The following is a 53,154-nucleotide window of genomic DNA, read 5'->3' as shown; positions in this document are numbered from 1 at the left end:
TCCACGTCCGCCTGGGTCAGCCGATACGTCGCGGTGCACGTCCGGGTCTCACCCGGGATGAGCGTCGCAAGTTCCGGCGGGCAGCTCAGGGCCGACACCGCTCCGGATCCACTGAACGAGGACTCGACGACCTGCGGATCATGCAGCGTCAGGGGGCCCGTGTTGGTGATCGCGAAGGAGAAGGTCACCGTGTCACCGGCCGCGGTCGCCGTCGAGGGCGTCGCTGTCTTGGCGAGGGAGATCGACCCGACCGCGTCGGGGTCGCCCGGGATCGTCACACTCCCGGGGTCGCTCGTGACCTCACCGCCGCTGATCTGGCCGGTGCCGCTCGCGACGGCGGTGTTGTCGAGGTGGCCGCGGTCCACATCCGGCTGCGTCAGCGTGTAGGTCGCGGTGCACGTGACCTGCTGCTGCGGTGCCAGGATGCCGCCGGGGCACGACGGTTGCGGTGCCGGACCGGTGCCGTTGAAGGCCGTCTCCGCCACATCCACGTCGGTCAGGGGCTCGTCGCCGGTGTTGGTGACGACGAAGCTGTAGTCGATGACCCGGTTGAGCGTGTAGGAGGCGGGATCATCCGGGGTCGCCGACTTCACGATGCTGATCCCCGGCGTGCAGCTGGGGGGATGGCGAACGTCCCGCCGGCCTGCGCCTGGTAGTAGGTCCAGTTCTCGATGCTGCGCGTGTCGCCCCACTGGCCCCAGCCATGCGCGCCCGTGACGGTCGTCGTGGTGTCGACACCGGCTCGGCCGTCAGCGTAGGGGAGCGGCTTCTCGGTGCTGTTGCGCGGAGTGAGGGTGGTGTCGTCCCAGTACAGCTTCGGATTGGGAGCGACCACGCCGGGGGTGTCGCCCGTGATCTTGATGCCGTAGTTGGTGACGGAGCTCGTACCCAGCGACTCGACGTCGTCGAGCACGATGTGGGCCTCCCCGACACGGTCGACGACGACCTTGGCGTTCATCGCGGAGCAGGGGTCGAGAGCGGCACCCTGCCCGTCCAGGCCGTCGAACGGAACCTCGACGTGACCAGGGGGACTGCCCCAGGGGATCGTGCGGTCGACCGGATCGGTGAAGACGCCGTTGTCGTTCGTGTCGATCTGCAGGGTGTACCCGCCGTTGACCCCGGCGAGGTCGAACGCGACGTCGCCGGCGCGGGAGCTCGGGGAGTCCTGCTGGAGCCCGAGGTTGCTCGCGGCCGGCGGCACGACGGCCGGACGCACCCAGTCGGTGCCGGTCGGGGTGAGGGCCGTCGCCGGGAGGTCGGTATCGGGTTCCTCGAGGAACAGCTTGTACTGGTCCCCGCACTGGTCGCTGTACGCATAGCGCGGATCGATGCTGGTGCCGTTGGCGCCGCTGATGCTTCCTCGACCGAGTGGTAGATCGGCGTGCAGGTTCCGGCGTCCACCAGGCCGAAGCCGTTCGCCTTGATCCAGGAGCCGAGCCCGTTGTAGCCGCGGAAGTCCGCCTTGTACACGTAGCCCTCACGCGTCCCGATCCACAACTGCATGTTCGCGGCCGAGGACTGGTAGATCCCGTAGGTCTCGACCCAGGTCCGCCCGGGGATGACGGTCCCTTCCCCATCGACGACGTCGAGCGTCCAGTTGTAGCGGGCTGCCGGCGCGTCGGTGTGCGGGTCGTAGTGGATCGTCCACACGCCGGCCACGCTCGGCGTCAGCCCGCTCGACGTGCAGGTCGTGTTGGCGGGGGAGGAGGCAGGCACGGTGCAGGTCTGCTGGACTGCGCCATCCGGGGCCGTGATCGTGAACGTCACGGGCGTGTTCTGGCCGCTCACCTGGGTGAACGTGTACCGGGGAGCTCGCCGGCTGCCGCGTAGGCGAAGAACGTCTGCTCGAACGCGAGCCGTGCGCCGCTGTAGTTGGTGACGGCCTGCGCGGCGCTCACCGATCCGATCCCGACGGCGACCACGGCCATCGCCGTCACCACGGCGGCCCAGCGACCGGCGCGCGCCAGCGTTCGACGACGTCGACTCATCGATTCCCCAAAGGACGGGCGATGAACGCCAGTCATGAGCATCCTATGAGAACGCGAGCGGACCCGCGATGCGTTCCTAGCCGTGCTCGGGGCGTCGCAGGACCGCCGAGCCGAGGCCGATCGCGAGGGCGCCCAGGAGCAGCACTCCGCCGATCCTTGCGACGGCGTCCAGGGCGACGAGGCCCCCGCTATCGCGACCACGTTCTCGCGGAGGGTGACACCCGCCAGCTGATTGATCAGCCAGACGACGCTGACCGCCGCCAGGACCCACGCAGGTGCCCACCGCCACGGACGCGGGACCACCTCGATGCGCGCGATCTGGACGACGGCGATGGCCGCGAGCACGAACGCGCCGAGGGTGTCGACGAGGCCGAACGCCGTGCCGGCCCCGCCGGGATCCGACTGGTCGATCGTGCGAGCGATCAGATCCCACACGACGCCGGCCGCCACCGACCAGATGGCGAGCACGGCGAGGGCCGCGGTCCCGAGCGGGCGGCGGGCCGTGACCGACGGACGGCCGAACGCGAGCACCAGGAGGCCGGCGGCCCACGCGATCGAGGTGAGGGAGATGCCGACGGGCAGCGGGTCGATCCATTGCAGTGCGTAGCCGACGACCACGGAGAGGATCAGGAGCACGCCGCCGGCGATCCACGCGGGCCGGATCCCGTCGGGGCGATCCTCGGTAGCCGCTTCTTCGCCGACGATCATGCCGGGATCGCCGAGCTCCGCCAGGACAAGACGCACCTCCGCGTCGGAGCTGTCGTCCGAGGTGGCCTCGCGCAGGTGGCCCGCGATCTCGGCACGGAGCCGCTCGCGACGCGACTCGGGCAGTCGGGCCGCGGCCGCATCGAAGCGTCGCAGGTATGCGCGGACGAGCGGATGGTCGTCGGTGGTGGTCATGCGGGCTCCTCCCCGGTCGGTCCGGCGCGGTCGAGGAGGTCGGAGACCGACCCGGCGAACGCGGACCAGTCGCGACGGAACTCGGCGAGCTCGCGGCGTCCGGCCTCCGTGATCTCGTAGTAGCGACGCGGGCGCTCGGCCTCCGCGAGCTCCCACCGGCTGGTCACGAGGTTCGCCTCGCTCAGCCGGTTGAGCAGCGGGTACAGGGTGCCCTGACTGGTGAGCAGCTCGCCCGCCGCTTCGAGTTCGCGGCCGAGCTGCAGTCCGTAGCGGGGACCGTCGGCGAGCAGAGCCAGGATGCAGGGGCCGACCACGCCGCGGCGCAGCTGGGTGATGGTCCCGCCGCTCATGCGAGGGACTATACCTTGCGAGCCGAGGTATAGCGCTCGTAGACGATGCCGGGCTCGAAGCGCCGCGTCTCGACCAGGTCCATGACCACCGGAGAGGCGACGGGCGGAAAGAAAGGCGTGCCGCCGCCGAGCACAGCCGGCGCGCGGAACAGGCGAACCTCGTCGATCAGTCCGAGCTCGAACGCCTGGCCGGCGAGGGTCGCCCCACCGATCTCCACGTCCCGATCGGTGCTGTCGAGCATGTTCCGGATCTCGTCGGCGAGCGGTGCGGACGCCATCCGGGCGTTGCCCTGCAGGTCCACCGGGCCGTGGCTGAAGACGATCTTGGGGAGCGCGGTCCAGACGTCCGCGAACTCGGTGAACAGGGGAGCGGACCGGATCGAGGGATCCGTCTCCCACACGAGCATCGTCTCGTACAACCTCCGGCCGATCAGGTGCCCGCCGAGCGTCCGCACCCGATCGAGGTGGAACGCGAACAGCTCGTCGCTCGGCGCCGTCCAGTCGATGCCGCCGGCGCGGTCGTTGATGTAGCCGTCGGCCGACGCGGTCATCGAGTAGATCAGCATCCGGGCGTCTCCTCAGCGAAGCGGGATCTCGAGGTCGTGACGTCGACGGTACATCGGGGTCATCGCGTCCACGGGTCCCACGGGCCTCCTGCGCTCGTCGGGAGCGAGGACAACCGATGGCCCGAACGGATCCTGGATGCACATCGACTCGGATGAGAATCCTGCACTCCGTTTCCGGACGCGCGCCGATTGCCTTCTTTCGGAGGGGCGAGCACTATTCAGCTGACGGCGGCGACCCGATCGCGAGCGGCGCGCCTCGCCGGCGCGAACCAGCGGGCCGACCCGGGAGAAACCTAGGTGAACGACACAACGCTCGTGCCGGCTTCCTGCGCGACCAGCACCGATTGTCAGGACACGATGCCGATGTCATGGGATCTGTCCTGGCTTGCTATCCCCGGGTGGGTCCTCGTTGCCGTCGTCGTCGCAGTCATCATCTACTTCGCGGTCAAAGGCAGTCGGGGGTCGTAGGCGCGGCCTCAGCTGCCTGGATCTTGGTCGGAGTACGGCGTGCCGGCTGCTGATTGCCCTGTTGTTCGGGGGGGTCATCGGTGTCGCGAGCCGACGACCGAGAGCTGCGGAGACGCGCTAGAAGCCGATCAGGGCGTTATCCGTTTCCCACCGTGCGTCGGATCGGCAGCTCCCGTACGACGGAGCTCAGCGGGCCGCGAGCATCTTCTGTATTGACTGGCGCGACACTCCGAGCTCGCGAGCCACGTCGGCTTGCGAGTACCCGAGCTCGACCAGGTCATCGATCATCTCCGCTCGCCGCTTGGACAGCTCGCGGGCTTCGAGCGCATGCTTCACAGCCGCGGCGCGTACCTCCCTCAACTCCGCGAAGCGCTGTCGATGCTCGGGACGCACTGTTCGCATGCGCCGAGTTTGACAACCGCGGTTGTCAGTTGTCAACCTTGGTTGTCGCGCTACGAAGTCGTTCTACCGGTAACGTGAGCAAACGGCATCAATGTCGCGTGCCGAGGGTTCGCGATGGTCCAACAGGTGTTGGCGCCACGCGTGAGGAGGGTCGTTCGAGTGACCACCGTCGAATACGACAAGGGCCGTCGCAAGGGTGAGCAGATCCAAGGGATGCGGTCATACTTCGGACGCCAACCACGACGACGCTTCTATGACCTCGGCATCGCAAACCAATATCGGTTGAACAAACTCTTCCGTGCTCACAGCGACGAGTACTGGCGGGGCTACGCGGACGGACTGCGATCGACGCCGAGTCGCGACGACATCGCCTGAGCGGTCGGCGTCAAGCCCGCTTCGAGACCGCTTGAGCGACCCCGGGAGGCGCTCAATCGCGGAGTGGCTGACGTCACTCGCGTCTGCTGTGCGGTCGGGTTCGGGAGGGGAGTGAGGCCTCACCTGTTTCCTCGCCACGTACGCACTGCTATGCCGTCGAGGTCCCACTGTGGTGAGCGCCGTCGAGCGAGGCGACTGGGTCTACCTCGCGATCGCGCTAGCGCTGGTCGCCGTAACCGCCGGCATCCGGCACTTCATGCCACGCGCTCTCAACAAGCGATCGCGGCGGCGCTAGGAGTCGCGCGGCTGAGCAATGACCGCGACCGCATCGGCCGCCGCCGTGGCGCGGGCGGCGATGGCCCGGAGCACGTCCTCGAGGCCGGCATCCCCGCCCGGACCGTGCCCTGCGAACATCAGCCCGCGCAGTTGGTCGCTCAGCGCCCAGTACCCGTCGATCTGCTCGGCGAACACCAGACCGGCTCGTACGTGATCTTCCATCGACACCACGCCGGGAGACTACGCGACGAGCAGGCAGGAGTCGCGCGCCGGAGTCAGCGCTGCCACGGTCGGAGGCCAGGATGCGGGCAACGTCCGCCGCCGTCGACGGGCCGTCGTTGACGCTCAGGAACCCCGTACCGCTGGACCGGCCCTCGAGGTAAACGAACCGCCGACGAACCCGCCGCGTGCGGACCTCGCCGCTGCGAGTGTCGACCCGATCGACCTCGCACACCCAGATGCGTCGACGCGCGAGCTTGCCAAGGTGGCGCATCACCAGAACGACGTCGCGGGGAATCTCGCCCCTCCAATAGGAGATACTGGTGAAGACCGTTATCCGTTTTCACACTGAAGGTGCCCGCGCACTCACCTCTTCGCGGCCGAGCGTCAGCCCGGTCCATCGCTGGCGGGCTCGCAAGATTCTCGTAGAATCGGCGCGTGATCGACCTGATTCGTGCCGCGCAGCCGCAGGACTTCGATGCGATCGAGACCATCGAAAACAGTGCAGACCAGCTCTTCGTCGACAGGTTCGGGTCTATCCCATGGGAAGCCGCGCCCGTCGGCGCCTCTCGGGTGTCAGAACCAGGCTTCGTGCTGATCGCTGCCGAAGAATCGGGCGCGCTCGTAGGCTTCGTTCACGTCCTCGACGAGGACGGGTTCGCGCATCTGGAGCAGTTGTCCGTGTTACCGGAACGTGGGCGGCGCGGATACGGTCGCGCACTCGTCGAAGCTGCGAAGTCCGAAGCTCGACACCGAGGCTACAAGCGCATGACGCTGCGCACCTACGCCGACGTCCCGTGGAACGCTCCGTTCTACGCGCGCGCCGGCTTCACCGAAGAGGAGCCCGCGACGAAGTTCCACGAGCGCCTGGTCGAGGTCGAACACAGGCTTAGTCTTGACCGGTATGGTCGACGTGTTCAGATGGGCGTGACGCTCTGACGACCAAAGTGCAAATCAGAGGAACGGAGCCTGACCCGGTTTCCCGGACGGGTTCTATCTGTTGATCATGCCGCGGTTGCGGCGGGGGTGTGAAGCCTTTCGTAGTCGATAGGGCTGAGGTTGCCGAGGGCGGTGTGGCGGCGGGTCGGGTTGTAGAAGCCCTCGATCCACTCGAATATCGCCGACGACAGCTCGGTCTTCGAGGTCCAGTTCGAGCGGTCGAGGAGCTCGCGCTGCATCGTCGACCAGAACGACTCGATGAGCGCGTTGTCGACGCTGGACGCGACCCGGCCCATCGAGCCCAGGAGTCCTGCTTGCCGGAGCCGGTGGCCGAACAGCCAAGAGGTGTATTGAGCTCCGCGGTCCGCGTGAACAACAGTTCCGGGTTCGGGACGACGTCGCCAGCGGGCCATCTCGAGCGCGTCGACGACGATCTCCGCGGTGATCCGGTCGGAGATCGACCAGCCCACGATGCGGCGGCTGAACGCGTCGATGACAGCTGCGCAGTAGACCCACCCGTCCCTCGCGCGGTGTTGGGTGATGTCGCAGAACCAGAGCCGGTTCGGCTGATCTGCGCGGAACTGGCGCTTCACGAGATCCTCGTGGGTCGCGGTGTCCGGCTTCCAGCCCCGTCGCTTGCGGCGGTGGGAGACCCCGGTCAGGCCGTCCAGACGCATCAGCCTCGCGACGCGTTTCTTGCCGACGTGGATGCCGAGCCCGAGTCGCAGTTCGGCGAGCACCCGCGGAGCGCCATAGGTGCCGCGCGAGTCGCGGTGAACCCGACGAATCGTGCTCGTGAGCTGCGCGTCCGCGACCGCTCGCGGCGACGGCGGACGCGACGCCCAGTCGTAATAGCCGGACGTCGAGACCTTCAGAAACCGGCAGGCCACCGCGACGGGAACACCGTCCGCGGCGAGCTCCTGGACCAACCGGAACCCTATTTTGGGAGCACGTTCTCCCTGGCGAAGTAGGCGCTGGCGCGCTTGAGGATCTCGTTCTCCATCTCCAGCACCCGCAGCCGCCGGCGCAGCTCGACGAGTTCCTTATGTTCGTCAGTTGTCAGCCCGGGCTTGCGCCCCGAGTCGATCGCGTCACGATTCATCCAATTCCGCAGGCACGATTCGCTGATCCCGAGATCACGAGCAGTCTGACCGACCGGGTTGCCCTGAGCGATCAGATCAAGGGCACGACGCCGAAACTCCGGCGGGTGAGCAGCAGGCATTACACGGACTCCTTCCGAGACGATCATCGCCTCACTCAAGATGTCCGGGAAACCGGGTCAGGCTCCAACCGCGACACCGAGGGAAGTGAGGGTGGTCGCGGATGGGAGGTACAGGTGATGCGCGGCCGCGGACAGGACCCGAGCCCATACAAGCGCGGCGAAGATCAGCGTCATGGCCGCGATCAGATAGGTCGCGGCGAGCAGGCCGCTTCGGGTCCAGCCTCGCACGATCCCGCGCAGGGCTGGATCGGCGCGCAGCTCGTCGTGTCGCCAGGCGAGGTCGCCGGGAGCCCCGCGGGCGGCGCGTCCGATCATCGCTGCGCCGACCCCGGACGCTCCGCGCCGCCGGGCGGCCGAACGCTGCTCCCAGAGGTCCGACGTGAGCTCGTCGAGGCGATCCTGACGCACCTGCTGATCGAGGTCGCGGGTGTACCAGCGCGCCCATCGGAGAACCCACGGTTCGGCGCTGGGGCGGCGGGAGTGGCCGGGGGCCCGCGAAGCGAACGCGGTCATGCGATACCTCGAGCAGCGTGAGCGGGTGCCGTCCCGCTCAACGGCTGATCCGCGCGCGCCTGCGCGAGGGCGGTGGCCCCCTCGGGGGTGACGCGGTAGAACTTTCGCCGCGGCCGGCCTTCCGCCTCGGCGACTGATGGATCTTCCCAATGGCTCTCGAGTAGTCCGGCTTTTGCCATGCGCGAGAGGGCCTTGTAGAGGGTGCCGTGACCGATCAACGACTCAGCGTTCGGAACGTCGTGGAGCGCGGTCGCGAGAAGGAACCCGTGGAAACCTTCAGTCGGGGTCTGCATTTCGAGTCCGCATTCGAGGATGCGGAGCTCCAACGGGATCAAGACTCCGGCACGACGACGAGGCACCCGGCGAGAATAGGACGCTAACTTCCTATTCACAAAACGGCGCGCCAGGCTATCCCCGAACGGTGACACCTTTGGAGCAGGTTTGCTGGTCGGCGCTCTGGCCTTGAACGGTGCTGGGGAGTGCCACAGGGGCTGGCGCTCCGCTGGGGGAGGGGGACGGTGGCGGCGAGGTCGGGGGAGATGTCGGAGCGGCGGATTGTGTTGGGCTGAGGACCGCCCCTCTGCCGGTTGAACCGGTGAGCTGGACGCGCTGATCTTGCTGGAGCGCGGTGTTCACGAGATTGTCGACGCCGGCCACCGGGACGACTCTGTTGGGATAGAGGGGGCTCGATCCGGCGGGATATTGGATCATGGCGATGTTCGCCAACGGGATGTTCTTCACGGCGAGGGCAATGCCGGCGAGCGTGTCGAGGTGACCGAGCGAATCGGACAGTTGCAGGCTCGAGGTCGCGACCTTGGCAATGCTGAACAGCTTGATCGGGTTGTTGAGTACGCCCTGGCTCTTGATCGTTCGCGCCAGCGCCGACAGGTAGATCTGCTGATTGCTGATCCGGCCCAGATCGCTGCCGTCACCGACCCCGTGGCGGGTTCGGAGGAACGCGCGCGCTGTATCGCCTGAGATGGTGTCCTCGCCTGCAGGGAGGTCGAGTCCGACGTTGGGATCATGGATCGGCGTTGCGACGCACACGGTCACGCCGCCCACGGCGTCAGCCATCGTGGCCGCGCCGTCGAAGTCCACCAGCGCGGCGTAAGGAATGTCGATTCCGGTCAGCTTCTCGATCGTCAGGACCGGGCAAGCAGGGCCTCCGCGGGAAAGGCTCTCGTTGAGCATGGCGATGCTCGACGCACCGTAGCTGCCGCCTGCGGGATTCGGGCAGGAGGGGATCGGGACCATGAGGTCTCGCGGGAAGCTGACGACGAGCGCGGACTGATGATCTGCAGCGATGTGAACGAGGATCGTCACGTCGTTGTTGCCGCGACCTGACGACGCAGAGAGCTCGTGCTCGAAACCGGCTTGATCCTTACGGGTGTCGGTACCTACGACGAGGACGTTCACTTCGCCCTTGATCGCGTCAAGCCCCGGCGGTGGCTTCGGACCTGCGAGGTGCACAGTATGGGTCGTCACCGCAGTCGTGAGCTGACCGACTGCGACAGCGACGACCGAAACCCCGGCCACGAGGACGACTGCGATCGCGGCGCCGGCGAAAGCGAGGATTGAACGAGCAATCCCGCGTCGCTTGAGTCGACCGTGACGGACAGGAGCCGTCGCGCGCGGATACGACGGCCGGCGAGGGCTCATCGTTCCGCCTCTTCGTCCTTGCTGACCCGTGCCGAACGAGCAAGAACAGCTGCTCCTTCACGCGTGATCCGATATTCCTTGCGGCGAGGCCGACTACTGGCAGCAGCTAGGAGAGGGTCCTCCCACTCCGCCGCGAGCAAACCGGCCGATTCCATCCGAATCAGCGCCTTGTAGATGGTCCCGTGACCGACTAGCGACGACGAGTCCTCGACGTCTCGCAGAGCTCGAGCAAGAGCGAACCCGTAAAAACCATGAGTCGGTGTCTCCAGCTGCAGACCTCGATCGAGGATGCGGAGCTCGAGCAGGGAAGCAGACCGGCGAGGCACCTGGCGAGATTAGGACTATACCTTCCCATTAGCAAACGCGACGCGCCGTCGAGTCAGCGACCGCTAGCCGTATTGAGCCAAGGCGATCAGAATCGAAGGATGTCGGTGCATCTCCTGGAACCTTCCGAGTGGGCACGCCGCCGTCGCATCGTCACGGAGATTCGGGACTCGACCAGGCTCGCGGGTGGCCGCAGCAGTGATGAGGCGCACCGAATTCAAGATCGCTGGGTTGAAGGAGAGATAACTCGGGAGGAGATGGGCGAGCTCATTCGTTCAATCGATCTTCCACTTTCGCCCTAGAAACGATCGTTTCCGGACGCGATCGCATTGTGACACCAATCTGGCCGTCCGCGCGTCCGATTGCCGTGTCCGAATGGCGACGGCAATGACGTCCGTTTGTGTGACACTGCGCGGGTGACGACCCACCGCATCGGCTATTCGCGCGTCTCGACTCTCGATCAGGACCCGTCGAGCCAGCAAGACGCTCTCGAGCGCGCCGGCGTGGATCGGGTCTTCGTCGAGCACTTCACGGGGACGCGGGCGAGTCGACCTGAGTGGGATCGCGCGCGCGAGCAGCTGCGCGCCGGCGACACGCTCGTCGTGACGCGGCTCGACCGTCTCGGCCGTTCGACCAAGGACCTTCTCGAGATCAGCCAATGGCTCGAGGCCCGTGGGGTCGAGCTTCAGGTGCTCGAGCAGCCGATCGACACTCGAACCCCGGAAGGCCGGATGTTCTTCACGATCCTGGCCGCGTTCGCTCAGTTCGAACGCGACCTGATCGTGGCGCGGACCAAGGACGGGCTCGCAGCCGCAAGAGCGCGGGGAGAGCCGGTGGCCGGCGCCCGAAGCTAACGCCGCAGAAGACGACCCACATCCTCGAACGGCACGGCTCGGGGGAGTCGGTTACCTCGCTCGCGGCCTACTTCGGAGTGAGTCGGCAGACGATCTACCGGACGCTGGACGGAGAGACGAATGGCTGATCCACTCACCGGCGCCGCCACGGACATCGGGACCGGCGCCGTTCTGGGTATCGGTACCCGGATCTATCGCCGCCTTTCGTTCCCGTGGCGTATCGCCGCAGGTGCGCGAAGGGCCGCCAAAGCGCAGGGGTACTTCGTGTCGCGGCGACGGCTCTGGTTGGTCGTCCGAGCGAAGCCAGTGAAGGCCGCCATTCGGTCAAAGCAACCTGGCCAGGTGCAGGCTGCGCTCACCCTCTTGAAGAAGGTCCGTCCGGTGAACCGAGACGGCGTGGCGATGTCGGAGCAGGAGTTGTTCCGGCTGCTTCGTCGCTCCTACTTCGGCGCGGCGGAGCCTGCAGAGCGTCAGATCGCGCTGCATGACGAGGTGATCGAGAGCGTGCAGGCGTTGGCGACCTCAGGAGACGCACGAGCGGCCTTGTGGCGGACTTTTGTCGACCAGCTCTCACCGTCCTTCGGGCAAGACGCCGTCGCGATCCGCGAGTCGATCGGGGATTCGATGGATCGAGTGCTGCGGGAGCTGCTCAGCGCCGCGGATCGTGCCGCGCTGCTTCGGTCGTGGGCGGTATCACCGCCAAGCTGGCTACCCGATCACGCGGGACTGCTGGGTTGGCTCGGCGAGTACAGCTCCGAGGTGGAGGCCCGAGACGCAGCCTTGGCATGGTTCACACGCGCGATCGAGCTGGGAGCGGTGCCGATCGCGTACTGGAAGGTGCGATTGACCTGGGCCGACCCTGATCTCGATGAGGCCGCAACGGTCGATTACCTCGAGGATGTCTCCGACGACCTGATCGCCAAGGCTGTGCTGCCGGGCGACCCCGAAGAACGGCTTGGCGACGCTCGCTCATGGACTCCGCAGAGTGCAGTACAGGATTCGATTCGTTCGACCTTGATCGCTGACTTCATGCTGAGTCGACTCCAGCTCGACGACTTGATCGAATTCGGTACGACCTCCTTCAACACCAAGGGCCACACCGGCGCTGGCGGTCTCGCGGTGGAGGCGTATCTACGTCGCAGCGGAATGGACATGCGTGGAGCCCACACGCTCGATCTCAGCGCCGGCCTGGCTCTCGCGCTCAAGATCCGGGATGCGCGCCGGCGGTGGGGGCTGTCGTCGGGAGGCGCCGTCGCGCGAGCGATGCGCGCCTACGCAATGCTCACAAACTACGAAGGCGCGTGGAATCTCTCGCACCCGCCGACTGCGACCCAGGCCGAGGCCGATCACCCCGAGGTGCGCAGTGAGTCCGCGGTGCTCCTCGCGTTGTTCGGGAATGTCCGCGCTGCCCGCGAGCAGCTTGATGAAGCGACACCGAGATGGGTGAAGCTTCAGGTCGCCTCTCGCGAGGCAGAGCTCGCCGACGACGCGGACCGCGCGGCGGCTCTGCTCTCAGAGGCCATCGACGCAGCCGAGAAGGAATCGGACAAGGCCGATCTCTGTTTCCGATACGCGATCCTCGGTCATGTGCACCCGTTCGTGGACGAACTCCGCGGCGCCAACCCCGGGATTGCGTCTGAGCTCGAACTGATCGCGGAGCTCTACACGAACGTTCCGGGAGCAGAGCAGCGGGTTCGGGCGCAGGCTCCAAAGAACCCGCGACTGTCGCTCGCACTGATCGGCTATTACGAGAAGATCGGCAAGACCAAGGAGCTCGTCTTCATTGCGGAGCAAGCCGCACAAGAGTGGGGCGACGCCGAGCTGTGGCTGCGCGCGGCACGAGCGCTGCAGGGGAGCAGAACTACGGCGCTGCTATCGAGCGCGCATCCCGCGCCCTGCAGATCGGCGGCTCCGACTGGGGCAACCAGTTCGACGCCTATGTCGTACAGCTTGAGTGCGGGTCATCACTCGGCGACTTCGCCGCCGCGCTGACCGCCGCGCAAGGCTTGCTCCGGGTCCGGCCGGACTCCCCTTCCGCGCAGTGGGCGCTGATCCGGCTACGCCACGACTCGGGCGATCTCGACCAGGCCTACCGTGATTGGAAGACGTACCGGCCGACGCCGCGGATCGCCGATGACGCCACGTTGTGGATGCTGTTGTTCCGTCATCACGGTAACGACATGGCGACGTTGGCGGAGTTCTTCGAGATCGTCACCAAGTTCGCCGACAACCGGCACGTCCGAAACTTCGCCGTCGCCGCGCTGACGATGGGGGAGGGACTCACGGAGCGGTCTCCGGACATCACTCCGTACAAGCTGCTCGACCAGTTCGAGCGTGAATACCCAGGCGAGAACGCGTTCCGCCGCATCGAAGTCGATCCCGATGACCCGGCCTCGATCATGCAGCAGATGGACGAGCTCGCCGCCGGCCAACACAATCCCGCGATGCAGGAGCTGAACGACAAGCTCAGGAAGGGCCTGTTCCCGATCGGCGTCGCTGCCAAGCCGACAGGTAGACAACTCGCCGAGCTCATCAATCTCGGGCATCGCTCGCCGAGATTCGCCGGCCTCATCCAAGGCGTCGATGAGTCCGCTGCAGTCGATGCAGCGATCACCTCCGGGGTTGTGGTCGACGTCACTGCACTGTTCACACTCACCGTTCTGGACCGCGACCGCGCACAATTCCTCGCATCACGGTTCCCACGCCTGATATCGACTTCGCAGCAGATGGTCGACGCCGGCGCGGCGCGGGAAGCGTTCGCGCGCGAGGTCGGGGGAGTGTTCATCCCCAGCGGGCCAGACGCTCCGGCAACCTTCCGCCCTCAGGATCCCATCGAGCTCCGTATTCAGCGCGAGAACGCGAATTCCCTCTACGAGTGGTTCCGTCAGACCGATCGCGTCGGCAACACGCAGTTCGCAACCGAGGTCGCTCAACGATTCGGGGATGAGCACGATCCGTGGCTCACGGCTTTGGATCTTGCAGTGCAGCGAGGTCTACCGTTCTGGTGCGATGACGTCGCGACGCGCGTCGTCGCCCGAGAAGCTGGTGCCCTGACATTTGGCACGCCGACCCTGATAGCGCGTCTCCGCGTGACGGGCGCTCTCAACGCTGTGGATGCGGACGCGGCGGACGTCGATCTGATCCGCAACTGGACGGTCGGAGTCCCGTTCCGAGACTGGGTGTGGGATGCCGCCGGGCGTGAGGAGCAATACGCGCCGCAGGGCCTCGCGGCGGCCCTCTTGCACAGCGGCCCGGAGCACGCTCCCGACAAAATCGCGTTGATGGTCAAAGCCGCTGCCGCGAATGTCGCTCTTCCCGATCACGTTTCTGCGTGGACTCGGATCGCCGCTAGCTACGCGCGCGACGTCGCCGGCGACGCCCAGGCTGCGTTCGACAACCAGGTGATCGTTCTGCGCAACCTGATCGGTCAGCAATGGATGGACGCCTCGTGTCTCGTGTTCGTCGTCAACGGGGCGCGCGGGGAGATCTCTCGTTGGAGTGAGGCCTTCCAAACCGCGTTCCGTCAGGTCTTCGTCGCGTTGGTCAACAGCAACGGCCATCCCGTCGCAGCGCCCTATGCGGTCGGACTCATCTCGCGGCTCGAAGACGTCGAACGACAGCTCGCCCTCGAGGTCATCATGGCCCGCTGAACGTCCATCAACGCGCCTGGTCGCCAAGTTCGCGGCGCCGGAGGGTGACGTAGTCCGAGCCGGAGCCTCCGGCTCGGGCAACGTGGGCCGCAATGATGGCCGGGGCGTACCCGAGGGTGTTGATCAAGCTCTTCGGGTCGAGTTCACGGCCGAGGTCGCGCAAGGTCGCATTCCGGGCGCGTTGGCCGTCGATGCCGAGGACGAGAAGCCTCTCGCTGAGGGTGCTCTCGTGGAGGTGGTGTCCGGCGCGCGTCCCTGGGAAGAGCCAGTCGGTGCCGGTGTTGGTGGTCTGCTGGTTCGCCCGGTTGCGCACGTGGGTCCAGAACATCGGCGCGATCGCCTCGGGGACGAGGGTGGGGATCTTGCCGAGGCGGATGTGCATCGCGTCCGGCTCGAGAGTGACGTCGGCGGTGGTGAGGGCGACGATCTTGTTCAGCGGGTGAGCCCATAGCAGCAGGAGCAGGCCGGCGATGCGCGTGGAGAGCGTGACCTGCTCGAGCGTGAGGCAGTTGACGACGAGTTGGATCCGCTGGCTCTGGGTGAGTTGGGGCTCGGACTGTGCTGCACGGCGGGGAGCGTCGAGCCGGTTCGCGCCATGGCGTTGCTGTTCGGGGTTGAGCCAGCGCACGAAGTTCCGGATATGCCGGCGCGTGCTGGTGCCGCTGCTGAGGTACTCGTCGACGTGCGCCTGTTGCAGAGCGGCAGGTCCGACGTCGTAGGTGTCTCGGAGCCACAAGAGGAACTTTCCGGCTTCGGTGATCTCTTGCTTGGCCGCGTGCGTGACCGTCTGAAGCTGCGCAGTCGCATGGTCGGCCCGGCGACGAGTTCGGCGCAGGTGGTGCCAGGTGCCGAAGCGTCCGATGGTGGCGCGGGTGCCGTCGTCGGGTAGCTGCGCGACGCGTTCGGTGAGCCACGTCTCGAACCGGACAAGGGGAGTGGTTCACGCTGGGGGAGCATGCGGTGGTGTTCGAGGATCGCACGGAGATGCTCGGCCGCAGTTGAGCCGCGCAGCTGATCGAAGGCGTCGTGGGTGAGCTCGAGGTTCCGGGCGCCGATCCGGCTCAGAAGGTCTCTGGCTTTGGCTCCGCGCATCCAGGTGTAGACGCTTTCGGGGCGTTCGGCGGAGCTGAGAACGCCAACCAGGCGGTGCAGGCGGAGATCGTCGCCGGGTCGAAGAATGTCGCGGAGGTCGTCCTCGAGCGCGCAGCGTGCACAGAAACCCTTGCGGAATCGTTCGGCTTCTCGGCCGCATCGGTCGCATGTGAGCGCGGTCGTGATACTGGCACAGCTTCGGCACCATAGGTCGCCTTCGGGGAGCGGCCAGGCAGCATCCGGTGTTCGCCGCATCCGGCGCAGGTGCCGAAGGTGTGCGTCGCTTGGGTGAAGCATGCTCCGCAGACTTGGCCGTCGGGCCACCGGACCCGTATCCGAGGGGTGGCCTGCCGGCATCGGTCGCAGGTGAGAGATCCCTCCGCTCGCGGTCGGCCGCGCTTCCGAGGCTCCACGAACCCCTGGATCGTGGGAGAGCGCCGCGACCCGTTCCCGCCGGTGGCTGGGCGGCCGCTGCTATTGGTCATCGTCGATGATGCGAGCTCGCACGGGCTTGTGGTCGCGAATGTCGGGGATGCCGTCGGCGCGGGAGCCGGCCCGTCTCTTCGTGCGGACGGTGGCCGTGTCGTGCGCGGTGAAGGTGATGAGGTCGTTCGGTGTCACATCGAGCACGTCGCATAGCGCTGCGAGCACCTTGAGCGAGACACGCTCGGGGTCCTGATTCACGATCCGCCACACCGCGTTGACGGTGAGGGTGATGCCACGCTCTTGCAGCAGGGGAGCGAGGTCCTTGGCCTTCCGGATGTGGCGCCGGGCCATGAGCTCGGGCAGGTGCCACGCGTAGTCGATCTCGCGTCGGGTCATGACTTCCTCTTTTCATCGATGAGAGCTTGTGCGGCCGCGAGGGTGCGCTCGTGCGCTGCCTTCAGTGCGAGCACTTGGTAGTCGGGGGAGGGGAGGGTGTAGCCCGTGGTTGTCGAGACGTGCGCGTGACCCATCTGGTGTTGAACGAAGGTCGCGTCGAATTTCTCGACGTACTGCAGATGGGTCGCGTAGGAGCGCCGGAAGGAGTGAATGTCGAGCCCCGGCGGGAACCCGAGCTCGTCGACCAGGGCGCGCAACTTCGACCAGAGATGCGACTCGCCGACGATCTTCCCGCCAGAGGTGGGGAACAGATCCGTGATCGGATCTCCGAACTCCTCCAGTCCCCACTCGACCCAATCCCGAACCACGTCCACCGACCATTGCCAGACGGTCAGCACGGAACGGACCTTCTTCGCGGATCCTCGGGGCGGCTTGCCCCATCGGACTCGCAGGACGCCGAAATCGCCGAAGTAGGGCGCGGAGCCGTTGCGGGAGAAGTCGACGAACTGCAGGTGTCGGACCTCGTTCGAGCGAAGACCCCACGCGTACGTCGTCTTCAACGCGACCGCGTCGCGCCATGCGGCGAGACCGCCTCGTCGGCCGGACTCACGGATCCGCACCACCTCGAGGTCCGCGAGATCGAACAGCTGCTGCAGCTCGTTCTGCGTGAAGGGTCGCTTTTTCGGCCGGGTCTCGGTCGGGACCGAGTGGGTGACTCTGTTCAGCTCCGTGACGATCTGAACGAACACGCTCCCGAACAGGCGGGCGCTCTGCTCGTTCCAGTCGTAGCGGATGTCTGTCGCGTAGTCGCAGAACAGCTTGATCGAGGTCTGATAGCTGCGCACCGTGGAGTGAGAGAGGTTCTTCACGCCGCGGGCATGCGAGAAGAACTCGTCGGCGTCGCCGAGTGTCCATTCCCACGGGTAGTGGCCGCTGAAGTCGATGAGCTGCTGCACGAGCTTGCGACGAACGCGGATGGTGGCGGGGGAGAAGTCCTTCGCTTGCTGCTGGCGCTCCCAGCCCTTAAGCACCTCCGCGATGAAGCGATCAGGATCCGGCGCTTCGCTCCCGAAGGGAGCGAAGACGACGTTGTCGCGCTCGTCTTTCACGCGCTGAACACGCTCCGGGGCACGTTGCGACTGTCGCACATTATTTGCGTCTGCCGCAACTTGCGTTCAAGAAATGCCCGGTCAAGCCGCATTCAAGGGCCCACGCGTGCACGGGCTCTGGCCAAGCCAGGCAAGGTCATCGACGATGAACGTGACCTTGTAAACCCCAGGTCAGGGGATGGTTCTCGCGCAAATCGTCCCGGTCGCGAAAGATGCGGTAATTGCATCAGACGCACAAAGAGTATTTACATACTGACATAATGGCCGTTCCCACGGCCACGCCCGTTCTGTCCCCCTCGGGGGAGCGGCGCCGCAGCGGCTCCAGCTCGCCCGCCCGCACCGCCGCAGGGCGCGCCGCACCCGCACGCCGGGGCGCGAGTTCGACCGTCTCCACGGCCTTCTCCAGACCCCAGTAGCCCCAGAAGTTCCCGCCACCACTCTCGCCCGCGAGGATCTTCGCGCGCCAGTGCGCGGGCATGTCGTTCTGGTAGTCCTTCGCGGTGAACGACCCGTGCTTCGCGAAGTAGGTGCCGATCCGGCGCGGGTCCGCGTAGCGCTCCACCTCGCGCTCCGACAGATCAACCCCGCGCGCCTCATGATCGCGGCGAGCCTGCCCGGTCGCTCCGACGATATCCGCCCACCGGTACCCCGCCCACTTGACGAACGACTGGTTCGGGATCGTCACACCCCGGCCTTCCCGACGCACACGAACGGACCGCCGCTCACCCCGCGCGGGCGGCGCCATGAGGATATGCAGGTGCGGCGCGCCCCGGCGCTGAAACTCCATCTTCCAGACGCCGCGGAGATGCTCGCCCCACGTCACCGCGTAGGCACGCACGAACCGATCGACCATCTTCTTGAACGTCGGCAGATCCGGGACCAGGGACTCCCAGTAGTCAGGATCCCCGTCGTCACCGACGCCCGGAAGGGTCAGGGTGACCATCGCAGCGCGGCGGCCCGGATCGGAGAACATGGGCTCGTAGTCGAGGGATTCCAGGGTGACCGTCATCCGGTTGCGGCTGCGCTCGGACCACTCCGTCACCCGGCCGCGAGTGGGGGCGTCATCCTCGGAATCGTCCACACCGTCATCATCCCCGTAGCCGAACTTCTCCGCCACAAGTCGCTTGCGCACCCGAACCAGGCCCGGCGCGATATCGAGGAAGAACGCGGGCCGCTCGTAGCGGCGCGGAGTCTCGTTCGTGACCTGATGGCCGAACCTCGACAGGCCCACCGGCTCCGGACGGGGAATCAGCGCGGCCGCGGCGCGCACGTCGAGCCGCGAGGGGATGCACAGCATGCGGGCCTCGCGCAGCGCGGGCGCGAGGTCTAGCATCGGGGACTGAACGGCCAAGTTCAACGCCCCCGCATCTAGCCATGTGGGGGCGTTCTTCATCCCGCGCTCACCGGAGCCTCCGCCGCGACCGGCTCGAAGTGAACACCCGTTCGAACGGGCTCGCCGGCGAGCAGGTGCTCCGCGTCGAAGGTAAGTTCAGCAATCTCCTCCGCGGTGTGGCCCTTGCAGTACTCGACGTGCTTTTTCTTGTCGCAGTAGGAGCACACCCCATCCGGATTGCCACCACGGACCATCGACACCGCGTCGAGCGTGTCGTAACTCCGGAACGCGAGCGAGCCAGGACCGCGAAACCACTGCTTCGCCACGGGCGTCAGCTTGTCGCGCTTGCCCGAGGTCCACTCGTCGAAATCGAGGGTGTCGAACGACCGCCACCGGAAGACCCGGCGCGGCGCCCACAACCGCACCTGGCCGTCGTTGTCCACCCGGATCGGGGCGGGGTAGTATCCGCGGCATTCGGTCACAAGCTGGGTGACCTCGCGAATGATCTTGTCGCTCCGAGCCCACGACGGCGCCGACCAACCCAGGGTCATGTCGCGGCGTCGCAACTGGACGAGCACGTTCTGCACCGCGGCCGGCAGCCGCATAGCCTCGCGGCTCGACGCGATGCCCACAATCTCGTCCATGAGCACATCGCAGTGCTCAGCGTCGAGCAGCTGCTCGAAGTCAGTGAACGGCACCCACAGCGGATGCGGCTTGTCCGTCGCCGCGTCGAGGATCCGGACCGTGCTGAGCACCCGCCGGCCGCGAGCCAGCGACGGGAGCACGTCGTGCACCATGGCGAGGGACTTGCCGCCGCCGTTCGGGCCAACGTAGGCGCGGATCGGGAAAGCGCGACGGGCCACCCGCGCGCGCTGTTGCGACTTCGGACTACCGCCGACCGCGAGCACGATCCGAGCCGTCAGCGGCAGCCGCTCGGACGGGTCCAGGCGCGCCGTGTCGCGCGGGCGGCTGCTCGGCTCGATCGAGTCAGCGATGCGCTCCAGCGCGTGTGCAGATCGCTTCTCGCTACGCGTCATCTCGGTGTTTCCTTCCTCGCGTCGGCCGGCCGCTCACGGGGGTTCTGCCCTCCCGGTCGCTCACGCGACCTCCCGGGCAGAACCCGCCGGCTATCCGGCCCCTCCGATGAACGGCAGATACGACGCCACCGCACGGAGGACCTTGATCGACAACGTGATGCCCCAGCACAGGAGAACCGCGCTCACCACCGCGAGAATGAACGTCCAATCGACCCAGGCCCCCACCCCGGCGAGGTTGTCGAGAACCGGGTTGACCTGGTCATCCAGGTGGACCAGCCACTCCGGCGGCTCCCACACCGGGAACAGACTCGCGAACCAGGCAGCAAACCCCGTCGCAACGTCGATCAGCCACTGAACGATCACGAGTCGCCCCCGCCCACACCCTTGAACGCGACCACGGCCCCGATGTACCGCGTAACCGCGAGGGCGCCGGCCACTCCGAAGGCCAGATCGCCAAATACCCGCGACCACGACGCGACCGGGGCCAGCACGTCGCCCGGGCACGCCTGCATGATCGTCATCGAGTGCGCGCTGTGATCGGGGAACAGCCATGACACGTCGAAAGTGATGCCGCCGCACCCGCCCCCGACATCGTGAAACGACCAGGCGGGGATGATCGCGCCAGCCTTCCCCATCGGGGTATCCGCCCACGCGTCCGTCATCGTCGCCACGTCCGCCGCGACCGCATCACCGTCAGGCACGAACGCCCATTGGAGGGCGCACTTCACCGGAGTCAAAATCCAGTCCAGCGGGTTGAAGTCGCCCCACGACAGCGCGCCCCAGCACGACGCCGGATCGGGGTTAGACGACGCAGTACCGGTCGCCGCGCCGGTCGTGGTGCCCGGGTTCGTCAGCGTGTCGCCCGATGCCGGGTCGCCGTAGTAGTTGCCGGTCGCTCGCGCCTGAGCCGTGAACGTCGGAGCATAGACGTTGCACTCACTGAGGTCGACCGCATGCGTCCCATAGCTGCACGAGTACGTCGATGCCTTGTTCGGGTCGGAGAACCACGACGTGCACGAGTCCGGCGACTGGAAGCAGCTCACGCCGCTCTTGCTCAGATCCAGCAGGCACGATCCGTTCGAACACTCCGGCGCCAGCGACTGAGCGCTCTGAAACTCCGGGGTGGTCGCTTGCGTCCACAGCGTGTTCGTCACGCCGCCTCCGACCTCGAGCACCGACACGCTCGACACCGTCAGCCCGCTCGCCGGCGTAGGACACGACACCTCAGGCAGCACGCCCGAGGATTCCCTGAATCCGGCCGAGTCCTGCTGTGACGTCGCCCCGCTCGTGTACGCGATGACACACCGAAGCACCCGGTCGGGGTCGGCGTTAGTCCCCGGGAAGCCCGGGCCGCACGTAGCCGTCGCGGCGTACCAACGGACCGGCGTCGGGGATCCGGTCGGCTGCGCACACGAGCCCGGATAATCCGCCTGCGCCTGATCGGTGCCCGGCCCAGGGGACGACGTGAACATCGAATACGGCGCGTAGCCGGTGCCGCACGCGACGCTCATCGTGAAGGTGTCGCCCGTTACTCCGGGGGCGTAATTCGCGGGGCTCTCACCGACTGGCGGGCTAATCGAGTACGTCTGGTTCACCTGCTTAAACGACGTCGGAGTAGTCGTGTTCCTGCAGAACGCGACGCCGGAATCCAACGTCTGCCTCTGCGATCCAGGGATCACCTTGCACGTGTAGCTCGCGTTACTGCCGACGACCGTGACCGCGCTGAGAACGCACCCGAAGTAGCTCGTTCCGGGCGGCGCGACATACCCGCGATAAAGGGTCGTCGCGGTCCACCCCGACGGTCTCGGTGACACGTCGGTGTTGGCGACGAAGCCGTGCGGGATCGAGTTGTAGTCGTCGCAGTTAACGCCGGTAATGAACCCCACCACCGCCTGACCGACTCCGCTCGTGTTGCCGCAGACCGCGCCGTCCGCGTTGACGCCAGCGAGGCCGAGGATGCCGTGTCCGAGCTGCGCGCCGAGTTCATAGCTGCCGAGCGCCGCCGTCGCGCCGCCGACCGCCTTGCCGAGCGTCGCGAGCTTCGTCGCTGGCATCGTGTAACTCTCAGCTTCACTCGTCAGCGCTGCGACCTGGGTCGAACTAGCCGTTCCCGCCGCCCGCGCGCGGACCGCATTCTGAAAGGCGCTGCTCTTCGCCATGCGGTAGAGCATCACCGCCATCATCGTCTGATCGGTGGTCGCGCCCGCCACCGCCGTGCCGCCTGTAATCACCGACGGGAGCCCGTTCAGCGCCGGCGGCGCAATCGGCGGAGTCAACGCACCGGCCGGCGCCGCAACCCCGAGCAGAAGAACGCCGGTGCCGAGCAGCGCTGCGGCGATCAGAGCGACGGTGCGCCTCATAGCGTCTCTCTCCTGTCGAGGATGCGGGGAGCCAGTGCGCCCCGCCCCCTGGGGGCCGGGGGACGGGGCGCAGAGCGGGGGACTCGCGGCGGTTACTTGCCGACGGCGCGGAGCGCGCCGATGCCCTTGCGGATCCCGAACGTGACCGCGAACACGACCACGCCCGCTGCGACACCGCCGCCGATGTAGGGCAACGCCCCCGTGGCCGCGGTGAGGATCGACGCCGCAAAGTCCGTCGAGGAATAACCCGGATCGGTCATGACATCTCCTTCCATCTTGTGGCCCAGGAGGGCCGGTTACCTCGGCAGCGGGATTGCCGCCGAGGGGTCTCTATGCGCGCTCGATATGCACGCTCAGCCGGTCCAGCACGACGCGCGCCTGATGCGGACGCCCCTGGCGCCACAGCGCGAGCCCGAGACGCAGCGTCGGCTGCTCCACCGGCGTCATGCCCTCCCACGTACACATCCGCAGGAACAGCCACACGTTCGGCCGGCCCGTCGCCTCGCGCGCGTCGCGGCTCACGGTCACCTTGCCCCGCGCCCTCACGACCGGGGCCTTCCGAGGTTGATAGCGACGCCGACCGCGAGCCCGAGGACCCAGCACCCGACCAGGAGAGAGACGATCTGCACTGCCGTGTCCGTCATCGCACGACCGTCCGGAACGCGGTGATGCCGGCGCCGATGGCCCAGCAGATCGCGACGACGCCGAGCAGCGCTCCGGCCACCCCGGCCGTCATCCGAAGAACTCTCGTGAGAGCCGGAAGCCGAGCGTGAACAGGCCCAGGCACGCCGCGGTCAGCAGCAGGTACAAGCCGTCCTGGGCCAACGCGTAGATGTTGTCGAGAGTCATCGGAGGGACCTCCGCAGCGACCACTCCATGAGCACGCCGACGGCCCTGCCGAGCGCCCAGCAGCAGACCGCCAGGCACGCCCCGCTCGCCATCCCGAACGCGACCGCCTCGTCGGTACTCACGAGCGCGCCGCCCAGACGAAAGCGCCGATCCACCCGACGCCGAGGGCCAGGATCACGAAACTACAGATGTATCCGAGCATGGGGAACGGCCAAGTTCTCCGACGCTGGCAGACCCCGCGCTAGGCGGGGACCGCCGCCGTCTGGCTCTGCGCGATGGTCGCCCACGCGGACACCATCGACGGGCTCACGAACCCCGCGAACTTCATCGACGTGCCGCGCCGGCCCTGCATGTCCCACTCGTTGTAGTCCACGAGCACCAGGACCCGCGTCCGCGGCTCGAACTCCACCGAGTCGAACTCGTTCGGCACCTTGACGACCAGTTCCTCGACCTCCGCGTCGTCCCGGAGGCCCGCGGTCTGCACCGTCAGGACGCGACCCTTGTCGATGACCTCACCCGTCTTCTGCCGCGTCACCTCGTCGCGCACCTCGAACAGATCGCGGTCCACATCGAGCACGAGCGCGTCGAGGATCACGAGCGGGTGCTGCTTGAAGTTCCGTTTGATCGCCACAGCGGGCTCCTTCGTCTAGGTGCCCCGAACAGCCAAGTCACGAGGCAATGTACTGAGAACTATGGATTACTTGACAAGGCCAGCGCAACCACCGGACCCAGCGAGTCCTACCCCCGTTCTAGGGCCAATTCTCGAGGACCCCTCACCGGCCCCTGACGGGCCCTCCCCGTTAACGGACCCCCGTCCGCGTGTCTCTGCCCAGCGTGGGCGTTGCACTCCGCTACGCGCCCGTCAAGGGCCCTACAGACGGCAGTGGGGGAGGGGTGCAGGAAGGAACTCCGTTCCTGTGCTCCACGAGTCCCAGCGTCGGGCCGTCCTCCGGAACCCTTGACAGCCGCTCCGCTCCGCGCACCGGGGCATGGGTGCAGCGATGCAGCCGCATCGCTGCGAACAGCGAAGGAGAGCAAGATCATGAACGACCACTACAGCCCCATCTACCCGGACATCCGGCACGCGCCGCGCCCCGCGCACCAGCCGAAGCCGTGCGGCATCTGCGGGGACCCCGACCACACCACCGCCTACCACCCGCTCCCGGAGGACCCGAGCCTCGCCATCGACACGGACTGCTGCCAGTGACCGGGCGCCGCGGTGACTACGCCACCGCCACCCCGGCCATGCAGCGCCCGGCCTACGAGGTCGGCGCGCCCGTCGAGCCCCGCATCCCCGTGCAGGGCGCCCAGCGCGGCATCGTGACCGCCCGACACGCCAACGGGCAGACCCACGCGTGGATGTACCGGGTCCGCTGGGCCGGCCCCTACGGGTGGGAGGACACCTACGCCGAGCTACAGCTGCGCCCAGCCGAGCAGGACGACCGCGGCTGCTACGTGATCGAGGTCCCGCTATGGTGAGCGCCGTCGAGCGGGGCGACTGGATCTACCTCGCGATCGCGCTCGCCCTCGTCGCCGTCACCGCCGCCATCAGATGGGCCGTGAGAACCGTTCTCAGTCGGCGCGATCGGCGTCGCTAAGCCACCAGCACCCAGGAGTCGCGCATGCCATCCAGGGTGTGCGGCTCGCCACGGTCCGCCGCGAGCAGCCGGGCGATATCCCGCGCCGTCGACGGGCCGTCGTTCACCGAGAGGAACCCGGTGCCCGTCGAGCGTCCGGCCAGGTAGGCGTGACGGCGCCGGACACGACGCTCCCGAACCTCGCCGGTTCGCTCGTTCACCCGATCCACGGTCACGACTCGCACATACGACCGGGACCGCGCTAGCTTGCGCAGGTGCCGCATCGCCACAACCACATCGCGGGGAATCTCATCCGCACCGGTCCAAGGGCCTCCTGACATAATACTGATTATCGGGTGACGCTCGCGCAACCTTCTGTTTTCGCCGAGCGGCCCGGAATCGACGTTCCACCGGTCACGAGGCGCCGATATTCGGCCGTTCGATGCCTCTGCCGGTTCGAACGGCGTCGACGAGCGGGCGACGAGCGCCTGAACGCCACTTCGCCGAGACCGGCCTGTCGCGCCGGATCGAGGCCTCGACCGTGGCCACCTGTCGCCTCGTCGATCGCACCGTGGCTGCTGACATAACGCAACTGCGCCCCTCGATCTACTTCGTGGTCGACGGGCAGCGGGTGGCGGGTGGCGGCGCCGGTGGATCAGCCGCGTCGCGCGAGGTAGCCCCGCACGGCGTCGGTGACCACCTGGTGATCGACGACGTCCGGCTCCCCGACATCGTGATCGTGCCGACGACCTCGCCGTCGACCCGGATCGGCACCGAGCCGCCGTGCGCCTTGAGCACCTCGTGATCGACGTCGGCCCGCTCGGCGAACGGTGTGCCGGCCTCCTCGTGCGTGCGGCGGACGCGCAGTGACGGTTCGCCGAAGCGCTCGGCCACGGCCGCCTTGCCGGCGAGCCACGGGTCGTTGCCCGGCCCCGTGCTGCGCAGCTTCGCCTGGAACACGACGTCGCCGCGCAGCACGATCCGCACCGCCAGGCTCCTGCCGGACATGCGGATGGCCTCCACGGCGGTGAGGCCGAGCTCCACGGCGTCATCGTTGTCGAACGACTCCACCGCGAGCCCGGTCGGGTCGATATCGGCGGCGGTGTACACGGGCAGATCGGTCATGAGGATCCCTTCAGGCGCCGGGTCGGCGGTCAGAACTGCGAGTAGAACCGGGGTGGAGACGTGGGCGCGAACACGGCGTCGAGCCGCTCCCCCGCGGCGACGCCCGCGAGCGTGAGACGCGATGAGCGCTCGAGCTCGGTGGCCGTGACCGTGCCGAGAAGGAGCACGCCCAAGGTCGCCACGTCCATGGTCACATCGGGAGCGGCCGCCTCGACCCGACGGACCGACGCCGCTCCCCGCGCACGTCGACCTCGAAGAGCCCGGCGGCGTGTCCGAGATCGTCACGGATGTCCAGCACGATCGTCTCGGCGACCGCTCCGCGGTAGCGGCGGGATCCGAGCGCGGCGACGGGGTCGAGCACGCGCACCCAGAGGGAGTCGTGCACCCCGGTCACGGCCGCCGTGCGGGGGTCGACGACCGCGTGCCGGATCGGCTCGTCGAGCACCGCGCCGTCGAACGTGAGGGTGTCGACGAGGTCCGTGTTGCCGAGCAGGGCCCAGAGCCCGAGGTAGGCGTCGGGTGTCAGGGCGATGAGGTCGAGGATCTCGAGGAGTGCGCCCACGCTGTGCTGGGCCGGTAGAACGCGAACCCGTCGACCTCACCGTTCTCGCCGAGGTGCACTGCGGCGCGGACCAGCGCCGACAGCCGATCGCCGGTCGGCTCGAACAGGACGTCACCGAGGAACTCGGCGCGCCGGCTCACCGAGCCGAACGAGCGTGTGTGGAAGCGCTCGAAGACGGTCGGTGCGCGATCCATCAGCCAGTGGGGATCCACCTCGTGCACCGACCCCCTGCCGGAGGCTCGAAGCCGAAGACCGGAGCGGACGTCGAGGCGCAGCGGACCGCGCCAGACCGCCGCGCCGAAGCCGAACCGTTCGTAGATCCCGCCCTCGCTCGCGGTGAGGATCGACAGCGGCACGCCCGCGTCGGCGGAGGACCGCAACGACTGCTCCATCATTCGTCGCAGCAGTCCCTGACGGCGGTGGGTCGGCCTCACCCCGACGGAGGCGATGAGGATGCCGTCACCGGCGCCCCGCCGAGATTCAGAGTGCCGGGAACCGCCGCGAACGTGCCCACGGGCGCGATCCGCCCGTCCACGCCCGGTGCGTCCTCGTAGGCGCCGGTGAGCATCGCGCCGTCCGCGACCGCCGAGTCGACCAGCCAGCTCAACCGCGTCTCATCGGGATCGGCGCCGTGGTACATCTGCGGAACGGCGCGCGCCCACGTGCGGGTGCGCTCGTCGTCAGCCGCCGTGAAGTGCTCGAGCCGGGTCACGGATTCCCTTTCGGTGGGGTGTTGGCGCGCACGAGGTCCGGCAGCTCGGTCGGCTCGGTCTCGTGGGCGGAGGCGGCTTCGGCCTCCAGCTCGGTGGCACTCATCCAGCGCCAGTCGACCATGTCGCGGAGCTCCTCGTCGGTCCATCCGTCGCGCTGCGGCTCGAACGACGCCGGAACACGCACGGCGTACCAGGCCCAGTGCCCGCGGTCGTACACGTGCCAGCGCTGGTCGGGATCGAAGTCGGTGTCGAGGAAGGGCGCCGGGACGCCGTCCAGCTCCAGCCCGGTCTCCTCGCGCACTTCGCGAATCGCCGCGGTGTCGTGGTCCTCCCCGGATCCACGCCGCCGCCCGGCGTGATCCAGCGCGGCGGGATGCTGCGGTCCTTGCCGTAGTGCAGGAACATCAACACCCGATCGTCGGGGTCGAACAGCAGCACCCGGGAGGTGGCGCGGAAGGTCACGGGCTCTGGAAACCGCTCACGTCGCCGACCAGCCGGGTGTGATCATCCGGAATCGGGTCCACGGCCGCCCTCGCGACCTCGGCGGCGAACTCGGCGACCGAGTACAGGCGTCCGGCCTCCTCGCGCCGCGACTCGAGCGCACCGGGCTGGGCGCGCTCGAGGAGGGTCGCCGTGATGGTGCCCTCGATCATGTCGCCCGAGACGACGACGAAGGAGATGCCGCGCTCGTCGAGCTCGCCGAGGCGCGCGCGAAGCGCGTCCTCGCCGGCGCGTTTGCTGCGAGCCACCGGCTCGTAGAGGTCCATCGTGGCGGTCGTCTCGATGAAGTGCGCCTGGTGGCTGGTCACGAACACCACGCGCGACCCCGACGGCATCAGCGGCAGCGCCTTCTCGAGCACGTCGACCTGGGCGTCACGGTTGAGCCGGAGCGCATAGTCCTCGGCCATCCCGCCTTCCATGCCGCCGGAGGCATTCAAGACGAGCAGGTCGAGACCATCCCATTCCGCCTTGATCATGGCGAACATCGCGGCGACCGAGTCGGGAGCGGTGAGGTCGGCGCCGACGGCGATGGCCTCTCCCCGGCCTCCTCGATTCCGGCGACGACCTTCAGGGCACGCGCCTCCTTGTTGCGGAAGTTGATGGCGACCCGGGCGCCGGCGTCGGCCAGGTAGCGGGCCGTATCGGCGCCGATCCCCGGCTGGAGCCCGTGACCAGGGCGCGGATGCCGGACAGCGTGCCGGCCGCGAGCGGAGCCTCATCGTTCACGGGATCCGACCCTACCCAACCCCTCCGCCCGCCGGGCCGGGTGGTACTTTCGAATCATGCCCAGTGACGTGATCTCGAGCTGGGCGTGGGTGGTGTGGCTGGCCCTCATCCTCATCTTCCTGATCGTCGAGGTGCTCAGCCTCGACTTCACCTTCCTCATGCTGGCCATCGGCAGCGCGGGCGGCCTCGTCGCCGGCCTCCTGGGGGCCCAGTGGTGGGTCGACATCATCGTCGCCGGCGTGCTGGCGCTTCTGCTGCTGCTCGTGGTGCGCCCGCCCTTGCTGCACCGATTGCGCCGCGGCGGCGATCCGGCGCGCACGAACGTGGAGGCCCTGCTGGGCCTGACCGGCACCGTCGTCGTCGCCTTCGCCGACGGCCGCGGTCAGGTGAAGCTCGCCAACGGCGAGACCTGGACCTCCCGGCTCGGCAACGCGGGGCCGGCATCCGATCGCCTGATCGAGGGCGAGCAGGTCGTCGTCACGGCGATCGACGGGGCGACCGCCGTGGTCGCGCCGGCCGAGCGGCATCGAAACGAACCCTCAGAAGGAGCCAGCGCCTCATGACCGACGGTCAGATCTTCGGCGACGTGATCCTCATCATCGTGATCGTCATCGTGGCGATCTTCGTGTTGACGGTCCTGTTCCGGTCCATCCGCATCATCCCGCAGGCGTACGCCGGCATCGTGGAGCGGCTGGGCCGCTACCACAAGACCCTCATGCCGGGCCTGAACCTCCTGGTGCCCTTCGTCGACCGGCTCCGCCCGCTCGTCGACCTGCGCGAGCAGGTGGTGAGCTTCCCGCCGCAGCCGGTCATCACCGAGGACAACCTGGTCGTCTCGATCGACACGGTCGTCTACTTCCAGGTGACGGATGCCCGGGCCGCGACCTACGAGATCGCCAACTACCTCGGTGCGGTCGAGCAGCTCACCACGACGACCCTGCGCAACGTGGTCGGCGGCCTCAACCTCGAGGAGGCGCTGACCTCCCGTGACAACATCAACGGCCAGCTGCGCATCGTGCTCGACGAGGCCACCGGCAAGTGGGGCATCCGGGTGAGCCGTGTCGAGCTCAAGGCGATCGACCCGCCCGCCTCCATCCAGGACTCGATGGAGAAGCAGATGCGCGCCGAGCGCGACCGCCGCGCCGTGATCCTCACGGCCGAGGGCACGAAGCAGTCGCAGATCCTCGAGGCGGAGGGGCACCGGCAGGCCGCGATCCTCCAGGCGGAGGGCGACGCCAAGGCCGCGGTGCTGCGCGCCGAGGGCGAGGCGAAGGCCATCGAGACCGTGTTCGGCGCGATCCACGCAGGCGATCCCGACAGCAAGCTGCTCTCGTACCAGTACCTGCAGACGCTGCCGAAGCTCGCCGAGGGGGCGTCGAACAAGCTCTGGATCATCCCGAGCGAACTGACCGAGGCCCTGCAGAACATCGGAGCGGGCTTCTTCGCGCCGCGCGACCCGGATGCCCCGAGAGGGTCGGGTGCGCCCAAGAAGGAGTAGCGCGGCCCCCGGCCCCGATGCGGACTGGTTCTCCCCGCTCCCCGCGGGTGCTCGCCCACCGCGGGCTCGCCCTCGAGGCTCCCGAGAACACGATGCTCGCCTTTGTGAAGGCGCTCGCAACCGGCGTCGCCTACGTGGAGACCGATGTGCATGCGTCGGCGGACGGCGTCGCCATCGTCAGCCACGACCCCGATCTGCGCCGGGTCGCCGGCCGGAACATGAGGATCGATCAGCTGACCGCGGCCGAGCTCGCACGGATCGACCTCGGGTCCGGGCAGACCTATCCGACCCTGACCGAGGTGCTCGACGCGTTCCCCGACGCGCGGTTCAACATCGACATCAAGCACGCGGCCGCGAGCGAGCCGGCGGCGCGCGCCATCGCCGCAGCGCGAGCCCAGCACCGGGTGCTCGTCGGGTCGTTCGACGGCCGGCGGCGTCGGAGCACCGTGCGGCGGCTCGACGGCGTGGCCACCTCGGCCTCGTCGCTCGCGGTGCTCGCGACGGTGGTCGGGGCCAAGCTCGGCATCCGGATGCTGGTGCGACGGGCCCTGCGCGACGTCGATGCCGTACAGCTCCCGCTCCGGGTGCTGCGCATACGCGCGACGACCCCCGCGTCATCCGGGCCGTTCACGAGCTCGGCATCGAGATGCACGTCTGGACCATCAACGACCCCGCGATGATGAGGCGACTGCTGGACCGCGGGGTGGACGGCATCATCACCGACCGATGCGACCTCGCGATGGATGCGGTGCGCCGGCGCGCGGCACCCTGATCCGTTCACTGCGAGGTCGGCGGGTTCCGCTGTGAAAGCTCTGAAAAGGGCCCTCCCCGGGCATGAACGCGACCACCCTCGGGTTGTATATGAGTCGCGTCCCACCGGGCGCGAGCACCACAGCGTCAGGAGGCCACACGATGGCAGATCGCAGCCTGCGCGGGATGCGACTCGGCTCACAGAGCATGCAGAGCGAAGAGGGCGTCGAGTTCTCACCCCGCAAGAAGGTCACGTACCGCACCGAGGACGGCTCGACCTTCGAGGTCGTCTTCGCCGCCGAGGCGGACGTCCCGGAGACCTGGGCCTCGCCCCGGAGCGGACAGGAGGGACGCCTCGTCGATGACGAGGGCGAACTCGTCGAGTCGGAGCCGGTCGAAGCCAAGCCGGTCCGCACCCACTGGGACATGCTGCTCGAGCGCCGCAGCCGTGCCGAGCTCGAGGAACTGCTGCAGGAGCGCCTCCAGTACCTCCGGGCACGCCGCGGCCAGGAGAAGGCCGGGAGCAAGAAGAGCGCCTAGCTCTTCCGCCTCCGGCCGAAGCGGACCGTGAAGCCGGCGACCAGCGCGCCGACGCCGAGCCCGCACACGAGCCACTCGATCTGACGCCCGCCGAGCACGGCGGGCGTCATCGTCGTGGCCAGGGGCACGTCGTCGATCATCACGCCGGGCGTGTAGGTCGCGAGCCGGTCGTGCTCGGTGCCGTCCGGGTAGACGATCGCGCTCGTACCGACGGTCGAGATGTTGACCACCGAGCGGCCGAGTTCGCGCGCCCGGATCCGGGCGATCGCCAGTTGCTGCACGCTCTCGTCGGTGAACTGCCCGAAGTCGGCGTTGTTGGTCTGCGCGAAGACCAGCTGACCGCCCTCCCGGACACCGTCGGTCATGATCTGGTCGTCGACGATGTCGAAGCAGATCGCGATCGAGGCGACGGCTTTGCCGACGTCCATGACGTCGTCGGTGGTTCCCGGCGTGTACTCGCGCTGGATGAGATCGATGAGGCTCGGCACGATCGCGTGGAAGAACGGCCGGGCCGGCACGTACTCGCCGAACGGCACCGGATGCTTCTTGTCGTAGTGGTCGGTCTCTCCGCCCCGCGCCGGCTGCCAGACCATCGACGTGTTGTAGTACCGGGTCACCCCGTGCGACGTGCGCGCGGTGATCGCCCCGCCCACGAGCGGCGCACCGGCGCGCTGGGCCACCTCGTCCCACAGCGCCGCGGCGTCGGGGTCTTCCAGCGGATCCAGGTCGGACGCCCCCTCGGGCCACACCACGACATCCACGTGCCGGCCGTAGACGGGCTGCGTCTTCTGGATCTGCCGCAGCAGGTTGTCGCCGACGCGCGCGGGCGGGTCGAAGTAGCCCGCCTTCGTGTCGCCCTGCACGGCGCCGACGCGGAGCGTCCCGTGGGTCGGAACGGGGAACGCCGGGATCACCACCATCAACGCGGCGATCGCGGTCACGAGAGCGGCGCGCGCGGCCCACGGCACCGCCACCGGCTCCCGCCACGGACCGCGCCTGCGCCACCCCTCCTGGATGGCGGCCAGCGCGACCGCGCACAGGAACACCATGACGAAGCTCACGCCCGAGACGCCCAGCCACGGGAAGAGGTCGGAGATCGCGCTGTCGGACTGCGAGAGCGCGACCCGGCCCCACGCGAAGCCGCCCCACGGCCAGACGCTCGCCACGGCCTCCCGGAGCGTCCAGAGCCCGGCGACGACCGCGGGGAGGAACAGCAGGCGCGAGACCGCGGTCGGGAACGCCGGTGGCACCCAGCGGTAGGCGAGCGTGATCAGCATCCCCCGGCGCCGCACCATGCGCCCATGAACACCGACAGGGCCGCCCACGGAAGCGGCCCGAGGAACGTGGTCGCCCAGAAGACCTGCCAGCCGAAGAACACCGTGCCGAACACGAAGCCCACCAGGAACGCCGACCCGAGCCGGCGGCCCTGCTGGATCAGCAGCGCGAGCCCGATGCCGAGGAACGCGAGCGGCCAGACGTCGATGTCGGGGAACGCGCCGTCGAGGATGAAGCCGGCGCATACGGCGACCAGGAGCGCCCATCCGAGCGGCAGAGCGGGGCGGGCACGCACCGGCTCAGCATAGGTGGCCAATTACTGGACCGCGCTGTAGGCCACGATCCCGCGCCGGATGGCGTCGATCGCCACGCGCGCGGTGCGGCCGAGCGGGCCGTCCGCCACGATCGAGATCTGGTCGAGCAGATCGATGGCCTGCTTCATCCAGCGCACGAAGTCCCCGGCGGCCAGGTCGGCATCCCGCAGCACGGAGTCCAGCTGCGCTCCTGCGCCCAGCGCTGGGTCGCGAGGGCGATTCCGGTCGAGGGCGGGTCGCTGTCCGGCAATCGGTGCTCGGTCTCCAGCTCGCTCAGCCGCTCCCAGATCGCCTCGGTCGCCTCGAGCGCGGCTCGGAAGGCGCCGCGGGGCAGCCCGTGCTCCCCCACCTCCTCGCGCTCACGACGGGGCTCGAAGACGAGACAGCTCGCGAGCGCCGCGAGCCCGGCCGCATCGAGGCCGTCCCACACGCCGGATCGCAGACACTCGGCGACGAGCAGGTCGCGCTCGCCGTAGATCCGGCGCAGCGCCGTTCCCGGTCCCGCGACGCCGAGCCGGCCGTGCTGGTCGCGCTCGAGGTAGCCGAGCTCGAGCAGCACGTCGCTCACCCGGTCGAAGACCTGGGCGACGGCGCCCGTGCGCCCGCGGATCTGCGTCGCCAGCTGGTCGTGCTCGCGCTTGAGACGCCACCAGCGCTCGGCCCAGCGGGCGTGCGCCTCGCGGTCGTTGCAGGCGTGACAGGGATGCTGTTTCATCCGGCGCCGGAGCTCGGCGATCCGGCGCTGTCGCTTGTCGCGCTCGCTCCGCGACTCGTTGCCGAGCTCGCCGCGGCGTCCTCGGCCCGCGCGTTCTTGCGCTCGAGGTCGGTCAGCTCGCGGCGGAGCGTCGCGTACTCGGCGAAGTCGCCGAGGTGGCATCGCATCGCCTCCGCGTACGCCTCGAGCGACTTCTCCTGCTCGCGCAGCCGGCGCGCGAGGTCGACGACGGCGCGGTCGGCCTGGAACTGCGCGAACGAGCTCTCCAGGATCTCGCGGGTGCGCTCCCGGCCGAACTGCTCGATGAGGTTGACGGCCATGTTGTACGTGGGCCGGAAGCTCGACACGAGCGGATAGCTGCGGCGGGAGGCAAGCGACGCGACGGCCGCGGGGTCGAGGCCGCCGATCCACTGGATGACCGCGTGCCCCTCGACGTCGATGCCGCGCCGACCGGCCCGGCCGGTCAGCTGGGTGTACTCCCCCGGCGTGATCGGCACCCGCGCCTCGCCGTTGAACTTCTCGAGCTTCTCGAGCACGACGGTGCGGGCCGGCATGTTGACGCCGAGCGCGAGCGTCTCGGTCGCGAAGACGACCTTGAGGAGCTTGCGCTGGAACAGCTCCTCGATGATCTCCTTGAACGCCGGCAGCAGCCCGGCGTGGTGCGCGGCGACCCCCGCTCGAGCCCGTCCAGCCAATCCCAGTACCCGAGTACGCCGAGATCGGCGTCCGGGATCGCACGGCAGCGCTCCTCGACGAGGTCGCGGATCTCGTCGCGCTCCCACTTCTCGGTCAGCCGCAGGTCGGAGCGCATGATCTGCTGCACGGCGGCGTCGCAGCCGGCTCGGCTGAAGACGAAGAAGATCGCGGGCAGCAGGTGCCGCGACTCGAGCAGCCGCACCACATCCGGGCGATCCATGCGGTCGCCGGCGTTCCATCCCCCGCCGAGGCCCCCTGCCGCTGCCCCTCCGAGCCGAGGCCGCCCTGCCCCTTGCGATGGTGGCGGCCCGGGTGCTGGCCCCGGTAGGTGCCGGCCGGCCGCCCACCGGCGGAGGCGAGACGCGCGAGCTCGGGATTGACGCGGTTGGCCGCGATCGCGCCGGAGTCGTCGAAGAGGTCCATGAGCTTCGAGCGCACGAGCACGTGCTGCTCCAGCGGCACCGGGCGGTCCTCCGAGACGACGACGTCGGTGTCGCCGCGCACGGCCTGCAGCCAGTCACCGAACTCCTCCGCGTTCGACACCGTGGCGCTCAGCGACACGAGCCGCACCTCGCGCGGGAGGTGGATGATGACCTCCTCCCACACCGCTCCCCGGAACCGGTCGGCGAGGTAGTGCACCTCGTCCATGACCACGTAGGCCAGGTCCTTCAACAGGGGCGAGTCGGCGTAGAGCATGTTGCGCAGCACCTCGGTCGTCATGACGACGACGCGGGCGGAGCTGTTGACGTTGGTGTCGCCGGTGAGCAGGCCGATGCGCTCGGCGCCGTGCTCGGCCGCGAGCTCCGAGTACTTCTGATTGCTGAGCGCCTTGATCGGCGTCGTGTAGAACACCTTCGCCCGCGGGTCGGCCAGCGCCAGATGCACCGCGAACTCGGCGACGATCGTCTTGCCGGCTCCGGTCGGTGCCGCCACGAGCACCCCGCGCCCCGCCTCGAGGGCCCGGCAGGCCTCGAGCTGGAAGGGGTCGAGGTCGAAGTCCTGCCGCTCCCGGAACAGCTGCAGTTCGGGCGCCGCGCGACGCGCTCGTGCAGCCGCGTACCGCTCCGCGGGCGAGAGGGTGCTCACCCCTCATTCTCGTTCAGTCGGGCCTCGTTCAGGCCGGCGTCGCGTCCACCGAAGCGGAGGAGGCGAGCTCCTCGGCGGCCTTGCGCCGGTCGACCTGGCGGTCGTGCAGCAGCGAGATCCCGATCGCGACGAAGTACAGCACCGTCATCGGCAGGGCGAGCAGCATCATCGAGCTGATGTCGGCCGCCGGCGTGGCGATCGCGGTGAACACGACGATCGCGAGCACGGCCCAGCGCCATCCCTTGAGGATCGCCTTGCCGCGCAACACCCCCACGAAGTTGAGCAGCACGAGGAACACCGGCAGCTCGAACGCGAAACCGACGACGAGCACCAGCTTCAAGACGAAGTCGAGGTAGTACTTGGCGTCGTAGAAGCTGGCCGACCCGGCCGGGACGAAGCTCGACATGAGCTCGATCATGTGGGGGAACACGATCCAGCCGACCGCGCAGCCGATCAGGAACAGCGGGATCGCCGTCCCGATGAACGCGAGGACGTAGCGCTTCTCACGCCGGGACAGGGCCGGCACCAGGAACGCGAAGATCTGGTACAGCCACACCGGGCTCGAGACGACGATGCCGATGGTGAACGCGATCTGCACCCGAAGGTCGAACGCGCCCGTGATGTTGGTGAAGTTGATGATCGCCTGGTGCGATTTGGCGATGTGCTGGATCGGCGACTCCAGTTGCGGCCAGACCAGGTCGTAGAGGAACCATCCTCCACCGGTTCCGACGACCACCGCGCCCGCGGCCCAGAACACCCGTCGCCTGAGCTCGACGAGGTGCTGGCCCAGGGACATGCGGCCCTCAGGATTGGACCGCCGCCGCGTGCGGACGGCCACGACCGCCTACTTCGCGGAGGTGCCGTCGGCGGGCGTCGTCGCCTCCGACGTGGTGGTGGTGCTGGCCGACGCGTCGTCGGCCTTCGCTTCGGCAGCCTTCTCGTCCTTCGCGTCCTTGACCTCGGTGCGGAAGATCTTGGCCGACTGGCCGAGGCTGCGGGCGAGAGCCGGCAGGCGGGTGGCGCCGAACAAGAGGATGACGACCGCGAGGATGATCCACGGAGCCGGACCCTCGAAGAGACCACGAAGCATGAGCGAGTTCCTGTTCTTCTGCGCTGAAGTGTCAGTGTAAGCCAGGCTACCTGGATTCACCCGACCGAAGACGGCGATACGAAATTATCGCATCTCTTTCCGATAACGGTCGACGCCGGAGCGGGCCCAGTCGGCGACCGCCTCCCGCGCGCTCGGCGGGGCGACCACCGTCATGACGCCGGACATCCGCGTCGCGAGTCGCTTGAGGCCGTGGTAGTGGGACACCCGGAGCGTCGTGCGGATGCGTCCGTCGTGCTCCGTCGACGTCGCGCCGTCGGGGATGAAGTCCGCGATCAGGGGCATCGCGGAGGACGCGATGTCGATCGTCACCTCGAGATCCTGCGGCGACGGCTCGAACAGGCGATCCGGCAGGCGCACCTCGCTCGCGCGGTGCTCGATCGGGAGGTCGGTGATGACCGCGTCGGAGATCCGGTCGAGCCGGAAGGTGCGCACGGCCTCCCGCAGGTGGCACCAGCCGCGCAGATACCAGTCGTCGTCGAAGGACTCGACCCGCAGCGGGTCGACGTGGCGGCGCTCCTTCTCCCCGACGCGTTGAGGTAGACCAGATCGAGCTGCACGCCGCTCGCGACCGCCTGCCGGATGAGCGCCAGGGTGGATGCGATGGCCGGATCGGCCTCCACCCCCACCTGGGCGGGTGCGGCGGAGGCACCCGCGCTGAGCTTGCCCGTCAGACCCGCGAGCGTCGCGCTGCCGGCGTTCTCGGGCAGCGATGCGAGGTACTGCAGACCCGCGATGAGGGCGGCCGCCTCGCGCGCCGAGAACCGCGGTGCATCGTCGATCGCCACGAGGTGGGTGAGTTGGATCTCGTCGTGCTCCTCGAAGGCGTCCCAGTCGATGTCGAACAGATCCTCGTGCTGATAGGCGTCGGTCTCGCCGGGGATGCCGCTCACCGCGATCAGGCGCACCGCCTCCCGGATCTGCTCCGGCTGCATGCCGAAGTGGTCCGCGGTCTCGGCCACCGTGGCGCCGTCGTGGTCCATGAGCCACGGCACGAGCGACAGCAGGAACGCGAGCTTGTCGCGAGCCTGCAGCGGTTGCGCACGCTCAGCCACGCGCCGCCTCCTCCAGACGTTCCACGACCGCCGCGCGCAGGTCGGCGGGCTCGATGACGAGCACCTCCGGCCCGAACCCGGCGAGCTCGTCGGCGAGGATCGCCATGTCGACGTAGTGCACCCGCAGCCGCTCCGTGCCGGCAGCGCCCGGGCCGAGCTGCTCCGTGTCGCGGCGGTTGGTCAGACGGGTCGCCGCGTCGGTGTCGCAGGTGACCTCGACCTCGGCGACGCCGCGATGCCAGACCTCCTCCAGGCCCGCGACCGCCTCGGCGGTGTGGTCGCCGGGTCGCGCGGGGGCGGGCTTGCCGGTCGCGACGGGGCCGACGATCCGGCGCAGCAGGAACATCTTGCGCGCGCCCGCGGTCGAGCCGCCGTCGACGTACTCCTCCGCCGAGAGGTGCCATCGCCCCTGGTACTGCACGAGGGCGAGCGGGATCACCTCGCGCTCCCGCGCGGCCTGATCCCCCGGCTTGAGGTACGGGAAGCGCACCACGAGGTGCTTCTCGAGCGCCGCGTCGAGCGGCTCGAACGCCGCATCGCGCAGCCGCACGCGTGGCGCGTAGCCGATCGTGGGCTCGGCGACGTCGACGCCGAGCGAGCGGAGCTTCAGCAGCGCCCGCCGCGACTCCCCCGACAGCGAGCCCTCGCGCCACACGCGCGCCGCGAGGTCGAGCAGCGTCATCTCCTCCGGCGTGAAGCGGATGTCGCTCGGGAGCTGGTACGCCCCACGCGGGATGCGGTAGCGCAGCGTCTGGTTGTTGCCGGCATCCCCGGGCGAGTCGACGGTCTCGAGCGGCACGCCGAGATCCCGGATGTCATCCTTGTCGCGCTCGAACTGGCGCTCGAGATTGGCGTTGTCGCCCCCGGCGTCGAAGCGCTGGCGGTAACCCTGCACGGTCGACAGGATCTCGTTCTTGGTCAGCCCGTTCTCCGTGGCGAGCAGGGCGAGAACGAGGCTGAAGAGACGCTCCTCCACCGGCACGCGGGCGGTGGCGTTGGACATGCTGATGATCCTACGGACCGCGAGCACCTCCGTTAGGTGCGCGTCGTGCCCGGCGACGCATCCAGCCGGATCAGCGCGAGACCGGATTCGGGATCGACCTTCTTGCGGAGGGGTTCCGGGGTCTGCGTCAGGATGATCTCGCAGGTGGGCCGCACGTGGGCCTCCTGCACGTGACCGCCGAGCACCCGCCCGTCGGCGAGCGCGACGGCGGCGTGCGCGTGCAGCTGCGGCTCGCCGTCCTTCTCGGCGAGGTCGCCGATGAGCGAGACCAGCTCGACCTGCTCGTTCAGATCGACCGACGTGCGGTACTCCTTGGCCTCCCAGTCGAAGTAGGCGAGCCGTACCGACGAGAACGCACCGATCGCGCGGATCGAGGCGCCGAGGATCCGGTGCTCACGGGCGAACCCGGTCAAGGATCCGACGAGCTCCTCGCCCGTGTCCAGCACGATCACCCAGCCCGTGCCCGGAGTGCCCGATCGATCGACGCGCATCCGCCCTCACCGCCGTCACCGTCGCGGCCGCGATCGCGACCCGACTTCAGGCGTACCCGCGGATCCCGGCGGTGCGGCGCTCTCGAAGGATCCGCCCAGCCTCGGTGCCGAGCGGCGGGGTCTAGGAGCGGACGCCGAGGATGTCGATGACGAAGATGACGGTGTCCTTCGCCGAGGCGCCCTGCGGCGGGTTGGCGCCGTAGCCGTCCTTCGGCGGCAGCACGACGAGCAGCTGCGAACCCGCCTTCTGACCGACGATCGCGTCGATCGCCTGGGCGGGCAGGACGCCGTTGCCCTTGCTGAGCACGACGTCCCTCGCGATACCGGCCGACCACGTGTCGAGCGAGTCGATCACGGCCGGCTTGTCGCCGTTGGCGTCCGGCCAGGTCCACGCCGTGTAATGCAGAACGGCCTTCTGGCCCTTCTTCAGCACAGCGCCGCCTCCGGCCTTCACGACCTCGGAGCGTGCGTTCTTGGGCTTGTCGAGCTCCTGCAGCACGATGCCGGGCTGGCCGTCGACCGCCGTGATGACGCTCGGCATGCCGTCCTGCGGCAGCTGGTTCGCGCCGTCGGCCTTACCCGGGTAGACGTGCACGACATCGATCACCGCGACGATCGGCTCGGAGGCGGGGAGACCGGAGACCGCGTTCAGGCGCTTGCCGTTCGAGGTCAGCGCGATCCGGGATCCGGCCTGCGCGCACACGAGGGCCGTGGCGAGTGAGGACCTGCCGAGCCCGGCCTGACCGGGCAGCCCCTTGCCGGCCACGGCGCGCAGCGACCCGTCGTACGCGGTCGCGGCGATGGGCCGGCCGGTGGTGCCGTCGTAGATCGTCGCGTCGAGATCGATCTGCGCGCCCTTGGCCGCGACCAGGCCGTGACCGGCCTTCAGCACCGTCACCTGGTCGCTCTTCTTCACCACGATCGGCGTGGGGAATGTCGCCTTCGGGCTCTTGCCGACGACTCCCGTGGCCTTCACGATGCTCGAGGCGTCGCCGCTCGGCAGCTCGGGAACGCAGCCGCCGGGCTGATTGCCGGGCCCACGGCCGGCCGGAGCGCATCCCGCCAGGACGCCCGCGAGGAGGGCGGCGGCGGCCACGGCGGTGATGATCGCGGTCGTACGGCGCACGGGTCCTTCTTCCAAGCGTCGGGAGGGATGCCCGCCGATCCGCGCGAACGCAGACGGGCCCGAAACACTCTACCGGCCGTCGCCGGTCGCTCCGTGCGAACGCGCCTGCCCGGCGAGGCGCTGCGCCTCGCGAGCGACCTTGCGCAGGCGCTTGTCGCTCTTGACGTGCTCGCCGAGCGCCCCGGGCGTCCAGGCCTCGACGTCCTCGTCGCCGTACTCGGTCTTCGACGCCCGACGCGCCGGCGGGGTCAGCACGGCGCCCGGCGCGAGCCGGCGCGCGGTCAGCAGGAACCCGGTGTGACCGACCATGCGGTGATCGGGGCGCACCGCGAGGCCCTCGACGTGCCAGCCGCGCACGAGCGTCTCGGTCGGGTCGGGTTCCGTGTAGGACCCGGTGGCCCGGATCGCCTCCGCGACCCGCGAGAGCTGCGTCACGGTCGCGACGTAGCAGAGCAGCACTCCCCGGGTGCGAGCGCTTCGGTGACCACGTCCAGGCATTCCCACGGCGCGAGCATGTCGAGCACGACGCGGTCGACCGATGCCGGCGTCGCGACGTCGGGCAGCCGCTCGGCGAGATCGCCCAGTTCCACGCTCCAGTTCGGCGGCACGCTCCCGGTGAAGGCCGCGACGTTCCCGCGCGCGACGTCGGCGAACTCCTCGCGACGCTCGAACGAGACGAGCCGCCCCTCGGGGCCGATCGCACGCAGCAGCCAGAGCGAGAGCGCGCCGGAGCCGACCCCGGCCTCCACGACCACCGCACCGGGGAACACGTCGGCCTGCGCGAGGATCTGCGCCGCGTCCTTCGGGTAGACGATCGCGGCGCCGCGCGGCATCGACATGACGAAGTCGGCGAGCAGCGGGCGCAGCGCGAGGTACCTGTCGCCGTTGCTCGCGGTGACGACGCTGCCCTCGGGTTCACCGATGATCGCGTCGTGGTCGAGAGCGCCGCGGTGGGTGTGGAACTGCTTGCCGGCCTCGAGCGTGATCGTATGCAGCCGGGCTCGCGGGCCGGTGAGCTGCACGCGGTCGCCGGCGGCGAACGGTCCCCGGCTCATGCGGCCCTCCGACGGGCGTGCAGGGCGGCGAGGTCGGCCACGCCGCGCCCCTCGAGAGTCGGCCAGAGGGTGTACGCCGCCGACGCGGGCAGCTCGAGGTGCGAGGGCACGGCGATCGTGCTCGCTCCCGAGGCGACGGCGGCGGCGACGCCGACCTCGGAGTCCTCGATCGCGACGCAATCCCCCGCCTCGACGCCCAGACGCGACGCGGCCGTGAGGTAGGCCTCCGGATCGGGCTTGCCGTGCTCGACCTGGTCGCCCGCGACGACCACATCGAATGCGGCTCCGGCGACCTCCGAGATCGCGTCCGCCATCCTCCGCAGCGACATCGTGACGAGCGCGGTCGGGATGCCGGCATCCCGCACGTCGCGCAGGAGCGCCTGGGCGCCCGGCCGCCACGGCACGGTGTCGCGCAGCTGCTCGAGCACCCGGTCGGTGAGCAGGTCGACGATCTCACGGGCCTCGAGGTCGACGCCGCGCGACTTCAGCACGAGCGCGGACACCTCGAGCGCGTTCCCGACCAGGGTCAGCGCGTCGTCGTGGGTCCAGGTGCCCCCCACGCCTCCACCAGCTCCGTCTCGGCCCGCATCCAGTAGGGCTCGGTGTCGACGAGCGTGCCGTCCATGTCGAACAGGACGGCCGCCGGGAGCGCGGGCTGCGAGGTCACCCGGAGAGTCTAGGGAGCGGGCGGCCTCCGTTCCCGGCGCCTACAGTGGACTGATGGCCGAGGCAGCGGGATTCGGGACCGGCTCGACCCTCGTCGTCGCCTTCGAGGGGTGGAACGACGCGGGCGACGCGGCGTCCAACGCCGCCCGCATGGTGCGCGATCAGCTGGAGCTGGTGGCGATCAGCGACCTCGAGCCCGAGGACTACTTCGACTACCAGTTCAACCGCCCGACGAGCGTGCTCGACGAGGACGGCAACCGCACGCTCGAATGGCCGGGCGTCACCCTGTACGGGCCGGTGGACGGCGGGACCGGCATCCACGTGCTGCTCGGCACCGAGCCCTCGCGGGGCTGGCGGACCTTCGCCGGCGAGCTCGTCGACGCGTTCCTGGCCGCCGACATCACGGGGATCGTGTTCCTGGGCGCCATGCTCGCCGACGTGCCGCACACGCGGCCCATCTCGGTCTTCGCCTCCAGCGAGAGCGGCGAGCTGCGCGACCGGTTCGAGCTCGAGAAGTCCACGTACGAGGGACCGGTCGGCATCCTCTCCGTGCTGGGCGATGCGGCCCAGAAGGCGGGCATCCCGTCGCTGTCGATCTGGGCGTCGGTGCCGCACTACGTGCACAACGCCCCGTCGCCCAAGGCGACCCTGGCGCTCATCGAGCGGCTCGAGGAGTTCGTCGAGCTCGAGGTGGATCGCGGCACGCTCATCGAGGAGTCGACGGCCTGGGAGGACGGCATCAACGCCCTCGCGAGCGACGACGACGACATGGCGGCCTACATCACCCAGCTCGAGCAGGCCCGCGACACCGTCGACGCCCCGGAGGCGAGCGGCGACGCGATCGCCGAGGAGTTCGAGCGCTACCTGCGCCGCCGCGACGGTCGCGCGGGCGACGGGAACACGGGCCCTCGTCGCTGACGCATCAGTGCATCGCGATGTCGAGCAGGATGATCGCGAGCCCCAGCAATGCCGTCACGACTCCCCGAGGATGCGCAGCGGCACGGGTCGGCGGCGTTCCGACAGCGACTGGTAGCCGAGCACGCCGAGCACGAGCACGTTGACCACGAGCGCCCAGTCGGCGGCGTCGGGCAGCACGCCGGCCGCGCCGAGCAGCACGACGACCGTCGCCGGGATGGCGCTCCACAGCATCCCGTTGGAGTGGGCGAGGGCGTGGCGGAAGGAGACGCCCAGACGCCGATCCTCCCCGACCGCATCCCGTGCCCGGCGATCGTGCGCGCGTAGACGTGGGCGATCCAGAACACGATGAGCGTCGTGACCGACCACTCCAGCACCTGCAGGAAGTCGACCGAGGCCGGGGTCAGAAGGGCGAGGTCTCCCTGCACGTTCGGCTGATCGCCCGGAACACCGTCGCCGGCGTGTTCGTATGCCGCACTCACGGCGATCAGGGCGGCGTACAGGATCGTGCCGTAGACCGCGTCGGCGGTGACGACGCGGTCGCGGAGACGCGAGAGCCTGCTCATTGCGCCGGCAGGATCCCCAGGGCGAGCACCACGAACAGGGCGATGCCCAGCAGCACCCGGTAGATCACGAACGGCAGGAACGAGCCCTTCGAGATGTAGCGCATGAAGAGCGCGATGACCGCGAAGCCGACGACGCCCGCGACGACGGTCGCGACCCCGGTCTGCGGCCAGCTGAACACCTCGTGCCCGTGGCCCTTCAGGCTCTTGAACAGCTCGTAGAAGCCGCTGCCGAACACGGCGGGCAGGGCGAGCAGGAACGAGTAGCGCGCGGCCGCGGGGCGCTCGAAACCGAGCGCGCGGCCCGCCGCGATGGTGGCCCCGGAGCGGGAGACGCCGGGCACGAGGGCGAGCGCCTGCGCCGTTCCGAAGACCAGAGCCTGCCCCCAGCGCATGTCACGCAGCCGGTAGATCCGCTTGCCCAGCAGGTCGAGGACGCCGAGCAGGATGCCGAACACGATGAGCGTGGTCGCGACGATCCACAGGGACCGGAACACGGTCTCGATCTGGTCCTGGAACAGCAGACCGAGCACCACGATCGGGATCGAGCCCACGATGATGAACCAGCCGAGCATCGCGTTCGGGTCGCGCCGCGGGATCCGGCCGAACAGCGCCTTGACCCACGACCCGATGATGTGCGCGATGTCGGGCAGGAAGTAGATGAGCACGGCCGTCTCGGTGCCGAGCTGCAGGATCGCGGTGAACGCGGCCCCCGGGTCCTTGCCGGTGCCCATGAGGGTCGACGCGATCCGCAGGTGGGCGCTGGAGGAGATCGGCAGGAATTCGGTCAGACCCTGCACGATGCCGAGGATGATCGCTTCGAGCCAGGTGTCCACGAGCGACGATTCTGGCAGACCGGCGCTCGGCGATCGCGCCCCGGGCTCTCAGCAGTCCCTGAGGAAGTCCGCAAGGACCGCGCGGCCGAACTCGAGCGCAGCGAGCGGCACGCGCTCGTCGACGCCGTGGAACATCGCCGGGAAGTCGAGTCCGGCATCCAGCCGCAGCGGGGCGAAACCGTAGCCGGTGATGCCGAGTTCGGCCAGCGCCTTGTTGTCGGTGCCGCCGCTCATGAGGTACGGCAGCACGGGCGCACCGGGATCGTGCCGCTGCAGCGTGGCCGTCATCTTCTCCACGAGCGCCCCCTCGAACGGGAACTCGAGCCCGATGTCGTGGTGCAGCACCTCGAGCTCGATGTCGGGGCCGATGAGCTCGCGCACCCGGTCGAGCACCTCGTCCTCCTGGCCGGCGAAGGGGCGCAGGTCGACGAGGGCGCTCGCCGTGTCGGGGATCACGTTGTGCTTGTAGCCGGCCTCGAGCACGGTCGGGTTGCCGGTCACCCGCAGGGTCGCCTGCAGGAACCCGGCCGCGGTGCCGGTCGCGAGCACGACCTCGTCGGGCTCCGCGTCGTCGGGGAGCCCGAGGATGCCGCGCAGCTCCCCCACCAGCTGCGTCGTCGTGGAGGTCATGTGCAGCGGCCACTCCTCGGCACCGAGGGTGGCGACAGCGCGCGCGAGCTTCGTGACGGCGTTGTCGCGGATGACCCGCGACCCGTGCGCCGCCGTCCCGCGCGCGGTCAGCTTGATCCAGGAGAGCGCCTTCTCCCCCGTCTGCAGCAAATAGGCGCGGGTGCCGCCGATGTCGACCGAGTAGCCGCCGACCTCGCTGATCGCCTCCGTCGCGCCCGCGAACCACTCCGGATGCTGCACGACGGCCGGATGCGAGCCGAACACCCCGCCGTTCTCCTCGTCGGCGAAGAACGCCACCACGAGGTCGCGCGCCGGCTGCTCCCCCGCGGCGTGCAGGTCGCCGAGCGCGGTGAGGATCATCGCGTCCATGTTCTTCATGTCGACGGCCCCGCGGCCCCACAGCATCCCGTCGCGGATCTCGCCGCCGAACGGGTCGACGCTCCAGTTCGCGGGGTCGGCCGGCACGACGTCGAGGTGCCCGTGCACGACGAGGGCGGCGCGCTCCGGATCGCGACCCGGCACCCGCGCGACGACGCTCGTGCGGCGCTCGGCGGCGTCCCAGAGCGTGGGCTGAAGGCCGAGCCGGCGCAGCTCGGCGGCCACGTACTCGGCGGCCTCGGTCTCGCCCTTCGACCGGCCCGCACCCCAGTTCGTGGTGTCGATCCGGATGAGGTCGCGCGCGATGCGCGCGGTGTCCTCGAGGGGGCGTCGGGGTGGGCGGCCATGTCCTCACGCTAACCGGCGAGGTGCTAATCTCGACACTCGGTCGTCCACAAGGCGACCACCTCGCGCGGGTGGCGGAAATGGCAGACGCGCTAGCTTGAGGTGCTAGTGCCCGTATAGGGCGTGGGGGTTCAAGTCCCCCTCGCGCACGAGGGCTCTGTTCGCAGAGACCGAAGGCCCCGGAGTCCGCTCCGGGGCCTTCTTCGTTCTCTCGGCCGGCGGCGCGCGGCTACGCGGGCATGGGCACGCGGGCGAATGCGCGCACGGGCGACGTGCCGAGACCGCGGATGTTCAGCGGCGCCGCGGTGAACCGCGATCCGCTCGGCGGCAGCTGCGCGAGGCCGGTGAGGTGCTCGACGACGTGGATGCCGTCGCCCAGCAGACGGGTGTGGGCCGGCCGCTCGCCCCCGGCATCCGGGGACATGTCGTCGATGTTGACCGAGTCGATGCCCACGAGCGTCGCGCCCTGCTCGGCGAGGTGGTCCGCGGCCTCCGCGCCCAGGTACGGCGCGCCGTTCGCGTACGCGGGCGTGCCGAAGTGCCGCGACCATCCGGTGTGCAGCAGCACCGCCCTGCCCCGCACGTCGCGGTCGAGGAACAGGCTGGCCGGGATCTCGCGCCCCGTCACGTCGTCGAGGTGGAACACCTCGGCCGGGAGGTCGACCAGGGTCGCCAGATCGAGGCCGGACAGATCGGGTCCGTGCGGATAGCGGTGGTACGGGCTGTCGAGGTAGGTCCCCGTGTTCCCGGCGATCGTGATGACATCCATCGCGAACACCGTGCCGGGCGCGTACCGCGCGACCGAGTCGGCATGCGTGAGAAGCGGCGTGATGACCGGAGCCGGGATGCCGGGCAGGGTGACCAGGCCCTCGGAGATCGGGTGGCTGAGGTCGACGACGTGCCACGCGTCGGTCTCCGCCGGCGCCTCGATCACCCCGCGCGATCCCTTGTGCGCCTCCTCGACGATCTCCAGGCCCGTGAGGACGACCGAGCCGACCATCGCGAGACCGAGGTGCTGCACCAGCAGCCGCCCGATCTCCGATTCGGCGACGTCCCGGGACGGCAGGTCGAGCCGGAAGCCCTCGGCGGTGAGGCCGCCGCCGTTCAGGAAATCGATCCGGGCGTCGAAGCGGGCGCGGTACTCGGGCATGCGGCCAGTCTCGCAGCGGCATCCGACCCCGGCTGGGGCCGCTCTCGCCGGTCGGCTACCGGATGCCGGGCACGCCGCCCAGGAGCTCCCGGAACACCTCCGCGGCCTCGGTCGCGGTCGCGAGGGTGCCGATTGCCCGAGCCACAGCGACTGGAGGTCCCCCGTTCGCGGCGGCCGGCCTCCGCACGGAAGCGGCCGGTGAGCCAGTTCTGCGCCGGGAACGCGGCGATCGCGGCGCCCGCCTCGATCGTGCGGACCGCGCGGTTGGGAGCCCCCGGGCGAGCCGCCCGCTCATCGCCCGGGTCAGCACCGTGCCGTGCGCCGGTGTCCGGGCGATCGCGTCCCGGTGGGCCGCATTCGCGGCGGACTGGCGCGTGTGAAGGAACGCCGTACCGACCTGCACGCCCTCGGCGTCCAGAGCGAACGCGGCCGCGACGCCGCGCCGGTCGGCGATGCCGCCGGCCGCGATCACGGGAACGCTCACCGCATCCGCGACCTGCGGGATCAGCGCGAGACCCCCGACGAGCGAGTCCTCCGCGCGGTGCAGGAAGGAGACCCGGTGACCGGCCGCCTCGGCTCCGGTCGCGACCACGGCATCCACCCCGCCTGCTTCGAGCGCGACCGCCTCGTCGACCGTCGTCGCCGTGCCGACCACGCGGATGCCCGCGGCGTGCACCCGCTCGACCAGCTCCGGCGAGGGGACGCCGAAGACGACGCTGAGCGCGGCCGGGCGCGCGGCGATGACGGCATCCACCTGTTCGGCGATGTCCGGCAGGAACCGGGCCGGCAGGGGCGGCACATCGACGCCGAGCTCGTGGAAGAACGGCGCGACGACGGCCATCGCGGCGTCCCATTCGGCATGCTGCGGGTCGATCTCGTCGCCCATCGGCAGCCACAGGTTCAGTGCGAAGGGTCGCGGGGTCGCGGCGCGGATCGCTCGGACGGTCTCGGCGATCCGCTCCGGCTCGTACCCGTAGAGACCGTAGGAGCCGAGGCCGCCGAGCTCACTGACCGCGGCCGTGAGCTCCACCGCGGACAGGCCGCCGAAGGGGGCGAGCACGATCGGGGCATCGATGCCGAACAGCTCGCGGACCCGGTCACCGTCGCGCATGACTCAGGACGATACCCCGCTCGATCGGCGCCCCGCGCGGGTCCGAACCTGCCCCGCCTACCCTGCAGCGGGCCGGATCGCGGCGAGCCGCTCGGCGATGGTGTCGCCGACGCGCCCCACGAAGCCGGCCATGTCGGGACCGGCCGCGCGGAGGTGAACGTGCTCGACCCCCAGGGCGGCCAGCTGCTCCGCGGAGCGCAGGAAGGCATTCGGATCGGTCAGCGGGTCGGCCACGATCGGTCCCTGCACGGTCTTCTCGATGGCGGCGTAGTCGGTGCCGAGCCGATCGCAGTGCTCACGGAGCACCTGGAGCTTGTGCGCGACCGCCTCGACGTCGGAGGCGATGAGGTTGCAGCCCTGCGCGTACTGCGCGACCAGGCGCAGCGTCTTGCGCTCCCCGACCCGCCGATGACGATCGGGGGTGGGGCGCCTGGATCGGCGCCGGGCGGTTGATCGTCTCCGCCAGCCGGTAGTGCGTGCCCTCGTACGGGCCGTCGTCGTCGCTCCACATCTGCAGCGCGATCTGCACCGCCTCCTCGAGCCGCTCGAACCGCTCCGCCAGCGGCGGGAACGGCACGCCGAGCGCGAGGTGCTCGCGCTCGTACCAGGCGGCGCCGATGCCGAGGAAGGCGCGGCCGCCGCTCAGCACGTCGAGCGTCGTCGCGATCTTCGCCAGGAGCGCCGGATGCCGATATGTGACGCCCGTCACGATCGTGCCGAGCTTCATCCGGCTCGTCACGCCGGCGACGAAACCGAGGGCGGTGTAGCCCTCGAGCATCGGATCGTGGGCCGTGCGGAACTGCTCCATCTGGAAGTAGTGGTCCATGACGCTGAACCACGAGGCCCCGATCTGCTCGGCCGCGATCGCGGTGTCGCGCATCATCGGGGCGATCGTCGCCGGCTCGCCGGGAATGGTGAAGTCCATGAAGTGGAATCCGAAACGCATGACTCAACGCTACGCCCAGCCGGAGGGTGCCTCCGCACAGGGGGCGTCGCGGGCGGGGCCAATCCACAGGCCGGGCAGTCCGGACGGTTCCGAGCCGGCCTCACCCTAGACTCCGGGGATGCTGGAGGGATGGAGCCGCCAGGCGGCCGACTACGTCGACAGCACCGCCGTCTGCCCGCGATGCGGTGCCCGCATCGAGCCCACGCTCGTGTGCGGCACCTGCCGCGCGATCCTGAGCGGTGAGGAGGCCGTGCGGGTCCGCGCCGCGTCGCAACGGGCCGCCGAGGCCCTGCGGGAGCGGCAGCGACTCATCGATCACGCAGCCGGTAGATCCGCTTGCCCAGCAGGTCGAGGACGCCGAGCAGGATGCCGAACACGATGAACGCGGCCCCCGGGTCCTTGCCGGTGCCCATGAGGGTCGACGCGATCCGCAGGTGGGCGCTGGAGGAGATCGGCAGGAATTCGGTCAGACCCTGCACGATGCCGAGGATGATCGCTTCGAGCCAGGTGTCCACGAGCGACGATTCTGGCAGACCGGCGCTCGGCGATCGCGCCCCGGGCTCTCAGCAGTCCCTGAGGAAGTCCGCAAGGACCGCGCGGCCGAACTCGAGCGCAGCGAGCGGCACGCGCTCGTCGACGCCGTGGAACATCGCCGGGAAGTCGAGTCCGGCATCCAGCCGCAGCGGGGCGAAACCGTAGCCGGTGATGCCGAGTTCGGCCAGCGCCTTGTTGTCGGTGCCGCCGCTCATGAGGTACGGCAGCACGGGCGCACCGGGATCGTGCCGCTGCAGCGTGGCCGTCATCTTCTCCACGAGCGCCCCCTCGAACGGGAACTCGAGCCCGATGTCGTGGTGCAGCACCTCGAGCTCGATGTCGGGGCCGATGAGCTCGCGCACCCGGTCGAGCACCTCGTCCTCCTGGCCGGCGAAGGGGCGCAGGTCGACGAGGGCGCTCGCCGTGTCGGGGATCACGTTGTGCTTGTAGCCGGCCTCGAGCACGGTCGGGTTGCCGGTCACCCGCAGGGTCGCCTGCAGGAACCCGGCCGCGGTGCCGGTCGCGAGCACGACCTCGTCGGGCTCCGCGTCGTCGGGGAGCCCGAGGATGCCGCGCAGCTCCCCCACCAGCTGCGTCGTCGTGGAGGTCATGTGCAGCGGCCACTCCTCGGCACCGAGGGTGGCGACAGCGCGCGCGAGCTTCGTGACGGCGTTGTCGCGGATGACCCGCGACCCGTGCGCCGCCGTCCCGCGCGCGGTCAGCTTGATCCAGGAGAGCGCCTTCTCCCCCGTCTGCAGCAAATAGGCGCGGGTGCCGCCGATGTCGACCGAGTAGCCGCCGACCTCGCTGATCGCCTCCGTCGCGCCCGCGAACCACTCCGGATGCTGCACGACGGCCGGATGCGAGCCGAACACCCCGCCGTTCTCCTCGTCGGCGAAGAACGCCACCACGAGGTCGCGCGCCGGCTGCTCCCCCGCGGCGTGCAGGTCGCCGAGCGCGGTGAGGATCATCGCGTCCATGTTCTTCATGTCGACGGCCCCGCGGCCCCACAGCATCCCGTCGCGGATCTCGCCGCCGAACGGGTCGACGCTCCAGTTCGCGGGGTCGGCCGGCACGACGTCGAGGTGCCCGTGCACGACGAGGGCGGCGCGCTCCGGATCGCGACCCGGCACCCGCGCGACGACGCTCGTGCGGCGCTCGGCGGCGTCCCAGAGCGTGGGCTGAAGGCCGAGCCGGCGCAGCTCGGCGGCCACGTACTCGGCGGCCTCGGTCTCGCCCTTCGACCGGCCCGCACCCCAGTTCGTGGTGTCGATCCGGATGAGGTCGCGCGCGATGCGCGCGGTGTCCTCGAGGGGGCGTCGGGGTGGGCGGCCATGTCCTCACGCTAACCGGCGAGGTGCTAATCTCGACACTCGGTCGTCCACAAGGCGACCACCTCGCGCGGGTGGCGGAAATGGCAGACGCGCTAGCTTGAGGTGCTAGTGCCCGTATAGGGCGTGGGGGTTCAAGTCCCCCTCGCGCACGAGGGCTCTGTTCGCAGAGACCGAAGGCCCCGGAGTCCGCTCCGGGGCCTTCTTCGTTCTCTCGGCCGGCGGCGCGCGGCTACGCGGGCATGGGCACGCGGGCGAATGCGCGCACGGGCGACGTGCCGAGACCGCGGATGTTCAGCGGCGCCGCGGTGAACCGCGATCCGCTCGGCGGCAGCTGCGCGAGGCCGGTGAGGTGCTCGACGACGTGGATGCCGTCGCCCAGCAGACGGGTGTGGGCCGGCCGCTCGCCCCCGGCATCCGGGGACATGTCGTCGATGTTGACCGAGTCGATGCCCACGAGCGTCGCGCCCTGCTCGGCGAGGTGGTCCGCGGCCTCCGCGCCCAGGTACGGCGCGCCGTTCGCGTACGCGGGCGTGCCGAAGTGCCGCGACCATCCGGTGTGCAGCAGCACCGCCCTGCCCCGCACGTCGCGGTCGAGGAACAGGCTGGCCGGGATCTCGCGCCCCGTCACGTCGTCGAGGTGGAACACCTCGGCCGGGAGGTCGACCAGGGTCGCCAGATCGAGGCCGGACAGATCGGGTCCGTGCGGATAGCGGTGGTACGGGCTGTCGAGGTAGGTCCCCGTGTTCCCGGCGATCGTGATGACATCCATCGCGAACACCGTGCCGGGCGCGTACCGCGCGACCGAGTCGGCATGCGTGAGAAGCGGCGTGATGACCGGAGCCGGGATGCCGGGCAGGGTGACCAGGCCCTCGGAGATCGGGTGGCTGAGGTCGACGACGTGCCACGCGTCGGTCTCCGCCGGCGCCTCGATCACCCCGCGCGATCCCTTGTGCGCCTCCTCGACGATCTCCAGGCCCGTGAGGACGACCGAGCCGACCATCGCGAGACCGAGGTGCTGCACCAGCAGCCGCCCGATCTCCGATTCGGCGACGTCCCGGGACGGCAGGTCGAGCCGGAAGCCCTCGGCGGTGAGGCCGCCGCCGTTCAGGAAATCGATCCGGGCGTCGAAGCGGGCGCGGTACTCGGGCATGCGGCCAGTCTCGCAGCGGCATCCGACCCCGGCTGGGGCCGCTCTCGCCGGTCGGCTACCGGATGCCGGGCACGCCGCCCAGGAGCTCCCGGAACACCTCCGCGGCCTCGGTCGCGGTCGCGAGGTGCCGATTGCCCGAGCCACAGCGACTGGAGGTCCCCCGTTCGCGGCGGCCGGCCTCCGCACGGAAGCGGCCGGTGAGCCAGTTCTGCGCCGGGAACGCGGCGATCGCGGCGCCCGCCTCGATCGTGCGGACCGCGCGGTTGGGAGCCCCCGGGCGAGCCGCCCGCTCATCGCCCGGGTCAGCACCGTGCCGTGCGCCGGTGTCCGGGCGATCGCGTCCCGGTGGGCCGCATTCGCGGCGGACTGGCGCGTGTGAAGGAACGCCGTACCGACCTGCACGCCCTCGGCGTCCAGAGCGAACGCGGCCGCGACGCCGCGCCGGTCGGCGATGCCGCCGGCCGCGATCACGGGAACGCTCACCGCATCCGCGACCTGCGGGATCAGCGCGAGACCCCCGACGAGCGAGTCCTCCGCGCGGTGCAGGAAGGAGACCCGGTGACCGGCCGCCTCGGCTCCGGTCGCGACCACGGCATCCACCCCGCCTGCTTCGAGCGCGACCGCCTCGTCGACCGTCGTCGCCGTGCCGACCACGCGGATGCCCGCGGCGTGCACCCGCTCGACCAGCTCCGGCGAGGGGACGCCGAAGACGACGCTGAGCGCGGCCGGGCGCGCGGCGATGACGGCATCCACCTGTTCGGCGATGTCCGGCAGGAACCGGGCCGGCAGGGGCGGCACATCGACGCCGAGCTCGTGGAAGAACGGCGCGACGACGGCCATCGCGGCGTCCCATTCGGCATGCTGCGGGTCGATCTCGTCGCCCATCGGCAGCCACAGGTTCAGTGCGAAGGGTCGCGGGGTCGCGGCGCGGATCGCTCGGACGGTCTCGGCGATCCGCTCCGGCTCGTACCCGTAGAGACCGTAGGAGCCGAGGCCGCCGAGCTCACTGACCGCGGCCGTGAGCTCCACCGCGGACAGGCCGCCGAAGGGGGCGAGCACGATCGGGGCATCGATGCCGAACAGCTCGCGGACCCGGTCACCGTCGCGCATGACTCAGGACGATACCCCGCTCGATCGGCGCCCCGCGCGGGTCCGAACCTGCCCCGCCTACCCTGCAGCGGGCCGGATCGCGGCGAGCCGCTCGGCGATGGTGTCGCCGACGCGCCCCACGAAGCCGGCCATGTCGGGACCGGCCGCGCGGAGGTGAACGTGCTCGACCCCCAGGGCGGCCAGCTGCTCCGCGGAGCGCAGGAAGGCATTCGGATCGGTCAGCGGGTCGGCCACGATCGGTCCCTGCACGGTCTTCTCGATGG

At 69.4% G+C, this 53,154-nt stretch carries 65 protein-coding genes, 2 tRNA genes and 8 pseudogenes (2 of these 75 cut by a window edge); 18 read left to right on the top strand and 57 right to left on the bottom strand.

The window, feature by feature from the left end; all coding sequences use genetic code 11:
- The 6 genes from QQK35_RS00635 to QQK35_RS00610 form a co-directional block, all read right to left on the bottom strand.
- Positions 1-593: the 5' portion of a DUF7507 domain-containing protein gene (locus tag QQK35_RS00635; protein WP_284252063.1), read on the bottom strand. 94 nt of this gene lie to the left of the window's left edge; only the first 593 of its 687 coding nucleotides appear in the window; it begins with the start codon at positions 591-593; the stop codon falls past the left edge of the window.
- Positions 590-1,216: a hypothetical protein gene (locus tag QQK35_RS00630; protein ID WP_284252061.1), complete on the bottom strand. Its 627-nt coding sequence runs from the start codon at positions 1,214-1,216 to the stop codon at positions 590-592. The genes QQK35_RS00635 and QQK35_RS00630 overlap by 4 nt, the downstream gene beginning before the upstream one ends.
- 568 nt (positions 1,217-1,784) lie before the next feature.
- Positions 1,785-2,888, bottom strand: coding sequence for an HAAS signaling domain-containing protein (locus QQK35_RS00625; protein WP_284252059.1), 1,104 nt, complete (start codon positions 2,886-2,888; stop codon positions 1,785-1,787).
- A complete protein-coding gene (locus QQK35_RS00620) occupies positions 2,885-3,238 on the bottom strand; it encodes a PadR family transcriptional regulator (protein WP_284252057.1) in 354 nt (117 codons plus the stop codon). The genes QQK35_RS00625 and QQK35_RS00620 overlap by 4 nt, the downstream gene beginning before the upstream one ends.
- Positions 3,239-3,246: 8 nt before the next feature.
- The gene (locus QQK35_RS00615) at positions 3,247-3,804 is read right to left on the bottom strand and encodes a dihydrofolate reductase family protein (RefSeq protein ID WP_284252056.1); all 558 of its coding nucleotides are present in this window, start codon (positions 3,802-3,804) and stop codon (positions 3,247-3,249) included.
- Between the two features lie 654 nt (positions 3,805-4,458).
- Positions 4,459-4,674, bottom strand: coding sequence for a helix-turn-helix domain-containing protein (locus QQK35_RS00610; protein ID WP_284252053.1), 216 nt, complete (start codon positions 4,672-4,674; stop codon positions 4,459-4,461).
- 159 nt (positions 4,675-4,833) lie between these two features.
- Between QQK35_RS00610 and QQK35_RS00605 the strand changes: the two genes are divergently transcribed.
- On the top strand, positions 4,834-5,049 hold the full coding sequence (locus QQK35_RS00605; protein WP_284252051.1) for a hypothetical protein: 216 nt from the start codon (positions 4,834-4,836) through the stop codon (positions 5,047-5,049).
- Between the two features lie 291 nt (positions 5,050-5,340).
- Here QQK35_RS00605 and QQK35_RS00600 read toward each other — a convergent pair whose 3' ends face one another.
- The gene (locus tag QQK35_RS00600; protein ID WP_284252050.1) at positions 5,341-5,556 is read right to left on the bottom strand and encodes a hypothetical protein; all 216 of its coding nucleotides are present in this window, start codon (positions 5,554-5,556) and stop codon (positions 5,341-5,343) included.
- Between the two features lie 426 nt (positions 5,557-5,982).
- Here QQK35_RS00600 and QQK35_RS00595 point away from each other — a divergent pair, with 426 nt between their 5' ends.
- Positions 5,983-6,483, top strand: coding sequence for a GNAT family N-acetyltransferase (locus QQK35_RS00595; protein ID WP_284252048.1), 501 nt, complete (start codon positions 5,983-5,985; stop codon positions 6,481-6,483).
- A gap of 65 nt (positions 6,484-6,548) precedes the next feature.
- On the opposite strand, the gene QQK35_RS00590 is transcribed toward QQK35_RS00595, so the two are convergent.
- From QQK35_RS00590 to QQK35_RS20145, 6 genes are all read right to left on the bottom strand, one after another.
- Positions 6,549-7,412 (bottom strand): IS3 family transposase, encoded by an 864-nt coding sequence (locus QQK35_RS00590; RefSeq protein WP_284252046.1) that lies wholly within the window; start codon positions 7,410-7,412, stop codon positions 6,549-6,551.
- Positions 7,413-7,420: 8 nt separating this feature from the next.
- Entirely contained in the window at positions 7,421-7,732 is a 312-nt protein-coding gene (locus tag QQK35_RS00585) for a transposase (RefSeq protein WP_284252044.1), read from the bottom strand.
- 30 nt (positions 7,733-7,762) lie between these two features.
- A complete protein-coding gene (locus tag QQK35_RS00580; protein ID WP_284252041.1) occupies positions 7,763-8,218 on the bottom strand; it encodes a hypothetical protein in 456 nt (151 codons plus the stop codon).
- The gene (locus tag QQK35_RS00575; RefSeq protein WP_284255559.1) at positions 8,215-8,511 is read right to left on the bottom strand and encodes a PadR family transcriptional regulator; all 297 of its coding nucleotides are present in this window, start codon (positions 8,509-8,511) and stop codon (positions 8,215-8,217) included. The genes QQK35_RS00580 and QQK35_RS00575 overlap by 4 nt, the downstream gene beginning before the upstream one ends.
- A 115-nt stretch (positions 8,512-8,626) precedes the next feature.
- Positions 8,627-9,754 (bottom strand): LCP family protein, encoded by a 1,128-nt coding sequence (locus tag QQK35_RS00570; protein ID WP_284252039.1) that lies wholly within the window; start codon positions 9,752-9,754, stop codon positions 8,627-8,629.
- Between the two features lie 119 nt (positions 9,755-9,873).
- The gene (locus QQK35_RS20145) at positions 9,874-10,203 is read right to left on the bottom strand and encodes a PadR family transcriptional regulator (RefSeq protein ID WP_425565017.1); all 330 of its coding nucleotides are present in this window, start codon (positions 10,201-10,203) and stop codon (positions 9,874-9,876) included.
- Here QQK35_RS20145 and QQK35_RS20140 point away from each other — a divergent pair.
- The 5 genes from QQK35_RS20140 to QQK35_RS00560 all read left to right on the top strand — a co-directional run bounded on the left by QQK35_RS20140 (position 10,129) and on the right by QQK35_RS00560 (position 14,705).
- The gene (locus QQK35_RS20140) at positions 10,129-10,503 is read left to right on the top strand and encodes an antitoxin VbhA family protein (protein WP_431311787.1); all 375 of its coding nucleotides are present in this window, start codon (positions 10,129-10,131) and stop codon (positions 10,501-10,503) included. The two genes, QQK35_RS20145 and QQK35_RS20140, sit on opposite strands and share 75 nt — an antisense overlap.
- A 114-nt stretch (positions 10,504-10,617) precedes the next feature.
- The gene (locus tag QQK35_RS00565) at positions 10,618-11,055 is read left to right on the top strand and encodes a recombinase family protein (protein WP_284252037.1); all 438 of its coding nucleotides are present in this window, start codon (positions 10,618-10,620) and stop codon (positions 11,053-11,055) included.
- Positions 11,056-11,075: 20 nt separating this feature from the next.
- Positions 11,076-11,183 carry a helix-turn-helix domain-containing protein gene (locus QQK35_RS20135; protein WP_431311830.1) on the top strand — a complete coding sequence of 36 codons (108 nt, stop codon included), beginning with the start codon at positions 11,076-11,078 and terminating at the stop codon, positions 11,181-11,183.
- A 214-nt stretch (positions 11,184-11,397) separates the two neighbouring features.
- Positions 11,398-13,047: a hypothetical protein gene (locus QQK35_RS19490; RefSeq protein WP_348534855.1), complete on the top strand. Its 1,650-nt coding sequence runs from the start codon at positions 11,398-11,400 to the stop codon at positions 13,045-13,047.
- A gap of 158 nt (positions 13,048-13,205) precedes the next feature.
- A complete protein-coding gene (locus tag QQK35_RS00560; protein ID WP_348534986.1) occupies positions 13,206-14,705 on the top strand; it encodes a PIN domain-containing protein in 1,500 nt (499 codons plus the stop codon).
- A gap of 7 nt (positions 14,706-14,712) precedes the next feature.
- Here QQK35_RS00560 and QQK35_RS00555 read toward each other — a convergent pair whose 3' ends face one another.
- The gene (locus tag QQK35_RS00555; RefSeq protein ID WP_284252033.1) at positions 14,713-15,441 is read right to left on the bottom strand and encodes a hypothetical protein; all 729 of its coding nucleotides are present in this window, start codon (positions 15,439-15,441) and stop codon (positions 14,713-14,715) included.
- A 290-nt stretch (positions 15,442-15,731) separates the two neighbouring features.
- Between QQK35_RS00555 and QQK35_RS00550 the strand changes: the two genes are divergently transcribed.
- Positions 15,732-16,007: a hypothetical protein gene (locus tag QQK35_RS00550; RefSeq protein ID WP_284252031.1), complete on the top strand. Its 276-nt coding sequence runs from the start codon at positions 15,732-15,734 to the stop codon at positions 16,005-16,007.
- 264 nt (positions 16,008-16,271) lie between these two features.
- Here QQK35_RS00550 and QQK35_RS00545 read toward each other — a convergent pair whose 3' ends face one another.
- The 10 genes from QQK35_RS00545 to QQK35_RS00500 form a co-directional block, all read right to left on the bottom strand.
- On the bottom strand, positions 16,272-16,619 hold the full coding sequence (locus QQK35_RS00545) for a helix-turn-helix domain-containing protein (protein WP_284252029.1): 348 nt from the start codon (positions 16,617-16,619) through the stop codon (positions 16,272-16,274).
- Positions 16,616-17,728, bottom strand: a complete 1,113-nt coding sequence (locus tag QQK35_RS00540) for a tyrosine-type recombinase/integrase (RefSeq protein WP_284252027.1) — start codon at positions 17,726-17,728, stop codon at positions 16,616-16,618. Before QQK35_RS00540 ends, QQK35_RS00545 begins: the two co-directional genes overlap by 4 nt.
- Positions 17,729-17,954: 226 nt before the next feature.
- The gene (locus QQK35_RS00535; RefSeq protein WP_284252025.1) at positions 17,955-19,121 is read right to left on the bottom strand and encodes a rolling circle replication-associated protein; all 1,167 of its coding nucleotides are present in this window, start codon (positions 19,119-19,121) and stop codon (positions 17,955-17,957) included.
- Entirely contained in the window at positions 19,118-20,098 is a 981-nt protein-coding gene (locus QQK35_RS00530; RefSeq protein WP_284252023.1) for a hypothetical protein, read from the bottom strand. Before QQK35_RS00530 ends, QQK35_RS00535 begins: the two co-directional genes overlap by 4 nt.
- A 90-nt stretch (positions 20,099-20,188) precedes the next feature.
- Positions 20,189-20,461: a hypothetical protein gene (locus QQK35_RS00525; protein ID WP_284252021.1), complete on the bottom strand. Its 273-nt coding sequence runs from the start codon at positions 20,459-20,461 to the stop codon at positions 20,189-20,191.
- Entirely contained in the window at positions 20,458-22,458 is a 2,001-nt protein-coding gene (locus QQK35_RS00520) for a hypothetical protein (RefSeq protein WP_284252019.1), read from the bottom strand. The genes QQK35_RS00525 and QQK35_RS00520 overlap by 4 nt, the downstream gene beginning before the upstream one ends.
- Before the next feature lie 92 nt (positions 22,459-22,550).
- Positions 22,551-22,718, bottom strand: coding sequence for a hypothetical protein (locus QQK35_RS00515; protein WP_284252017.1), 168 nt, complete (start codon positions 22,716-22,718; stop codon positions 22,551-22,553).
- A gap of 70 nt (positions 22,719-22,788) precedes the next feature.
- Positions 22,789-23,004, bottom strand: coding sequence for a hypothetical protein (locus QQK35_RS00510; RefSeq protein ID WP_284252014.1), 216 nt, complete (start codon positions 23,002-23,004; stop codon positions 22,789-22,791).
- A 299-nt stretch (positions 23,005-23,303) separates the two neighbouring features.
- The gene (locus QQK35_RS00505) at positions 23,304-23,429 is read right to left on the bottom strand and encodes a hypothetical protein (protein ID WP_284252011.1); all 126 of its coding nucleotides are present in this window, start codon (positions 23,427-23,429) and stop codon (positions 23,304-23,306) included.
- Positions 23,430-23,548: 119 nt separating this feature from the next.
- Positions 23,549-23,938: a hypothetical protein gene (locus tag QQK35_RS00500; RefSeq protein ID WP_284252009.1), complete on the bottom strand. Its 390-nt coding sequence runs from the start codon at positions 23,936-23,938 to the stop codon at positions 23,549-23,551.
- Positions 23,939-24,349: 411 nt separating this feature from the next.
- Here QQK35_RS00500 and QQK35_RS00495 point away from each other — a divergent pair, with 411 nt between their 5' ends.
- Positions 24,350-24,514: a hypothetical protein gene (locus QQK35_RS00495; RefSeq protein WP_284252007.1), complete on the top strand. Its 165-nt coding sequence runs from the start codon at positions 24,350-24,352 to the stop codon at positions 24,512-24,514.
- Positions 24,511-24,786: a hypothetical protein gene (locus tag QQK35_RS00490; RefSeq protein WP_284252005.1), complete on the top strand. Its 276-nt coding sequence runs from the start codon at positions 24,511-24,513 to the stop codon at positions 24,784-24,786. The genes QQK35_RS00495 and QQK35_RS00490 overlap by 4 nt, the downstream gene beginning before the upstream one ends.
- Before the next feature lie 115 nt (positions 24,787-24,901).
- Here the strand turns inward: QQK35_RS00490 and QQK35_RS00485 are convergent, their stop codons facing one another.
- The 8 genes and pseudogenes from QQK35_RS00485 to QQK35_RS00450 form a co-directional block, all read right to left on the bottom strand.
- Positions 24,902-25,105, bottom strand: a complete 204-nt coding sequence (locus tag QQK35_RS00485) for a hypothetical protein (protein WP_284252003.1) — start codon at positions 25,103-25,105, stop codon at positions 24,902-24,904.
- A 385-nt stretch (positions 25,106-25,490) separates the two neighbouring features.
- Positions 25,491-26,009, bottom strand: coding sequence for a heme-binding protein (locus QQK35_RS00480; protein ID WP_284252001.1), 519 nt, complete (start codon positions 26,007-26,009; stop codon positions 25,491-25,493).
- A gap of 29 nt (positions 26,010-26,038) precedes the next feature.
- Positions 26,039-26,191: a sterol carrier protein domain-containing protein gene (locus tag QQK35_RS00475; RefSeq protein ID WP_284251999.1), complete on the bottom strand. Its 153-nt coding sequence runs from the start codon at positions 26,189-26,191 to the stop codon at positions 26,039-26,041.
- Positions 26,192-26,199: 8 nt separating this feature from the next.
- Positions 26,200-26,571, bottom strand: coding sequence for a putative GNAT family N-acetyltransferase (locus tag QQK35_RS00470; protein ID WP_284251997.1), 372 nt, complete (start codon positions 26,569-26,571; stop codon positions 26,200-26,202).
- The gene (locus QQK35_RS00465; protein WP_284251996.1) at positions 26,532-27,005 is read right to left on the bottom strand and encodes a GNAT family N-acetyltransferase; all 474 of its coding nucleotides are present in this window, start codon (positions 27,003-27,005) and stop codon (positions 26,532-26,534) included. Before QQK35_RS00465 ends, QQK35_RS00470 begins: the two co-directional genes overlap by 40 nt.
- A complete protein-coding gene (locus tag QQK35_RS00460; protein ID WP_284251994.1) occupies positions 27,002-27,283 on the bottom strand; it encodes a hypothetical protein in 282 nt (93 codons plus the stop codon). Before QQK35_RS00460 ends, QQK35_RS00465 begins: the two co-directional genes overlap by 4 nt.
- Entirely contained in the window at positions 27,280-27,648 is a 369-nt protein-coding gene (locus QQK35_RS00455) for an NUDIX domain-containing protein (RefSeq protein ID WP_431311829.1), read from the bottom strand. Before QQK35_RS00455 ends, QQK35_RS00460 begins: the two co-directional genes overlap by 4 nt.
- Before the next feature lie 94 nt (positions 27,649-27,742).
- Positions 27,743-28,511: pseudogene (locus tag QQK35_RS00450) on the bottom strand (SDR family oxidoreductase).
- A gap of 56 nt (positions 28,512-28,567) precedes the next feature.
- On the opposite strand from QQK35_RS00450, the gene QQK35_RS00445 reads away from it, so the two are divergent.
- From QQK35_RS00445 to QQK35_RS00425, 5 genes are all read left to right on the top strand, one after another.
- Positions 28,568-29,074: an NfeD family protein gene (locus tag QQK35_RS00445; protein ID WP_284251992.1), complete on the top strand. Its 507-nt coding sequence runs from the start codon at positions 28,568-28,570 to the stop codon at positions 29,072-29,074.
- Positions 29,071-30,009, top strand: coding sequence for an SPFH domain-containing protein (locus QQK35_RS00440; RefSeq protein WP_284251990.1), 939 nt, complete (start codon positions 29,071-29,073; stop codon positions 30,007-30,009). Before QQK35_RS00445 ends, QQK35_RS00440 begins: the two co-directional genes overlap by 4 nt.
- A gap of 47 nt (positions 30,010-30,056) precedes the next feature.
- Entirely contained in the window at positions 30,057-30,689 is a 633-nt protein-coding gene (locus QQK35_RS00435; RefSeq protein ID WP_284251987.1) for a glycerophosphodiester phosphodiesterase family protein, read from the top strand.
- Positions 30,656-30,781, top strand: a complete 126-nt coding sequence (locus QQK35_RS00430; protein ID WP_284251985.1) for a glycerophosphodiester phosphodiesterase family protein — start codon at positions 30,656-30,658, stop codon at positions 30,779-30,781. The genes QQK35_RS00435 and QQK35_RS00430 overlap by 34 nt, the downstream gene beginning before the upstream one ends.
- Before the next feature lie 140 nt (positions 30,782-30,921).
- Positions 30,922-31,299 (top strand): RNA polymerase-binding protein RbpA, encoded by a 378-nt coding sequence (locus QQK35_RS00425; protein ID WP_284251983.1) that lies wholly within the window; start codon positions 30,922-30,924, stop codon positions 31,297-31,299.
- Here QQK35_RS00425 and lnt read toward each other — a convergent pair.
- The 14 genes and pseudogenes from lnt to QQK35_RS00365 form a co-directional block, all read right to left on the bottom strand.
- Complete coding sequence (gene lnt, locus QQK35_RS00420) at positions 31,296-32,576, bottom strand: apolipoprotein N-acyltransferase (protein WP_284251981.1); 1,281 nt, start codon at positions 32,574-32,576, stop codon at positions 31,296-31,298. The genes QQK35_RS00425 and lnt overlap by 4 nt on opposite strands.
- Entirely contained in the window at positions 32,570-32,869 is a 300-nt protein-coding gene (locus QQK35_RS00415) for a hypothetical protein (RefSeq protein WP_284251979.1), read from the bottom strand. The genes lnt and QQK35_RS00415 overlap by 7 nt, the downstream gene beginning before the upstream one ends.
- A gap of 21 nt (positions 32,870-32,890) precedes the next feature.
- A pseudogene (locus tag QQK35_RS20130) lies at positions 32,891-33,603 on the bottom strand (hypothetical protein).
- Positions 33,600-34,298, bottom strand: a complete 699-nt coding sequence (locus tag QQK35_RS20125) for a helicase-related protein (protein WP_431311786.1) — start codon at positions 34,296-34,298, stop codon at positions 33,600-33,602. The pseudogene QQK35_RS20130 and the gene QQK35_RS20125 overlap by 4 nt, the downstream one beginning before the upstream one ends.
- 94 nt (positions 34,299-34,392) lie before the next feature.
- Positions 34,393-35,385 carry a DEAD/DEAH box helicase gene (locus QQK35_RS20120; RefSeq protein WP_431311785.1) on the bottom strand — a complete coding sequence of 331 codons (993 nt, stop codon included), beginning with the start codon at positions 35,383-35,385 and terminating at the stop codon, positions 34,393-34,395.
- Positions 35,386-35,413: 28 nt separating this feature from the next.
- Positions 35,414-36,181, bottom strand: a complete 768-nt coding sequence (tatC, locus tag QQK35_RS00405; RefSeq protein ID WP_284251977.1) for a twin-arginine translocase subunit TatC — start codon at positions 36,179-36,181, stop codon at positions 35,414-35,416.
- 48 nt (positions 36,182-36,229) lie between these two features.
- The gene (locus tag QQK35_RS00400; protein WP_284251975.1) at positions 36,230-36,475 is read right to left on the bottom strand and encodes a twin-arginine translocase TatA/TatE family subunit; all 246 of its coding nucleotides are present in this window, start codon (positions 36,473-36,475) and stop codon (positions 36,230-36,232) included.
- Positions 36,476-36,559: 84 nt separating this feature from the next.
- Complete coding sequence (locus QQK35_RS20750; protein WP_488803437.1) at positions 36,560-36,805, bottom strand: WCX domain-containing protein; 246 nt, start codon at positions 36,803-36,805, stop codon at positions 36,560-36,562.
- A 404-nt stretch (positions 36,806-37,209) separates the two neighbouring features.
- Positions 37,210-37,476, bottom strand: a pseudogene (locus tag QQK35_RS00390) (helix-turn-helix transcriptional regulator); the annotation flags it as partial.
- Positions 37,477-37,540: 64 nt separating this feature from the next.
- Complete coding sequence (locus QQK35_RS00385) at positions 37,541-38,551, bottom strand: helix-turn-helix transcriptional regulator (protein WP_284251971.1); 1,011 nt, start codon at positions 38,549-38,551, stop codon at positions 37,541-37,543.
- Between the two features lie 32 nt (positions 38,552-38,583).
- Entirely contained in the window at positions 38,584-39,042 is a 459-nt protein-coding gene (locus QQK35_RS00380; RefSeq protein ID WP_284251969.1) for a PPC domain-containing DNA-binding protein, read from the bottom strand.
- Positions 39,043-39,163: 121 nt separating this feature from the next.
- On the bottom strand, positions 39,164-40,168 hold the full coding sequence (locus QQK35_RS00375) for an FKBP-type peptidyl-prolyl cis-trans isomerase (protein WP_284251967.1): 1,005 nt from the start codon (positions 40,166-40,168) through the stop codon (positions 39,164-39,166).
- 69 nt (positions 40,169-40,237) lie between these two features.
- A pseudogene (locus tag QQK35_RS00370) lies at positions 40,238-41,223 on the bottom strand (tRNA (adenine-N1)-methyltransferase).
- Positions 41,220-41,848: pseudogene (locus QQK35_RS00365) on the bottom strand (HAD family hydrolase). Before QQK35_RS00365 ends, QQK35_RS00370 begins: the two co-directional pseudogenes overlap by 4 nt.
- 95 nt (positions 41,849-41,943) lie before the next feature.
- Between QQK35_RS00365 and QQK35_RS00360 the strand changes: the two are divergent.
- Positions 41,944-42,807: a proteasome assembly chaperone family protein gene (locus QQK35_RS00360; protein WP_284251965.1), complete on the top strand. Its 864-nt coding sequence runs from the start codon at positions 41,944-41,946 to the stop codon at positions 42,805-42,807.
- Between the two features lie 54 nt (positions 42,808-42,861).
- On the opposite strand, the gene QQK35_RS00355 is transcribed toward QQK35_RS00360, so the two are convergent.
- From QQK35_RS00355 to QQK35_RS00345, 3 genes and pseudogenes are all read right to left on the bottom strand, one after another.
- Positions 42,862-43,038, bottom strand: a complete 177-nt coding sequence (locus QQK35_RS00355; protein WP_284251963.1) for a hypothetical protein — start codon at positions 43,036-43,038, stop codon at positions 42,862-42,864.
- Between the two features lie 328 nt (positions 43,039-43,366).
- On the bottom strand, positions 43,367-44,203 hold the full coding sequence (locus QQK35_RS00350) for an undecaprenyl-diphosphate phosphatase (protein ID WP_284251962.1): 837 nt from the start codon (positions 44,201-44,203) through the stop codon (positions 43,367-43,369).
- A 48-nt stretch (positions 44,204-44,251) separates the two neighbouring features.
- Positions 44,252-45,535, bottom strand: a pseudogene (locus tag QQK35_RS00345) (M20/M25/M40 family metallo-hydrolase); the annotation flags it as partial.
- Between the two features lie 85 nt (positions 45,536-45,620).
- Between QQK35_RS00345 and QQK35_RS00340 the strand changes: the two are divergent.
- Positions 45,621-45,706: transfer RNA gene (locus tag QQK35_RS00340), tRNA-Leu, on the top strand.
- Positions 45,707-45,785: 79 nt separating this feature from the next.
- On the opposite strand, the gene QQK35_RS00335 is transcribed toward QQK35_RS00340, so the two are convergent.
- From QQK35_RS00335 to QQK35_RS00310, 6 genes and pseudogenes are all read right to left on the bottom strand, one after another.
- Entirely contained in the window at positions 45,786-46,706 is a 921-nt protein-coding gene (locus tag QQK35_RS00335; RefSeq protein WP_284251959.1) for a cyclase family protein, read from the bottom strand.
- Positions 46,707-46,761: 55 nt separating this feature from the next.
- On the bottom strand, positions 46,762-47,817 hold the full coding sequence (locus QQK35_RS00330) for an NAD(P)H-dependent flavin oxidoreductase (RefSeq protein ID WP_284251957.1): 1,056 nt from the start codon (positions 47,815-47,817) through the stop codon (positions 46,762-46,764).
- Positions 47,818-47,874: 57 nt separating this feature from the next.
- Entirely contained in the window at positions 47,875-48,123 is a 249-nt protein-coding gene (locus tag QQK35_RS00325; protein ID WP_284251950.1) for a hypothetical protein, read from the bottom strand.
- Positions 48,113-48,763: an LLM class flavin-dependent oxidoreductase gene (locus tag QQK35_RS00320; protein ID WP_284251948.1), complete on the bottom strand. Its 651-nt coding sequence runs from the start codon at positions 48,761-48,763 to the stop codon at positions 48,113-48,115. Before QQK35_RS00320 ends, QQK35_RS00325 begins: the two co-directional genes overlap by 11 nt.
- A 329-nt stretch (positions 48,764-49,092) precedes the next feature.
- Positions 49,093-49,278 (bottom strand): annotated as a pseudogene (locus tag QQK35_RS00315) (undecaprenyl-diphosphate phosphatase); the annotation flags it as partial.
- A gap of 48 nt (positions 49,279-49,326) precedes the next feature.
- Positions 49,327-50,610: pseudogene (locus tag QQK35_RS00310) on the bottom strand (M20/M25/M40 family metallo-hydrolase); the annotation flags it as partial.
- Positions 50,611-50,695: 85 nt separating this feature from the next.
- On the opposite strand from QQK35_RS00310, the gene QQK35_RS00305 reads away from it, so the two are divergent.
- A tRNA-Leu gene (locus QQK35_RS00305) sits at positions 50,696-50,781 on the top strand.
- 79 nt (positions 50,782-50,860) lie between these two features.
- On the opposite strand, the gene QQK35_RS00300 is transcribed toward QQK35_RS00305, so the two are convergent.
- Together QQK35_RS00300 and QQK35_RS00295 are read right to left on the bottom strand one after the other, a co-directional pair.
- Positions 50,861-52,891, bottom strand: a complete 2,031-nt coding sequence (locus QQK35_RS00300) for a nitronate monooxygenase (protein ID WP_284251952.1) — start codon at positions 52,889-52,891, stop codon at positions 50,861-50,863.
- A gap of 57 nt (positions 52,892-52,948) precedes the next feature.
- Positions 52,949-53,154, bottom strand: the 3' portion of a protein-coding gene (locus QQK35_RS00295; RefSeq protein WP_284251950.1) for a hypothetical protein. The gene runs 43 nt beyond the window's last position; the window shows 206 of its 249 coding nt (coding positions 44-249); its start codon lies beyond the right edge, outside the window; the stop codon is at positions 52,949-52,951.

Origin of the sequence: Pseudolysinimonas kribbensis (assembly GCF_030161895.1) — a bacterium.
Taxonomy (GTDB): Bacteria; Actinomycetota; Actinomycetes; order Actinomycetales; family Microbacteriaceae; genus Pseudolysinimonas; species Pseudolysinimonas kribbensis.
Note: the sequence above shows the minus strand (reverse complement) of the source record. Positions and strands in the feature narration are given on the sequence as shown.

What these genes read in the sequence shown, in the direction of transcription:
- QQK35_RS00515 (WP_284252017.1), bottom strand. Translation starts at nt 22,718, where the DNA reads ATGACCGATCCGGGTTATTCCTCGACGGACTTTGCGGCGTCGATCCTC.
- QQK35_RS00330 (WP_284251957.1), bottom strand. Translation starts at nt 47,817, where the DNA reads ATGCGCGACGGTGACCGGGTCCGCGAGCTGTTCGGCATCGATGCCCCG.
- QQK35_RS00430 (WP_284251985.1), top strand. Translation starts at nt 30,656, where the DNA reads ATGCACGTCTGGACCATCAACGACCCCGCGATGATGAGGCGACTGCTG.
- QQK35_RS00625 (WP_284252059.1), bottom strand. Translation starts at nt 2,888, where the DNA reads ATGACCACCACCGACGACCATCCGCTCGTCCGCGCATACCTGCGACGC.
- QQK35_RS00585 (WP_284252044.1), bottom strand. Translation starts at nt 7,732, where the DNA reads ATGATCGTCTCGGAAGGAGTCCGTGTAATGCCTGCTGCTCACCCGCCG.
- QQK35_RS00535 (WP_284252025.1), bottom strand. Translation starts at nt 19,121, where the DNA reads ATGAAGAACGCCCCCACATGGCTAGATGCGGGGGCGTTGAACTTGGCC.
- QQK35_RS00380 (WP_284251969.1), bottom strand. Translation starts at nt 39,042, where the DNA reads ATGCGCGTCGATCGATCGGGCACTCCGGGCACGGGCTGGGTGATCGTG.
- QQK35_RS00335 (WP_284251959.1), bottom strand. Translation starts at nt 46,706, where the DNA reads ATGCCCGAGTACCGCGCCCGCTTCGACGCCCGGATCGATTTCCTGAAC.
- QQK35_RS00440 (WP_284251990.1), top strand. Translation starts at nt 29,071, where the DNA reads ATGACCGACGGTCAGATCTTCGGCGACGTGATCCTCATCATCGTGATC.
- QQK35_RS00495 (WP_284252007.1), top strand. Translation starts at nt 24,350, where the DNA reads ATGAACGACCACTACAGCCCCATCTACCCGGACATCCGGCACGCGCCG.
- QQK35_RS00400 (WP_284251975.1), bottom strand. Translation starts at nt 36,475, where the DNA reads ATGCTTCGTGGTCTCTTCGAGGGTCCGGCTCCGTGGATCATCCTCGCG.
- tatC (WP_284251977.1), bottom strand. Translation starts at nt 36,181, where the DNA reads ATGTCCCTGGGCCAGCACCTCGTCGAGCTCAGGCGACGGGTGTTCTGG.
- QQK35_RS00300 (WP_284251952.1), bottom strand. Translation starts at nt 52,891, where the DNA reads ATGCGCGACGGTGACCGGGTCCGCGAGCTGTTCGGCATCGATGCCCCG.
- QQK35_RS00580 (WP_284252041.1), bottom strand. Translation starts at nt 8,218, where the DNA reads ATGACCGCGTTCGCTTCGCGGGCCCCCGGCCACTCCCGCCGCCCCAGC.
- QQK35_RS00530 (WP_284252023.1), bottom strand. Translation starts at nt 20,098, where the DNA reads ATGACGCGTAGCGAGAAGCGATCTGCACACGCGCTGGAGCGCATCGCT.
- QQK35_RS00355 (WP_284251963.1), bottom strand. Translation starts at nt 43,038, where the DNA reads ATGCTGTGGAGCGCCATCCCGGCGACGGTCGTCGTGCTGCTCGGCGCG.
- QQK35_RS00560 (WP_348534986.1), top strand. Translation starts at nt 13,206, where the DNA reads ATGCTGTTGTTCCGTCATCACGGTAACGACATGGCGACGTTGGCGGAG.
- QQK35_RS00520 (WP_284252019.1), bottom strand. Translation starts at nt 22,458, where the DNA reads ATGAGGCGCACCGTCGCTCTGATCGCCGCAGCGCTGCTCGGCACCGGC.
- QQK35_RS00620 (WP_284252057.1), bottom strand. Translation starts at nt 3,238, where the DNA reads ATGAGCGGCGGGACCATCACCCAGCTGCGCCGCGGCGTGGTCGGCCCC.
- QQK35_RS00610 (WP_284252053.1), bottom strand. Translation starts at nt 4,674, where the DNA reads ATGCGAACAGTGCGTCCCGAGCATCGACAGCGCTTCGCGGAGTTGAGG.
- QQK35_RS00445 (WP_284251992.1), top strand. Translation starts at nt 28,568, where the DNA reads ATGCCCAGTGACGTGATCTCGAGCTGGGCGTGGGTGGTGTGGCTGGCC.
- QQK35_RS00575 (WP_284255559.1), bottom strand. Translation starts at nt 8,511, where the DNA reads ATGCAGACCCCGACTGAAGGTTTCCACGGGTTCCTTCTCGCGACCGCG.
- lnt (WP_284251981.1), bottom strand. Translation starts at nt 32,576, where the DNA reads ATGCTGATCACGCTCGCCTACCGCTGGGTGCCACCGGCGTTCCCGACC.
- QQK35_RS00360 (WP_284251965.1), top strand. Translation starts at nt 41,944, where the DNA reads ATGGCCGAGGCAGCGGGATTCGGGACCGGCTCGACCCTCGTCGTCGCC.
- QQK35_RS00320 (WP_284251948.1), bottom strand. Translation starts at nt 48,763, where the DNA reads ATGCGTTTCGGATTCCACTTCATGGACTTCACCATTCCCGGCGAGCCG.
- QQK35_RS00385 (WP_284251971.1), bottom strand. Translation starts at nt 38,551, where the DNA reads ATGTCCAACGCCACCGCCCGCGTGCCGGTGGAGGAGCGTCTCTTCAGC.
- QQK35_RS00545 (WP_284252029.1), bottom strand. Translation starts at nt 16,619, where the DNA reads ATGACCCGACGCGAGATCGACTACGCGTGGCACCTGCCCGAGCTCATG.
- QQK35_RS00480 (WP_284252001.1), bottom strand. Translation starts at nt 26,009, where the DNA reads ATGACCGATCTGCCCGTGTACACCGCCGCCGATATCGACCCGACCGGG.
- QQK35_RS20140 (WP_431311787.1), top strand. Translation starts at nt 10,129, where the DNA reads ATGAGTCGGTGTCTCCAGCTGCAGACCTCGATCGAGGATGCGGAGCTC.
- QQK35_RS00425 (WP_284251983.1), top strand. Translation starts at nt 30,922, where the DNA reads ATGGCAGATCGCAGCCTGCGCGGGATGCGACTCGGCTCACAGAGCATG.
- QQK35_RS00615 (WP_284252056.1), bottom strand. Translation starts at nt 3,804, where the DNA reads ATGCTGATCTACTCGATGACCGCGTCGGCCGACGGCTACATCAACGAC.